Source organism: Maridesulfovibrio sp. (assembly GCF_963666665.1).
Taxonomy (GTDB): domain Bacteria; phylum Desulfobacterota; class Desulfovibrionia; order Desulfovibrionales; family Desulfovibrionaceae; genus Maridesulfovibrio.
The window spans coordinates 1,285,857-1,343,527 of sequence record NZ_OY762999.1 but is presented as its reverse complement, the minus strand read 5'-3'; the positions used below and the strand labels follow the sequence as shown (position 1 = coordinate 1,343,527).

Sequence of the window (57,671 nt, the reverse complement as noted above, 5' to 3'; positions counted from 1 at the left end):
TTAATACTCCCAGAATAACTACATTGTTCTGTACAACTTTCACGATAACTTTAGATGATGGATAGTTTGGGTCAAGGAGGCCTTTCAGTTTTATTTCAAGCTCTGACGAACCGTTCGCATCTGTGCTTTTCTTTTGCGGCAGAAAATAACTAATTCCATAAAGTCCAGAGAGTTCCGTGACGCTATTTATCAACGCATCCCGTTCAGCGTCACTTTCAACTTCTCCAATGAGAAAAGCATGGGCTGAGTAAACATAACTTGAAATATTCGTCAGACTTGCAGGACAATTCAGGAGTATTGTTTTATGTAATTGCAATTGAAGACGAATGTCTTGGGCTTGCGTGATATATGGCCGCTCATCTTTTGCAGCTTTGAAGATTCTACCGTAGGGCACAAAACCAGCTTCAGCTTTAAAACAAATCAAGCTTGTCGTTGCCAGTACTAAAGACACCAAAAGATATTTAACGATATTGCGCATAGCTTGGTTGTAATGTGCCTTGGGCCAAAAAGAAACCCCGCCACTTTGATTAAATGGCGGGGTTTAATCGATTATGAAGAAAAGGTTCTAATCCAGCTTTTTACGCGCAGAACCTTCTTTATAGAAAGGAAGCTCAGCCTTTTTAGCTTCAAGGTCTTTGCGAGCACCCTTAATAGTGAAAGTGTCAGCTTCAGCAGCATCCTTGGCCACATAAGCCAGAGCGATGGAGTAGCCGAGAGTAGGGGAGAAGGAGCCGCTGGTAACCTTACCAACTTCCTTGCCGTCAAGCATGACGACATCGTCATGACGCGCGGAACGGCGGCCTTCGATGGTCAGGGGAATAAGGAGTTCCTTTACATCGGTGTAGGCGTCTGCCGAAAGCAGAAATCCGTAACCGCCCTCGCGGGGATTATGGTTGGTATCGAGGTCCTGACCGTAGAGAGGGTAGCCGCACTCAAGACGCAGGGTGTCGCGTGCGCCCAGTCCGATAGGCTCCACCCTTTCGTCGGCAACCAGTTTTTCCCACAGGGAAAGAGCCTTGTCGGCAGGGAGATAAAATTCGTAGCCCAGCTCACCGGTATATCCTGTGCGGCTGATGATCAGTTTGTAGCCGTCAAATTCTGCTTCTTCGAAGTTGAAGTACTTGAGGTGCTTGAAGTCACGTCCGAAAACAGATTCCAGAACATCAAGAGCAAGGGGCCCTTGCAGGTCGATCTTGGCAGTTTCATAGGAAATATTTTCGAAGTTCAGTCCTTCGGGAAGTCTGGAATCAATCCAGTTAAAATCGCCTTCCTCGCATGCACCATTGACTACCAGCATGTAGGAGTCTTCTGCAAGGCAGTAGATGATCAGGTCGTCAAGAACTCCGCCTTTGTCGTTGGGCAGGAAACCGTAACGGCATTTACCCGGTGCAAGGGTGTCCAGATTCTGGGTGACCAGCTTATTCAGTCCGTCTTTTGCTCCTTTTCCGCTGAGTTTGAATTCACCCATGTGGCTGATATCAAACACGCCGACCTTTTCACGGGTCTGCTTGTGTTCAGCAATAATGCCGGCGTACTGGACTGGCATTTCGAATCCGGCAAAGGGAACAAGTTTTGCGCCGTTTTCACGGTGCCACTCAGTCAATGGTGTAGTGCGCAGTGCTGTCAATTTTTTACTCCGTATAAATTGAAAGCACCCGAATAAATCAAGGTGCTTTCAGAGTTAAATTTAAACCAATCCGCTTACGGATCCATCTTCATAGAGGGAACGGCTCTTGCGGATCGACCTGAATTCATCAAGAACCATAACAATACGACCATAATATTTTCTAATTTTAAGGCCATAAGGTGTAAGTTCATCTTCCGGACAGGAAATATAATTACGTATCAAATATGAATCATTAAGAACCCTGTCGCCGATTTTCAAAGCTGTTTCAACAAGCTTGTCAAAGTAGTTGACGATTTCAAATTTGAGCTCATTCATGATTTCATGCATTGTCTGCAGCATCTCAAGGTAACCGATTCTTTTACCCCGATACTTCCTTTCTTTGAGGTCTTCAAGGACTTTGAGTTTACGGGCTTGCTGGATGAAGCTGTATTTGGACCAGACTTCCTGATAAAGGTCGGTTAATTCGTTGAACGGCTCATAGTTGTCGGGAGCGAGCAGATAGCTGTCCAATACTTTAACTACGCCGGAATAAAATTCATCGGAATACCCGATGATCCTGCGCTGATGTTTCGAAAGCCACGCAAAAAGAAACTTCAACCGCCGTTCATGGGTCTCAGTGTCCTGAATCAGTTCATTGCGTTTATAGACAATGTTTCCCGTATATTCACCACGTACAATGTCGTTGAGCAGGATGGTCATGCTGGACGCATCCTTGATCACGTTGAAGTGGGAGGCACATTCACCGGTTAAGGGATGAATTACCTGCTGCTCGTAAACAGAAAGAGCACGATCTTCACGAACGTTTTCCGGGTTGAATTTGTGCTGACGGTATTTGACTTTGAGAATAACGACACTTTTTTTCTCATCAACAAAGAATCCGCCTTTTTTTAACTCGGCGATGGTCTCTTTGTTGTCCTTACTGACTTGAACCAATGCGATTTTTTCCACTCGCGGGTAATGCTTGGCTTTTGGATGGGAAAAAAGAGAGGTTATGGTGCGGTCGGATTGTCCCAGAACACGGACCATGAACTTTTCACCCATTCGGTGCAGCCGACGGGCAAAAAGAGCAGAGGAGGTGCGCCGTTCCGAAACGATGGGAAAGCCGTGCAGTTCCATAAGAAAAGTGTAAACGAATAAACGGTTGTATTCGTAAAGCAGGTTGTCACCCGGCTTGAATTTACCGATTCTGATGCCGAACCGCTTCAGCTCGTTATCTAGGTCAGAGGGAAATGAACCGAAGACACCGGCAAGATAAAATTTTCCGGTGTTATCCTGAGCCATGACCTGAGCTCTTTCAATTTCAAGCAGATGCGGAAGAATTCGGTCGTAATTTTCAATGGCTGATATGTCAGTATTACCGAATTCGTTGAGAAATTCTTTATGTGAACGCTTGGGCAGCCTGCTTTCAAAGGTTTCAATGTTCGCTTTGAGAATTGACTCAAAAAGGGGACACGCATCTTCAGTGGTGGAATCATCTAAAAGACGCGGGCTGTGCAGGATGTCGAATTGAAAAATTTCCTGAAAAAAATTCAGGGGACGCTCAAGGGCGACCATGCTGAAACCGGGAAGTTTTTTATACTCGTAAAGGTCTACCTCAAAAGAGGGTAGCAACTCGCGGTCATCAACCAGAGGATACTGGTTGCGGTTTTCAAAGTAAGGACGGAGCAGGCAGTTTTTAATGTGGACATGATCCAGATGCAGTCGCAACCCATCCAAAGACCTCATATCGTAAACATCCTGAGGAGTTACGGTGTCCGTGTCACAGGCTTCCCCTGTATATTTGGAAAAGGCTTCCTGCCACATATTAAAACCCTGCATGTTGCTGTAGGATTAAAACGGACATGTTCTTTGATGTCTTCATCAAGACTATGCCAATTTATATTAATGTATGAATAGCCCGAACTGCAAATAATTACAACCGAATTTATCTAGAAAAATTGTAGAATTTAATTTTTCTTAAAAAAGGACGTCAATTTGTGGATAATAGCTCATTTTTTGGAGAAAAAAGGCAGTATCTGTAAAACATGACATTTTTGAGGTATTTAAAAAGGGACGGTATTAAACCGGGTATCTGTTGACCGGGAAGGCTCTTTCAAATAAGAATGATACGGATTTGATTATATCATAAGATATCTGTCTTTTCTAACGATCATAATTTAAGGATGAAAATATATGAGTTTAGACGGTTGCTCCATTGAAAAAAATAAAGTGGACTGTCCCTGTACCTATAGCGGCTGCCCCAGAGCCGGTGCCTGCTGTGAATGTATAAAGTATCACCGCGCCAAAGATCAGCTTCCGGCCTGCTACTTTACACCGGAGCAGGAAAAAACTTATAACCGGAGCATTGATTATTTCATCGAGTGCAGGACTAAATAGAGCATGCCTAGAAACGAAATTTTAATTAATATCCTCAGCATCGTCTGTAATGTTTTTGAGGCGCACAGTGTTGTCCTGTTTTTGCCGGACGGTCAGCATGGTTATTCTCTGTCTACTTATTTCAGTCTTGGCGATGACATCTCTCCCAAGGGAACACCCTTGCAGAAAAAAAGTCTTGCCGGGATTGTTATCGGCAAGAATGAACCTCTTTTCATCAACAATATGGACCGCAAAGGCGCCACTACCCTTGGGTATTATGAGAACCGTGAAGATTCCAAGGTTAAAGCCTTCATGGGCACGCCGTTGGAGCAGTCTCTCGGGGCCATATGCCTTGACAGTAAGCGGACTTATTCCTTCAGCACCAAGGATCTGAAGATTCTTTCCCAGTTTGGCAAGATGATCACATCCATGCTTTCATGCATCCGGTCAGTGGATGCAGACGGGAAGAAAAATGAATATTTCATGACTCTTAAGCTTTTGCATGATTTGCGTAAAAGACAACCCAAATGGAATTCATTTTTAGATAATCTGCTGAATATGACTGCTGGAACAAGTGGCTTTTCTCATTCATTCCTCACTGTTATCGATCAGAGAGGAACTTCTTTTTATATGGAAGGTGAGAATAAGCCTATCCTGCACAAAGGAAACTCAAAATCTATGGCCTTTCCTCTTGGCAGCGGTCTGGTGGGCTGGGTATATAAAAATAATGAACCTATTTTTATCGAAGAAAATAATGCAGGACAGGCAGCCTCAAGTCTTCTGGGTGCAAGTGCAAGTACCCTGGATTTCATGAGTATCATCTGTCTGCCTCTCGTTTTTCAGCGCAAGACACGGGGAGTTCTTGTGCTGGCAAATGAACAACCGAAGCGAATTGACGAGGACTTGAAGGATTTCCTGTTTATGGTATCTGAGTATCTTAATCAGTTTCTTGAAAACCTTTTTCTGAAAAGCAAGCTTGCGGAAGCACGCACTGCCTTGCAGAAAGTAACCCCGTCCAAAACCAATCCGGTTTTGATCAACGACAATTAACCGCTTCATGCATGAGGCCTGATTTATATGTTGTGGGCTAAAATAATGAGTTTTTTCGGCAAGGATCTTGCCATGGACCTTGGTACGGCAAACACGCTGCTTTACACCCCGAAGGATGGGATCATCCTTAATGAGCCGTCTGTCGTTGCCCTTGATGCGCGGGATGAATCTGTCATCGCCGTGGGAAAGGAAGCCAAGGAATATCTTGGGCGTACTCCTGACAAAATCAAGGCTATCCGTCCCATGAAAGACGGTGTTATCGCTGATTTTGAGGTAACCAAGAAAATGATCGCTTTCTTTATCAAAAAAGCGATCAAAGGCCGCAATCTGGTCAAACCCAAGATTATTATTTGTGTGCCTACCGGAATCACGCAGGTTGAGAAAAGAGCGGTTATCGAATCCGGTCAGCAGGCCGGTGCACGTGAAGTGCGACTCATCGAAGAGCCAATGGCCGCAGCCATCGGTGCCGGATTAAACATTCATGAGCCGGAAGGGAACATGGTTGTAGACATCGGTGGCGGTACTACCGAAGTTGCGGTTATCACCCTTTCTTCAGTTGCTCACAGCCAGTCTGTGCGTGTTGCAGGTGACGAGATGAACCTCGCCATTATGCGCTACATGCAGGATGAATTTAAGCTGCTGGTCGGTGAGAATACTGCAGAAAGAGCAAAAATTCAGATCGGTTCTGCAATTGAGCTGCCTGAACCCTTGACGATGACTATTTCCGGACGAAATCTGCTGGACGGTAAACCCAAATCTATTGTAATTAATGATGCTCAAATCAGAGAAGCTATTGCTGACCCTGTTGCTGCTATTGTTCATTCTGTAAGGGTGGCTCTTGAGAGCACTCAGGCAGAGCTAGTTGCCGATATCGCCGATAACGGTTTGCTTCTGGCCGGTGGGGGAGCTCTCCTTAAGGGACTGGATAGATTGATAAGCCGCGAAAGTTCTCTCAAGGTAATCATTGATAACGACCCGCTGACTACCGTTGTCCGTGGGACAGGCTTAAGTCTCCAGAAAGATAAAGGTTTTGAGAAAGTTTATATTAATTAAAAGATGCAATCACTACTTGAAAAAGCTACTGCGGCTGTCCTTGAGGCCGGTGAAATAATCAGGGAAAGTTACAATAAGCCCAAGAAAATTAAACATAAAGGCCGTATTGATCTCGTTACTGAGACTGATTTGGCGGTTGAAAAATTTCTTAAAGCAAAACTTGCAGAAATATTACCGGGATCTTCTTTTCTTGCTGAAGAAACTTCTGGCGATGCCGAGCTGGTTGATCGTACATGGATCATTGATCCTTTGGACGGAACCACCAACTTTGCCCACGGATTGCCCATGGTCGCTACTTCCGTTGCTCTTTGGGATAGCGGTCAGGTGGTGCTCGGTATAGTCAATCTGCCTATATTAAATGAAATATTCACTGCTGCGCGCGGCGGCGGGGCTTTCATGAATGGTGAACCGATTCATGTATCGGATTGTGGCTCCCTTGAAGAATCTCTGATTGCCACCGGTTTTCCTTACGCCATTGAAGAACATGTTGATTTCATCACCGATGCCTTGAGCAGGGTGCTGGTTAAGACTCAGGGCGTTCGCCGTCCCGGTGCGGCTGCTTTTGATCTCGCTTATACCGCATGTGGCAGGTATGAGGGTTATTATGAGAATTCTCTCAAACCCTGGGATATGGCTGCCGGATGGTTGCTGGTGGAGGAAGCTGGCGGGCGTGTGACCGAATATGGACTAGGTGAATTCAACCTGTATTCACCCATGATTCTGGCCACCAACGCTCATATTCATGAACAGCTTGATGGACTGATTCAGCCTAAACTTATTTGAATTTGAAAAGTAGCTCCCGGTCATTTAAAAAGACAAGGGATGGTGCCAGCAATTCGCGATACTCACGAATCAGCCAGTCCAGTTCACTTTCAGAATAAAAGTAGCCGGAATCAGCCTCTTCTGTGACTAAGTCTGGATTTGTGTTCAGTTTATCCAATACGAAAAGGGAAATGAATTCATAGCCTGTTTCGGATGATGCTTCGATATCTTCGATCAGTTTTAGGCCGGCACTGCGAATTCGAAGCTTGCTTTCAAGTTCACGCAAAGCCGCTTTCTCAGTGGATTCGCCGGTATATACGTGTCCGCTTACGGAAACATCCCAACGTCCTGCATATAGTTTATGTTGCGGGCTTCTTTTTTGAAGAAAAAGTTTTCCTTCATTGTCATAGACAAGTATAATCACCGAGCGATGCCGTAATGACTGCCGGTGGACTTCATTGATGTCCATACTTGTTAAGGGACGGTTGTTCTGGTCGACAACCTCGATCTGAACGGTATTTTTTTTCACTTTTAAACAAATTCTTTTCGTTTTTGAACACAGACGTTCTTTCAATTCATGGAAATTGCGTGTATGAGGTTCATACTGACTTTGGTTGTGAACTCACATTTTCCACCCATGCACAGGTAGATACCTTATTTATGAAAAGCGCGGAAGTCATCTCTGGTACTCAAAAAATTTTCGATCTCGGTCCGGAACATCTTAGTCAACTCAGGGCTCTTGAGGCTCTGTGCTTTGAATATTACTGGACCGAAGAGCAGTTCCGTCTGGGACTGGAAAAAAAAGCATTCTTTGTCCTTGGATACGAAGAGCAGGGTCTGCTGGTGGGGTATCTGGCCTATTCGATTGTGCTGGATGAAATGGAAGTTCTTAATTTGGGAGTCCACCCTGAGTTCAGAAGAAAGGGAATTGGCAAGGCACTTATGCTGGATCTTATGCAGAGGTGTCGGGAGATGAATGTGAAAAGAGGGCTTTTGGATGTTAAGGAATCCAATGCTCCCGCCATTAGGCTTTATGAAAGCCTTGGTTTTGTTCAGGTGGGAGTCAGGAAGAATTATTATCCGGATACAAGGGAAGACGCCCTCCTGTATGATTTGGATTTTTAGTCAGTAAACTCAAACCGATTTAACCACGGAGTGATTATGCGCTTCATTGACCAACTTGATATTGCAGGAAAAAAACTGCTGATGAGAGTTGATTTCAACGTCCCCCTGGATGGTGAAACCATCACTGACGACAACCGCATCAAAGCCGCTGTCCCTACCTTTAAATATGCACTTGAAAAGGGCGCTTCGGTTATCGTTATGGCCCACTTGGGTAAACCCAAAGGTAAAAGGGTAGATTCCCTGAGTCTTGCTCCCGCTGCCAAGCGTCTTGGCGAATACCTCGGAATGGAAGTTCCCCTTGCTCCTGATTGCATTGGTTCTGAGGTTGAAAAAATGGCTGCCGATCTGAAGTCCGGTCAGGTCATGATGCTTGAAAACCTGCGTTTTCATGCCGAAGAACAGGCCAAGACTCCCGAAGAGCGCGGCGATTTCGGCAAACAGCTCGCCGCCCTTGCTGATATTTATGTAAACGACGCATTCGGTGTTGCGCACCGTGCTAACGCTTCTGTTGTAGATGTACCTTATGCTGCAAAAGAATGCTGCGCCGGCTTCCTGCTCAAACTGGAATGGGAATACCTCGGTGAAGCACTTAAAAATGCTCGCAAGCCTTACATTGCTGTTTCTGGTGGTGCTAAAGTTTCATCCAAGCTCGGCATTCTCAACAACCTGATTGGTAAAGTTGATGATTTCATCATCGGCGGCGCCATGGCCAACACCTTCCTGCTCGCTCAGGGCAAGACTGTAGGTAAATCCCTTGTTGAAGAATCTCTCGTGGATACCGCCAAGGAAATTATGGATAAGGCTGCTTCCTCCGGTACTACCTTGCATCTGCCTACCGACTTTGTCTGGGGCAAGGACATTGAAACCGCACAGGGTGTTTGTGACGGCGATTCCGTTCCCGAAGACGGCATGCTGCTCGATATCGGACCTGAGTCCGCAAAGAAATTCTGTGAAGTGATTGAAAGGTCCAAAACCATCGTCTGGAACGGTCCCATGGGGCTGTTCGAGAAAGAGCCTTTCGCTCAGGGTTCCCTTAAGGTCTGCGAAGCTATGGCTAACCTTGATGATGCTACCACCATTGTTGGCGGCGGCGATACCGATGCTGTTGTGCATCAGGCCAAGCTTGAAGATAAGTTTACTTTTATTTCTACCGGTGGCGGATCCTTCCTCGAGTTTCTCGAAGGCAAAGAACTTCCCGCATTTAAAGCACTTAAGGAGAACAGCTAATGAAAAAATTAATGGCAGCCAACTGGAAGATGTACAAAACCCGCGCTGAAGCTAAAGCAACAGCCAAGGATCTGCTCAAAAAAATCGAAGGCAAACTTCCTGCCGACCGTGAAGTTGTTATTGCTGCTCCTTATACCGCTCTGGAAACCGTAGGTTCCGTGCTGGCAGGAAATGCTGATTGCCATCTTTCCGCTGAAAACCTTTATCCTAAGGCTGAAGGTGCATTCACCGGTGAGATTTCTCCGGCTATGCTTAAGGATGTAGGCTGTGTATATTCACTGGCTGGGCATTCCGAACGCCGTGCAATCATTGGTGAAACTGATGAGCTGGTCGGTGAGAAGGTTGCTTTCGGCCTTGAAAACGGCCTGTCCATGATTCTGTGCATCGGTGAAACTATCGACGAAAGAAAAACCGGGGAAGTACAGAAGGTTATTGACGAACAGCTCGAAGCTGGTTTAAAGAATGTAGCTTCCGACTTCGCTCCCGAAACCGTTGTTGTTGCCTATGAGCCTGTTTGGGCTATCGGTACCGGTGAAGTGGCCGGCGAAGGCGAAATCGTTGAAGCTCACGGTTTTGTCAGAGAAAAGCTGAAAAAACTTTTTCCTGAAAAAGCCAATGAAATCCGCATCTTGTACGGCGGTAGCGTTAAGCCTGCCAACTGCGCCCAGATCATTGCACTTGACAATGTGGACGGAGTCTTGGTAGGAGGCGCGAGCTTGGACGCGGAAAGTTTCAGCCAGATCGCACTGGCTTAAATATCTGCCTTATTCCAGGTGAAAAAATAAAGGAAAAAAAGCTTTGCAAACGCTCGTAATTACTGTACACATTATCGCCTGCGTCTTCCTGATCATTTTCGTTCTTTTACAGAGCGGTAAAGAAGACATGGGCGTAATCTTCGGCGGAGGAAGTGGATCTGTTTTCGGTAGCACCGGAGCAGGCGGAGTTCTCGTAAAGATCACTGCATTTCTGGCAGCAATCTTCCTGGTAACTTCTCTTTCTTACAACTACCTCTCCGGCAACAGGATTGCTGATGAGTCAGTCATGCTTAAAGGTGACACCATCATCACTCCTGAAGTAGAAAAGCCTGCTGTCACTTTTGAAGAGCCCGCAAAGGCTCCTGCAGAAGCGACCAAATAGTAAGTTTTTAAAAACTTCACTGAAGTTCTTTAAAATATATAGCTCGTAGTTTCAGAGCCGAGGTGGTGGAATTGGTAGACACGCTGTCTTGAGGGGGCAGTGGAAGAGATTCCGTGGGGGTTCGAATCCCCCCCTCGGCACCATCTGAAAAGCAGGTGCTTCGAAAGAAAAATCCTAAATATTACGGGCAATTATTTGCAAAAACATCTTGCAAATAGATTCATAGAGCGGTATCAATCTCCTCAACGAGACGCTCTATGAGCATACACCTCGGGCCGAGGTGGTGGAATTGGTAGACACGCTGTCTTGAGGGGGCAGTGGAAGAGATTCCGTGGGGGTTCGAATCCCCCCCTCGGCACCATGCAACTAAGAAAGGGTTGAAGCGAAAGCTTCAGCCCTTTTTTGCGTTTACATAACAAAAGATGTAACTTGCCCATTTCACAATAGCTTGGAGTCGCATCATGTCAGATCAGGACAAACCATTTCAGCGTAAGGGGTCTCTTTCCAATGCTCACGTTGGGAGGGCGTTTGAATTTGCTGCTAAAGATTGTTTGGGAATCACAAGGAGTAAAACTTGTCCGTTCAATCAAATTTCCTATCGGCATCGATATAGCCAAAATAAAAGATCATGCATTTGATTTAGGATGCACTGAGCAAAAAGTTATAGTTGAATGCAAATCGCATAAATGGACTTCCGGAGGAAATGTCCCAAGTGCGAAATTGACTACATGGAATGAAGCTATGTATTATTTTGTAACAGCGCCATCTGGGCTAAGAAAAATAATGTTTGTGCTACGAGATTTTTGCCCGAAGCATAATTGCACTCTAGCTGAATATTATATCAAGACGAATTATCATCTAATCCCAAGCGATGTTGAATTCTGGGAGTTTAATGACGAAACCAGAGTAGCACGCAAGCTTAAAACTTAATTCTTGTGGTCTGATTTCATTGATAAAAACCAAATCAAATTAATTTCAAATTATTATAAAAAACATCTTGCCAAGGGTGTGAGATTTACGTAAACACTTCTTCACACGACACGGAAACGCGTTGTACACCTCTTGCCGAGGTGGTGGAACTGGTAGACACGCTGTCTTGAGGGGGCAGTGGAAGAGATTCCGTGGGGGTTCGAATCCCCCCCTCGGCACCATGCAACAGAGAAAGGGTTGGAGCGAAAGCTTCAACCCTTTTTTCATATGTGGAGTAAAAATGATTATTAGAGATGTAACTAAAACCGACTATAGTGACCTGATTGAGCTTTGGGAAAGATCTGTCCGTGCGACCCATGATTTCCTTACTGACGGCGATATTGAATATTTAAGGCCTCTCATTTTAGAGCAGTATTTTGATGCAGTTGAATTGAAGTGTGTTAATGACTCACATGGAAAGATTCTAGGCTTTTGTGGTGTAGCTGAAGGAAATCTTGAAATGCTTTTTGTTGATCCGCAAAGCAGGGGGAAGGGCGTTGGTTCGGCTTTATGTGCATATGTCATCGACAATTTAGCTGTCACCAAAGTTGACGTTAATGAGCAGAATCCTCAGGCTTTGGGATTTTACGAGCATATTGGCTTTCGTGTTGTAGGAAGGTCCGCTCTGGATGGTCAGGGCAAGCCGTTTCCACTCTTGCACATGGAGTTTGATTTCCACAGAACACGCGGAAAGGTATAATTAATTGCAAAAAATATCACTCTCAGATTTGGCTCAGAATTGATTTTTTAGCATTTTTCTTGTGCGGTGTTGCACCAAAGGGGATAGCTCGTCAGAATTGAATTTTAGGCCAAATCGGTGTTGCTCGAAAAAATTGAATATTTGTTGGGTTAATTTAAATTGTTTTTTCAATTTCTGATTGGGTATTCAAATGGGTAGTTGCTGAAATTATTGATAAAAATACAGTCTAAACTTTTTTTGGAATTATTAACAAAAACATCTTGCCAATGGTGGCAGATTTACGTAAACACTTCTTCACACGACGCGGTAACGCGTTGTTCACCTCGGGCCGAGGTGGTGGAATTGGTAGACACGCTGTCTTGAGGGGGCAGTGGAAGAGATTCCGTGGGGGTTCGAATCCCCCCCTCGGCACCATGCAACAGAGAAAGGGTTGAAGCAAAAGCTTCAACCCTTTTTTGCGTTTGTACGGCAATAGATATTTTTTTGGCCAAACGAGAGGATAAAGCGGCTACAAAAGCTTATGCATATTCTTTAAAGCCTCGCGCTTGCTTAAACCTGAAAGTCGCCCCGTATTTGCTTCAACGTAGCCTTTCACAATTTGCGGATGAGTCCATGCATAATCCCGCAATGCCCAGCCGATGGCTTTGCGTAGGAAAAATTCTTTTGAATCGATATTAGGCTCAATGCATTGCTGCAACAAAGTGAAATTTAGTTCATCTTTGAAGCGGAGCTGACAAAGAATGGACGAACGACGTTTCCACATGTGGTCATCAGTTGACCACTCAAGCATCAATAACCGCATTCGTTTTGGTTCAGCCCGCAAGATATTTGCAAGTGGTCCGGTCAAGGCATCACAGTAATCCCACCATGATCCGTTGACTATCATTTCTTCCACCATGGGCAGAGCTTCCCACGTATGAAATTTTAGGCAGGGCTTCCAGTCTATCAAATCTAAAGCACTGTATCGCTCTTCGCGAAATTCAGCTTCGCGCCAAAGCTCCAGCACTGCTGCTTGCCACTTATCAAAATTCCAAGGTTCAAATTCTTTAAAAATGCGAGTACAAGATTTGCGGCGAAGGGGAGTGCTGATGCCATAGAAATCCATTTCGGATTTCATATATTTTTTCATAGCCGGTGCGCGTTCAGGGTCAGCGAGGGCTTGAAGTGTTTTGCGGATAATAGGGAGAATAGATGACATCTTGCAGCTTATTTTCCAATGTGTTTATATGCGAAGTGATTGTTATAAATTAATATATGGGAACTTTTCTCTCTTTTCAACCATTTGGCAACGACTGATGCGATAATTTTCATGGACATAGCAGATTACAGACAATACAATTCAACCTGCCTGTAAATATAGACAATTTCATTTAAAGGAGTTTCAAAATGAGTGATGTTAAAAAAAGCGTAGATTACATCTTCCATGGTCTGGATGCTCTTGATGTTCTGCTCTGTTCAAAAGAAGCTGAAAATCTCAATGTCCGCAACATTGTTGGACTTCTTCATCCTATTCTCGACGATGCCAAGCGTAGGGCACATACTGAAATTTCCGCCCGCAACACTAAAGACAAAGACTAGTAGATCAAAAGGGAACTTCAATGGATTTGACCAAACTGGTTCAAACTGAACTGGATGATTTAGTCAGAATTTACAAGCACCTGCATGCTAATCCTGAACTTTCGCGTGAAGAAGAAAAATCTTCCAAACTGGTTGCAGATCAGCTGGAGGCATGCGGTATTGCTGTGACCAGAAATTTTGGTGGCTACGGTGTTGTCGGTGTTCTGGAAAATGGGGATGGCCCGACCGTTATGGTTCGTGGCGATATGGATGCACTGCCGATCACCGAAGAAACCGGACTTGAGTACGTCAGCTTCGTAAGAGGTAAAGATCCTTCCGGCAATGATACAGGTGTGATGCATGCTTGCGGGCATGATGTTCATATGACCTCCCTTGTGGGAACAGCTCGAGTGCTTTCTAAATCCCGAGAAAGCTGGAGCGGAAAAATTATTTTTGTTGGACAGCCTGCAGAAGAATCTATGTCCGGTGCGCGGGCAATGATTGAACAGGGGCTGTTTGAAAAATTCGGTGCTCCTGACTACTGTCTCGCCACTCATGTTATCACTAAACTTGAAGCCGGAAATATTGTGGTCAAATCCGGCCCGATCATGGCCGGAACCTACCAACTGAAAATTACCGTTCGCGGAGTAGGGGGGCATGGCGCTATTCCGCAGGAATGTATTGATCCTGTTGTGCTCGCCGCTCGAATCATAACTTCGCTGCAAACCATTGTCAGCCGAGAGTTCAGTCCTCTTGATCCAGCTGTTGTCACCGTTGGTTCCATCCATGGCGGAACAAGGGCCAACATTATTCCCGGCGAAGTAGTCATGGAAGTTACCGCAAGATTTTGCAATTCAGAAGGGCATGACCGTATTTTTGAATCAGTGAAGCGAATCTGTAAATACGAAGGCTTGTCTATGGGGCTGCCTGAAGATTTGTTGCCCATAGTTGAATTTGATGATGAAAGCGATCTGCCCGCAACAACTAATGATAGTGGATTAGCAGATATTGTCCGCAAAGCTGCCGCGGAATACCTTGGCGCAGACAAAGTGCATGAAGCAGAAATGGTCATGGGCAGTGAAGACTTTTCACTGTTCAGAACAGCCGGCGTGAAAGAAACTCCTTCTTGTCTTTTTTTTACCGGGGCTACATCTGCTGAAGAAATGTCAATGTTCCATGAGAAAGGAATTAACCCGCCGTCCATTCATAACAGCAAGTTTTACCCTCCGCCGGAGCCGACCATCAAGACTGCCGTCACCACCATGGTTGGAACAGTACTAAGAATTTTAAGTTAAAATTAAAGGCCCTGCTAAATATCTTAGCAGGGCCTTTGTTGTTTTGGTTTAGAACCGCCGGAGGCATCTTTTAAAATGGAAAGCTAACTTCTTTTCCTGCTCCGACTTTGGCCAGTTTAGTATCGATGGCATCAAGTCTGGCCTGAGCGGCTTCTTTTTGAGCCTTCCGGTCAGCACGTTTAATGACTGTTTTCAGGAACCGTTTTGCTGTTTCAAATTGTCCTTTGTGCTCATAAATCATGGAAGCGCGATACATGGCGGTCACTGCCCAGATATTCTGTTCGGGAAATTCCCAAGCAAGCTCCAGGTAGTGTTTGAGAGCTTCTTCTTTTTTCCCGATAGCATGCTCACTTTCAGCAATCCAAAAGAGCACTTCTGCACGTAGTTCGTCATTTTCCAATTGATCGCGGCCGGACCAGATTCTTTCAAGTATCGCTTGAGCTTTTTTTAGATCCCCTTTCTGCTGGATCATCAACGCAAGCTTCAATTCCTTTTCAGCAGGAAGAGTTCCACCGGACTGAAGAATTTCATTGTAGGCATTCATGGCTTTATCGTCTTTTCCGGTTGCGAGATCATAGGCAACTGCAGCGGAAAGCCACTTAAGACGAAGTTCTGGCCCAAACTTATCCTGATCAACGCGTTTCAAATAATATGCAGACAGGTTGAAATCACGTTTCTGTGCTGCCTGATCCGCTAAGTAAATAAAGCTTTCAGCTCCAAGTTTGGACTTAGGAAAGAGAAATGCACAGCGCCGGGCAATTTGTGTACTTTGTTTTTGGTCAGCCTGTTTTGATAGGTCTGCAAAAACAAGCAATCTGTCCAGTGGATTGGTGTTGATAATTTTGTTGATATTTTTGGATGAAATAGTCTTCCAAAAAGGAGCGTTAATGTCGCTGAAATACTCAATACCTGCGGCCTCACTTAATCCGGAAATTATAAAAAGATGCTCATTTTTCCCGTAATCGGCAGAACTGAGAACTTTGGACAAAGGCAGCTTGAAAGCAATTCCACTGGCAATCCTGAGGCTCATGGGCAGGGTTTCCTTGTCTAGACGCTTCAGAACATTTTCAGCCAGCTCCATGTCCCCGGTCAAAAAGGCAAATGCCAGGCGATAATTCTGCAAAGCGTTAACCAGATCACTGGAAAGCAGGAGTGACCCTGTTTCACGGTCAATGGTTTCAAGAGCCTCTTGTGGGTCCATCTCCATTAGTTTCTTTCGGAAAACATTCCATGCAGGCGATGTCGGAGCGCCGAGCTGCCAAAGGGTAGGGGAGATGATTGCCGGTTCTAAAACCCCTGCTTTAATGAATGAAGCGGGACGGATGAGATTCTCTTCATTAAAGATAGAAACTGTCTCGGGAGCTTTTCCGGATTCCAAGTGCTGGTTTACAGATTTCCAAAAAGTTTGAACCGTAGAATTGGAGATTCCATCTAAAGCGGTATTTGATTTTGACCATTCGCCGATACTGGCTGCTGCCAAAGACTGGGCAATCAACACACGGTCTGAGTCCGCAACAGCGGTAGAATTGCTCACAGACGGAAGACTCTCGGTTGTACCGTTCAAACTTTCAAGCTTGGATTTACTGTTAATGATAAAGTAGGTTGTGGGCCATACTTTTTCAGCCTGACTAAATGCTTGCTCTAGAAGCATCTTCCGTGATTCCAGTGCGGATTCAGGAGTGGCTCGATACCCCCAGTAAAGGGAACGCCAGACATCAAACCAAATACTTTTAAGGTAGGAATCCTCTTTGAATTTAGTGGACATGATATCTTGATCCATCAAGCGTGCAGCCTGGCTGAACCAGATTACTCCTTTTATCGGATCTCCGAGAGCTCTCTGGCATTTACCACCAAGCCAAAGTCTGGTGATTTCCTGAGTTTTGTCAGCAAAAGCCGGCGTTGATTGCAGAGTTTCAAGGCATGCTGAATAGCGACCAAGATTGAAAGCTGTTTCAGCCCGTTTCAAAATCAATTCAGGAGTATCTCCGGTCTGGGAATAGTTCTGTTCCAGAATATCCCACGCTCCATACTTTTCCAGCCATGTTTCAAATGAAGCTGTCTTGCTGGATGAAGCAGCGAATACATTTCCGCTTCCCCCGAACAAAACAGCCGCAGCCAGAAGAGAAGGCAATATCTTTTTCTTAAGTCTCAAACTCATGAAAACCTCATGGATTTAGAATTCAATTCAACGTGAATTATTAGTTACCACTGAGATAAAGAAAAGCGTCTCAAGAGGCAAATTTAATCGCTAAAAGGAACAAAGTTTTATCAACAACCTAGTTAGTGGCTCAATAATTAATGATAAAACATGAATTTTGATTCGATAAATATTAACTAACTAAATTTTAATATTAAATTAAATGTAAACTTATCGATGAGAATAAAGGTGGAGTCCTAAATTGTATCAACTTTATCGCTTATATTTTGCAAAGTTTACATAATTTACATTATGAGACAATTGTATAAGGATAGTAATATCAATATGATATGATTAAAATTCTTTATCTTTCAAAAAATACGGGCAATCTTGGCCAAGTTCACTCTTTTCTTCTGAACCTACTCAATGGTCATTAATTTTTTTCGTCTTTAAACTCGCTCATAACTGTTTAGACTGTGAGTCTTGGAAAACATTTTTAAAACGCTTAGAAGCCAAATTTGGCGGTCGTAATATTTGAATATAAAAGAGCCTTGTCTGCTATCAATCAGACAAGGCTCAAAATGATAAAATTTATACAATGATTAACTTGACGCTAACTGTCGTTCTCCAAAAACTTCATCAAACCCGTAAACGAAATCTCCAGTCCATCAACTCCAGTCGCGATCACTGAATCCAAGTCGATTGATTCGCCGGACACATTTGCCAGCACATCTGTATGCAGTCCATATTCGCGAATCAACTTTACTGTCTGAGTCAGGACTTCGAAATCAGCGCCATGTTTCTGCTTGAATCCTTTCACATCGAAACTGACAAAATCTGCACCTGATTTTGCTGCCATTAGGGCTTTGGTGATGCTATTCAGTCCGTTGAACATTACAGGCACATCTTTAGTCGTCAGTAATTTGCAAGCCTTAAAACCTTCAAGTGTAGCTTTAATGCTGATCACGATATTTGGACTTAACTGTAATAATTTTAAGGAATCATCGAGAATCTCTTCAGAGCTCCTGCCATCTGCCATCGCAAAGACAGGGCCGTTTGTATTGCTTACGATCGCTTTTGAATCATTATCCGTTGCGACACATTTTTCATTGCCGTTCTCAGTAAGTAAGTTGATTCCGTCAATGAGACCGTATTCTCCAGCGTTTCGTACTTCATAAAGAGAACAGGTTCTTAGGTAGATTTTCATGAAACTCCCCTCCCCGCTTTTCATGCCCAAAAAAAGAACCCTTTTAACTAAGTCAAAAGGGTTCATGAAAATATTGCGAAGATTTACTCGCCGCTGTCAGCCTCAAGGCTTTTGATATACTTGTCGCGACATTCAAAGGAGCAAAAGCACTCGACCTTTTCACCGTTACGGACTCGAATATCGCCGTCCTTGGGCACATAGGCCCCGCAGACAGGGTCTTTGACCATTTCACCTGTCTTGACCTTTTTATTAAAATCCTTGCCGGCCTGATCCTGTTTCTTTTTTTGATCGCCGCTGAAGAGCTTCCACATAACAAAAGCAGCAATTGCGATAACAATAAATTTTACCATAAATTCAACACCTCAATATAAAAAAAGGCCGCACCTATAGGAGGTGCGGCCCAAGAATTAATCCTGATAAATCTTATTACCTTCAGTGCGGTAATCAATTTTTTTCAGAGCGTCAGCAACGGAAGTACCGTCTGGGAAGACGAGTTCCGGATCAATGTCAGTCAATGGCAGGAGCACAAAGGCTCTATCCAAAGCCCGGGGATGGGGAACTGTGAGATAATTCCCGCTTTCAATGACTCGGTCTCCAAAGAGAATAATATCCAGGTCAATGGTCCGGGGTCCGTTTTTAACGTCCCTTACCCGATCCATCTGCCCTTCTACTGCTTGCAGTGTTGAAAGGAAACCTTCTGCGGACCAGAGTTCGGGGTCAACGTCGAAACGGACCACCTGATTCATAAACCACGGCTGATCTTTCAATCCCTGAGGTTCGGTCTCATAAGTTTCAGACCAGACTTCAGGATCAATACCTTCATATTTTTCCAGTCTAGCAACAGCCTGATTCAAATTATCTTCAGTGTCTCCAATGTTTGAACCAAGACTAACGTAGACCTTTACAGTTTGGATATCCGTGATACTGCCTCCTTGAGCCTGTCGGTATCAACTGTCAGCGAAATTCTGAAATACCCTTCACCGGATTCGCCGAAGCCGTTACCGGGAGTAACAACAACACCGGTTTCCTTCAGGAGCTTGGATACGAACTCGGAAGAAGTGTAACCTTCGGGAGTTTTAGCCCATACGAAGATGGAAGCATCTGGCACCTTGCAGGAAATGTTGATCTTTTCCAGAGCTTCAACAACGCAGTCGCGACGCTCTTTGTAGATCTTGCGGAATTCCTTAACGTAAGGTTCGCCTTCTTTAAGTGCAACAATTCCGGCTTCCTGTACAGCCTGAAAGATACCGGAGTCGACATTTTCTTTAATTTTTCCCAGTCCGGCGACAAGTGAGGGATTACCTACTGCCATACCGCAACGCCAACCAGTCATATTGTAGGTTTTGGACAGGGAGTGGAATTCAATGGCCACATCTTTTGCGCCGGGAGTTTCCAGAATGGAAATGGGCTTCTTGTCTTCATCATAGTAAACTTCGGTGTAAGCTGCGTCTGCTGCGATGATAACATTGTGCTTCTTGGCTTTGGCAACCAGCTTTTCGTAGAATTCGGGTGTTGCGGTCGCGGATGTGGGGTTGTTGGGGTAGTTTACAAAGATAATCTTGCACTTATCCCATTTTTCATCACTGATAGCGTCGAGATCGGGCAGAAAATCATTCTCTTCAAGCAGAGGAATAATTTCCACTTCACCGCCGGCAAAGCCGGATGCTACCGGGTAAACCGGATAGTTGGGAGAAGCTACCAGCACGAGGTCGCCGGGGTTAACAAAAGCCAGCGGGAAGTGAGCGATACCTTCTTTGGAACCGATCAGAGATACAACTTCTTTAGTTGCGTCCAGGTCCACGTTGAATCTTTCCTTGTACCAGTCAGCAACTGCCTGACGGAAAGTCAGCAGACCAACATAAGAAGGATACTGGTGGTTAACCGGATTCTGAGCTGCTTTGTGCAGTGCTTCAATAATAAAATCGGGAGTCGGAAGGTCAGGATCGCCAATGCCGAGACTGATGATATCCACTCCCTGAGCTGCTACTTCAGCTTTGAGTCTGTCAATTTCAGCAAAGAGATAAGGGGGGAGTGTGGCGAGCCTGTCGGCAAGTTTAAATTCTGGCATTTCGGTATGCTCCTGTCATTTTTGGTTAAAATATTATCAAAACTCTTTAAATGTGCTTGTTTGCGCTGTCAATCACCTTGAGCAGTCGCGGTCATACGTGTAATGAGTAATGGATATGACCGAGAATGAAAACAATACATCCTGTAAACACCAATGGATCGACCGTTATCTGGAGTACCTGCTCATTGAGCGTGGTCTCTCGGAAAACAGCCTTAGTGGATATCTGAGTGATCTGGAGTCTTTTCAGTCTTTTCTGGAAGATAGGTCCGCGAAAATAGAAGACGCCACAAGTCAGACATTGCTGCTCTACCTTACATATCTAAGGTCAAAAGCATTGAAATCAACCTCGCTGGCGAGGCATCTTTCGTCTTTGCGGGGATTTTTTGCGTTTTGCACGTCGCGGGGATTCATTAAAGAAGACCCTGCAACTCTGTTGGAAAACCCAAAGCTCCCCAGAAAGATTCCTGAGTTCCTATCACCGGAGGAAATCGGCCGCATGCTCGCTTTGCCCAAGCTGACCGAGAAACTCGGGTTTCGCGATCGAACTATGCTTGAGCTGCTTTATGCAGCCGGAATGAGAGTCTCCGAATTGATCAATCTTAACATTGAAGACTTTGATCCTCAAACCGGAGTTCTCATCATTTTCGGCAAAGGTTCCAAGGAACGGCTGGTGCCGATTCATTATGTGGCGCAAAATTTCTTAAACCAATACATTAAGGATTGGCGTCCTGCTTTTAATCCCAAGGTCAAGAACATCTTCTTAAACAGATCAGGAAAAGGACTTTCCAGACAGGGTGTCTGGAAACTGATCAAGAAGTTCGCACTGGAAGCAGGTATAAAACGTCCAATATCTCCGCACACTTTTAGGCATTCGTTTGCCACCCACTTGCTGGATGGCGGTGCGGATCTGCGTACAGTCCAGTTGCTTCTCGGTCATTCAGACATCAATGCTACAGAAATATACACACATATTCAAGCCGGAAGATTGGTCCAGCTTCATAAACGCTTTCACCCACGTTCTGTAATGTGAGATTTTAAGAATGTCAAAAAATGAAAACCTTATAAAAGCGGAAACAATAATTACCGGCCATGTAAATGCGGATTTCGATTGTTTGGCCGCTATTGTTGCTGCCGGAAAGCTTTATCCTGAAGCAACCCTTGTTTTCCCCGGAAGTCAGGAAAAAAATTTGCGCAATTTTTATATGGAAAGCGCAACATATTTTTTCAATTTCAAGCACTTGAAGGAAATAGACAAGAGTGCCGTCAAGCTTCTGGTTGTGGTCGATACCTCACGGCGTAAAAGAATTGTTCATGTTGATCCTATTCTCAATAATCCGGGACTGAAAATACATATTTACGACCACCACATGAAGTCTGAATGCGACCTTGATCCTGAATTTATGATCAAAAAACCATGGGGATCAAGCGTTGCAATCCTTTCTCATGAAATTCGTGAGAAAGGAATTGAAATCAATCAGGAAGAAGCCACTATCATGGGTCTGGGGCTTTACGAAGACACAGGTTCATTTATGTTCAATTCCACCACTGAGCATGATTTTGAGGCTGGAAAATGGCTGCTCAAAAACGGAATGGAACTGGATGTAATTACCGATCTGCTCAATCGTGATCTTTCTGCACAACAGATTACCCTTCTTGGTCGGCTGCTTGAGGGCGCGACAACCCATACCATTAATGATCTGGATGTGGTCATTTCTGAAATCAGCACAGCTGAATATGTAGTAGATTTTTCCGTGCTGGTTCACAAATTCATGGACATTGAAAATATCAAGGTTCTTTTTGCTCTGGGCCGCATGAACGATCGCATCCATCTGGTGGCCCGTTCCCGGACCCCTGATATTGACGTTGGTGCCATCTGTGCAAATTTTGGAGGCGGCGGGCATATCTATGCTGCATCTGCAACCATCAAGGACCGCACATTGGCGGAAGTTCGCGATGAGCTTTTCGCGCTGCTCTACTCCAAGGTTACTCCCCGTTTGAGCGTGGAATCAATTATGTCTAAGCCTCCGGTGGCAATTCCCCGGGATATGACCATATCCAAAGCTGTAGAACGGATGACTCAATACAGCCTTAAGGGTGTACCTGTGGTGGACAGCATGGAAAATATGCGCGTTGTCGGTCTATTGGAGCAAAAGACTGCGGACAAGGCGTTATCCCATAACCTAGGTGATGTGGATGTTGAGATTTATATGCAGCAACCTTTTTCATCCATCAAAACCGACTCCGGGATGCACAGGGTTATGGAAATTATCCTTGGTCAGAAGCAACGGCTGGTTCCGGTGGTGGAAAATGACCGAGTTGAAGCGGTTGTAACCAGAACAGACCTGATCAATATGCTGGTACAGGACCCTGCGCGTATTCCTGAATCCCTGTTTCCGGACAAGAAACAGGAACGCAATATCCGTAATATCATGCGCAACCGTCTGCCTAATAAGATTCTCGACATCCTAGAGACTGCGGGGAAAATGGCTGCTGAAATCGGCACCGAAGCATACGTGGTCGGCGGATTTGTTCGTGATGTGCTCCTGACAAAAAGCAACCTTGACCTTGATCTTGTGGTTGAAGGTGACGGGATTGCCTTTGCCAAGAAACTGGCCAAGAAAATGGATGGTCGGGCTAAATATCACCGTAAGTTCAAGACAGCAGTGGTTATCCTTCCCGACGGTCAGCGGGTGGATGTGGCGACCGCCAGACTCGAATATTATGAGTATCCGGCTGCCCTGCCTACTGTCGAACTTTCGTCAATAAAGATGGACCTGTACCGCCGCGATTTCACAATCAACGCCCTTGCTGTGCACATCAATCCATCCAATTTTGGTAAACTGGTCGACTTTTTCGGTTCCCAGCGGGACCTGAAAGACAAAACAATTCGCGTGCTGCATGCCCTGAGTTTTGTAGAAGATCCCACTCGTATCATGCGCGCTATCAGATTCGAGCAGCGTTTTGATTTTAAAATAGGCGGACAGACTCTCAACCTGATTAAGAATGCTCTCAAGCTGAATCTAATTAATAAACTTTCCGGCTATCGCCTGACCCATGAAATGCGCATTATATTAAATGAAGCAAATGTCCTGCGCAGCATTGAACGCATGAATGAACTGGGCGTGCTCCAAGCCATACATCCTTTAATGGAGCTTAATTCCGCACGTTCGCAAGTAATTGCCGAACTTGAAAGGCTTATGAGCTGGTACAGCCTGCTTTATCTTGAACCGCCCCTTTCTGTTTGGAAAACATATTTTCTAGCCATGTGCATGGGAGTTTCCAAGGCAAAGATGGAACAGATTTATGACCGTTTCAGCTTTTCTCCCAGTGAACGCCGTGAATTCATCCATCTTCGTGATACTATTTTCTGGGCTGCCGGAAACATTATGAACATTAAGCAGGAGATGAAGCCCAGTGAAATATATGAAACGCTCAGCCCTGTTCCCCTTGAGGGAGTTCTTTTCATTATGGCCCGTACCAAACGGGAAATGATTAAAAAATACGTATCGCAGTATTTAACCAGCTTAAGGCTTAAAACAATTGATGTGACAGGCGAGGATTTAAAGGAGTTAGGACTCGAACCCGGCCCTTTATATTCCGATTTTCTTAATCAGGTTAAGCTGGCCTGCCTTGATGGAGAATTGAAAGGAAGAGATGAACAACTCATTTTTTTAAAGGATAAGATTAGCAAATTAGGAAACACAAAAAGCATGTAATATAAATAGCTGTTTATACGATATCTCAAGGTATAAACATTTTGTTTCCCTTGCCCTTGACCTGCAACACGTGTAGAACATGCGGACTTTTTCGATTGACATGGATAAAAAGCCGTTTGTGGATGTTTTTTTCGCGTTTAGGCTCTTTTTTTCATATTTATTGTTGATAATTAGCTGGTATTTAATTACTGGAAATTAATATTGTTTGAGAAAAGACAATGCTAACAATGCCTGCTCCAAAGTTTAGCAGGACAGTCAGACAGTATCTTCTCTGCTATGCGAAGATACTGTAAAGGTTGTTTTACAGATGGACGTATTATGGGCTCCGTGGCGAATGGACTATATTCTTGGTCCAAAGCCGGATGAATGTGTTTTCTGCATTCCGAAACACACTGACGAAGATGAGGAAAGATTAATTCTGCACAGAGCTGAATACTGCTTTGTGATCATGAATAAATTTCCTTACAACAACTGTCACCTGATGGTTACGCCTTACCGGCATGTCAGTAAACTCACTGATCTTGATGAAGCGGAAGCTTCCGAGATCATGAAATATATAACCATAAGCTGCGATATTCTCGAAAAGGCATGCAACCCTCAGGGGATTAATGTCGGCCTGAATATAGGGGAAGCAGCAGGAGCTGGGATCGCCGCCCATCTCCATTTCCAATTGGTGCCCCGTTGGAACGGGGACGCATCGTTTATGGCAGTTTTCGGAGAAACCAACGTTATTCCCGATCACTTGTCTTCAACTTATAAAAGGCTCAAGCCGTTATTTGACAGCTGCTGTCGTTAAGTAACACTAAGGAGGGTTTCATGCGTTACTTGAAGGTTTTGGCTCTGGTAGTTCTCTTTTTCCTTTCCATGGTATTTTTCATTCAGAATACCCCCGAACTTTCTAAGGAAGTAACTCTGTCCATCGAACTGTTCAGCTACAAGTTCATGAGCCAGCCTCTTCCGTACTACCTGTTAATCCTGATTGCTTTTGCTGTAGGCTCCGTTCTTTGCCTGCTCTACTTCATGGCTGATAAGATTCGTCTTTCCGGACAGCTTCGTACCTGTCGCACCAGAATGGCTAACCTTGAGCAGGAAGTTAACTCTCTCCGCAACCTCCCCCTCGATGAGGGGAACTATCCCTCCGCTGAAGCTAGCGAAGAGAAGCCTGCTGAATAAGTAAGCGCATAATTACGGAGTATACGTGTCCTTTTTAAGCGTATTTAAAAAGAAAAAAATGACGGCGTCCGATAATCGGGCGCCGTCATATTTGTCTGGAGCCGGAAAAGGTAAGTCCGGGCTTGCCGACACCCGTGCAGCCATTGATGAACTCAGTAAGGTTGTTAAGGATACTCCGGAAGCTGTTGAAATCTACCTCGCCCTCGGTAACCTCTACCGTTCTCAGGGTGAGATTGAGCGTGCCGCCCAAATCAGGAACAGCCTGATTGTTCGCCCCGGTCTGGACCCGGCGATAAAGTCCCGCGCCCTCTACGAGCTGGGGCGTGATTTCAGCCGCGGCGGTTTTTTGGACCGTGCGATTAATGCTTTTGAAAAAGCCCGCGAAATTGCAGGTGATTCCCCCGAAATTCTGACCGAGCTGGCTGAGCTGGCCGCAGGAGGCAGGGAATTTGAAAAAGCTGCTGCATTTTATTCCATGCTGAAACAGCCTGTACAGGAAGCGCACTACCTTGCCCGATTGGCGGAAGATTATACTTCTGAAGGCGAAGATGCCCTTGCCCGGCGCACCCTGAAAAAAGCTCTTAAAATTTCCTCAAGTTCTGTTGAGTCTTGGCTGCTGGTACTTACCAGATTAAAGCAGGAAGGCTCATTGGACAAATTTAAAAAGAAATTCAATTCCGCACTTGCTCAGGTACCCAAGCATTTGCAATTTGTCCTTATCGAAGGTCTGCTCGCAGACTCTCTTGTTTTCGGGGATATTCCCATTAACTGCAAGGATCAGGATAGTGACCGCAACTATCTATTTTATGAAGTGATGGTTGAAGAAATTTCCAAGTCAGACCCGGATGTAATCATGCATTACTACGGGGCCAGACTCCTGCAGCTTTGCGGAAAACAGGACGAAGCCGGGGTGTGGCTTGAAAAGACCCTGATGCTTAACCAGAATTTCTGGCTGGCACGGCTGGAACTGTTTAAAATTGCTCAGGGGCAGCAGGAACTGACCTCATCCTTCAAAAGCCAACTGGATTTTTTTGTTAATATTGCGCGAAAGGTGCAAAGATTTACCTGTTCCAGTTGTGGCCTAAAGCGGGATAGAATATTTTTCAATTGCCCTAGATGCCGCAGTTGGCATTCAATTTCGTTCCGTAAAGAACTGAACCAGTAAGCCCCAGATATATTATTGTGAGCAAAAAGAAACTCACTCCCATGTTCGAGCAGTACATGCAGATAAAGGCTGAACACCCTGATTCTCTGCTGTTTTTCCGTATGGGAGATTTTTACGAACTTTTCTTTGAGGACGCTGAAATAGCAGCGCGAGAATTGCAGATCGCCCTGACCTGCCGTAATCCCAATTCTGAGGAAAAAATTCCCATGTGCGGAGTTCCGCACCATGCTTCCCGGGCCTATCTTTCACAGCTGATTGAAAAGGGCTATACCGTTGCGCTTTGTGATCAGCTTGAAGATCCCAGGCAGACCAAAGGATTGGTAAAACGTGGTGTTACAAGAGTTTACACTCCTGGTACCGTGGTTGAAGACGATACCCTTTCTGCCAAGGACAGCAATTACCTTGCCGCTCTACTCTGGGATGAAGCCAAATCCGCAGGCGGTCTGGCATGGATGGATTTTTCCACCGGTCAATGGAGCGGCATCCAGAGCAAAAGCGAGAACGACCTCTGGCAATGGGCAATGAAGATCAATCCCCGGGAATTGATTCTTCCGCAGGGAAAGACTATCCCCGGGCAATACGGTGATATAGATGCCCGCATTGCTCCTGCACCATCTGCCGGATACTTCAGTTATAAATCTGCCAAGGATAACATACTTGAAGCCCAGAATGTTGCCGACCTTGATTCACTGGACCTTGAAGACAAACCCCAGCTGACTCGAGCATGCGGGGCACTTATTTCTTATCTTCGCCAGACACAGCTGCAGGATTTTAACCATCTTGGCGAATTCAAGCCTTTGAACTTGACCAAATTTATGATTCTGGACGAGGTCACCGAAAGGAACCTTGAGCTTTTCAAAAGACTGGATGGTAAAAAGGGCAAAGGCACGCTGCTTAATGTTCTGGATAAAACCATTACCCCTATGGGAGGTCGTCTTCTCTCGGTGCGTTTGAAACAGCCTTGGCGGGAAATTTCGCCAATTGAACATAATCAGCGTGCAGTTACATTTTTCCACGATGAGGATTCTTTACGCGCCAAGGTTCGCGAGCATCTTGATACAGTTTACGATCTTGAACGGCTTTCAACCCGTGTGGTGCTTGGACGCGCTACGCCTAAAGATTTTATCAGCCTGCGTCAGAGTTTAAAAACTCTGCCTCCGATTCATTTTATTTTGCATGAAGCAGTCTCCGGCATAGATGATGAGAATCAAGTTACTCCGGCTCTGAAGACTATCGTCAATAAATGGGATTCCATGACCGATGTTGCCGAGCTTCTGGAGCATGCCCTCGTGGACTCCCCTCCTCCGGTCATCACAGAAGGGGGGCTTTTTAAAACCGGCTTCAATGAGGAACTGGACGAACTTATCCAGTTGACCGAGCACGGCGAATCAACCCTTGCTGAATTGCTGGAAAAGGAAAAGAAGGCCAACTACCTGCCCAAGCTCAAGCTGGGATTCAACAAGGTTTTCGGCTACTATTTTGAAATTTCAAAAGCCTTTAAGGGACAGATTCCTGATTATTTTGAACGGCGTCAGACCCTTGTAAACAGCGAGCGTTACATTACCCCGGACTTGAAGGAGCTGGAAGAAAAGATTATTTCAGCTTCAGATAAACGCAAGACACTGGAATATAATTTATTTCAGCAAATACGCGAAAATGTTGCCGGAAACCGCAGTCGTTTCGTATTCATGGCTGATGCTATAGCCGCTATTGACTTCTGGCAGGGACTTGCTGAAGCAGCACGGGCCAACCGATGGTCCTGCCCGGAAATCCATCCCGGTATGGAAGTGGTCATCGAAGAAGGCCGTCATCCTGTTGTCGAAGCCGTTCAAGGTTCGGCAAACTACATTCCCAACAGCCTGACCATTGATGAGAAACGGCGTATCCTGCTTATTACCGGACCGAACATGGCCGGTAAATCTACCGTGCTTCGCCAGGTGGCGCTTATGGGAATCATGGCCCAGATCGGTTCTTACATTCCGGCAAGCAGCGGACGCATCGGACTGATGGACCGTGTTTTTTCGCGTGTTGGCGCTTCGGATAACCTAGCTCAGGGGCAGTCGACCTTCATGGTTGAAATGATGGAGACAGCCCGCATTTTGCGTCAGGCATCCAAACGCAGTCTGGTCATTCTCGATGAAATCGGACGCGGCACATCAACCTTTGACGGCCTTGCGCTGGCTTGGGCGGTTGTTGAAGAGCTTTCCAAACGGGCAAGGGGTGGTATCCGCACCCTTTTCGCCACCCACTACCACGAGCTGACATCCCTCGAGGGAGTGATTGACGGCTTGCGCAACTTCAATATTGCGGTACGCGAATGGAAAGGTGATATTCTTTTCCTGCGCAGGCTGGTTCCCGGTCCGGCAGATAAAAGTTACGGTATCGAGGTGGCCAAGCTTGCCGGGGTACCCAAACCTGTAGTAGTCAGGGCGAGGGAAATTCTTGCGAATCTTGAAGAAAAATCGCAGGATGTGAATGGTCATCCTGTACGTCAGGCGCTGTCCGTGCAATCAATCCTACCGGGAATGATCTGCACAGGTAATGAAAAGAATGAAGCTCCGCCTGAAGATCATGCACTTATCAAAGAGCTGCGCAATCTTGATGTAAACGGACTTTCACCTATAGAAGCCCTTACCCTTCTGAATCAGTGGAAAAAATCACTGGGAGAAAATTAATGAAATTTCATATCCTCAAAAAACAACTGCTGCTGGCCGTCCTCGCCCTCATGCTTCTGGCAACTGCTGGATGCGGAGTTAAGATGTGGCCTGCCCCGCAGCAAAGTGAAGATCTGTACACTTTTGCTTCCGTTGAAGGACGTCGCGTTGGTGAATGTCTTAAAGTAGTAGTAAAGGTTGACGGCGCATATAAAAATGTGGACAATTTGAGCCTTCAATTTCAAGCCGATGGTTCCGGACCGGGCGAAGGCTGTCCTACATGTCCTTTCTTCCCGGCTATCAGGAAAGATTTTACCCCCGGTTCCGAAGGCATTCAATCTGACGGCTCCACCTTCGTATTCAGCGAATGTGGACTTGATCCCGCTAAAAGCTATCGTTGGAGAGTTGTAGGACGCAATGTCTACGACGCACTTGGAGTAGTAATTTCCGACGTATACACAGCTGCACCCTAATCTTTATAATGGAGTCCTTCCACAATGCATCATTTTGAAATTAAAAATAATGAATTGCATGCTGAGAATATCAGCATCACCGAACTTGCCAAAGAGTACGGTACCCCGCTCTATATTTACTCCGCAGCTACCCTGCGCAGACATTTTGAAGCTTTCGATTCCGCATTTACCGGACTCGATCACATGACCTGCTATTCAGTGAAGGCAAACTCCAACCTGAGCGTGCTTAAGCTTCTGGCTGAAATGGGCGCAGGTATGGATATTGTCTCCGGCGGTGAACTTTACCGCGCTCTTAAAGCGGGCGTCCCTGCAAGCAAGATCGTATTTTCCGGTGTAGGTAAAAAAGCATACGAAATTGCTGAAGCCCTTAAGGCCGACATCCTCATGTTCAACGTTGAATCCGTTGGCGAGATGCACCGCATCAATGAAGTTGCCGAATCCATGAACAAGACCGCGCGCATCAGCTTCCGCATCAACCCGGACGTTGATCCCAAAACCCATCCCTACATTTCTACCGGGATGAAAAAGAACAAATTCGGTCTGGATATGGAAACAGCCAAAGAAGCCTACAAGACCGCAAAGGAGCTTTCCAACGTATCTCCTATCGGCATGGACTGCCACATCGGTTCCCAGCTGACCACCATCGAACCGTTCCTTGAAGCACTCGACAAGCTGCTCGCATTCCGTGCTGAGCTTGGCGAAATGGGTATTGAGATCGAACATCTCGACCTCGGCGGCGGACTGGGTATCACTTATGATGAAGAAGAACCGCCTCATCCCAAAGAATTCGGTGAAGCACTGAGCAAAGCTTTGGCCGACAAAGGACTTAAAGTGATACTTGAACCCGGTCGTGTCATTGCCGGTAACGCAGGTATTCTCGTAGGTGAAGTTGTCTACACCAAGAAGACTCCGACCAAGGATTTTCTCATTGTTGATGCGGCTATGAACGACTTGGTACGTCCTTCCCTGTACCAGTCTTACCACCGCATTGCAGAGGTTACCCAGAACAATCGTCCTGAAATTGATTACGATGTTGTCGGTCCCATTTGCGAGTCTGGCGACTTTCTCGCCAAAGACCGTATGCTGCCTGAAATGAAACAGGGTGAACTTATTGCTGTTTTCTCTGCCGGTGCCTACGGCTTTACCATGTCTTCCAACTACAACTCTCGCCTGCGTGCAGCTGAAATCATCGTTGACGGCGACGATGTCATCATGGCCCGCAGAAGAGAATCTTACGAAGACCTGCTTAGACTGGAATCCTAGTATATAATAGGCCTCCGGCGGTCTTGCCGGAGGCCTTGTTTTGATGCGCTGCGCGCTTTTGGTTAATCTGATTTCGCCTCCGGCGGCCAAAGGAGCTAGGCCAGCTCGGCTATCTTTATCCGTATGACTCGAAGCACAGCTTCTCTTCTAACGGCTAAAGTCCTTTGGAATCCCTATTAAGGGATTTTTCTTTTTATGGGTATAGGGTCATAAAAATATGGCAAGACTTAATTCATTCTATCTTCCTCCCGAAAACTGGGGGGAGCCTTTTACTCTCGAAGGTGGCGAAGCAAAGCATCTTGGTAAGGTTTTGCGTACCCGCGTAGGCGATACCGTGCGCCTTTTCGACGGCTGCGGCCGTGAAGGATTGTTCACAGTTAGTGAAATTACCAAAAGCAAAGTTCAGCTTGAGCTGAATGAAGAAAATTCTATTGCAGATCCACGCAACATTACTCTTGCCATCGGCTGGAATAAATCGAGTCGACGCAATTTGATTTTGGAAAAATCTGTCGAATTGCAAACGCGCGGGCTGATCTTTTTTCAAAGTGAATTCAGTCAGGGCAAAGTTCCTGCCGAGACAAAAGAAAGCTGGGACGAAAAGCTGCTCGCAGCCGCTAAACAGTGCGGCAATGCATGGTTGCCAGAACTTCAGACTGTTCAGGGATCAATTGAGAAATTGATTGAGGCTTCCGCGTCTTACGATAATAAACTTTTTTTGTATGAAAAAGCGGATAACGATACGGTGCCGGACAATTCTGTTTTTGCCGCTGAATCCACTCTGGCCGTAATTGGTCCCGAAGGTGGTTTCAGTCCGCGTGAAGCCGAATTATTGATTGAAAACGGCTTCAAACCGGTCAGTCTCGGCAGTTCAACCCTGCGTTGGGAAACAGCCGCCCTGCTCTGCATGGGGACTGCATATCTTGAAAGACAGAAATAATTTACGCCAACGCGGCGAAGCTAAATAAAAGTCTCTTTGGACCTCGGAAAGCCGCCGGAGGCAACATATGAAATTAGAACTTACAGATAATCAGCCTTTGGCTGACCGTATCCGGCCTCAAAAGATTGATGAATTTTTCGGGCAGAATCATATCCGTGAACGGGTTGAAGCTTTCGAGCGTTCCAAACGACTTCCCAGCCTTTTGCTTTTCGGACCTCCCGGTTGTGGTAAATCTACCCTTGCCATGCTGCTGGCAAAATCTACAGGCCGACATTTTATGCGCATCAGCGCGCCGGAATCGGGCATTGCTGCTTTGCGCAAGCAATTGGCCGGCATGGATATCCTTATTCTTGATGAGCTGCATCGCTTCTCCAAGGCACAGCAGGATTTCTTTCTGCCCATCCTGGAATCGGGAGAGATCACCCTTCTGGCAACAACTACCGAGAACCCTTCTTTCAGCGTCACCCGGCAGTTGCTCTCTCGACTGCACGTTCTGCGTCTAAGGGCGTTGGGCAAAACTGATTTACTGGCAATCTGCAACCGGGCCTGCGAAGAGCTTGATATTGAACTTAGTGAAGACAGTTTAAATATGATCACCTCCATGGCTGGCGGTGATGGCCGTAGTATGCTCAATTTACTCGAGTATACTTCGCAACTTCCTCCAGAAAAGCGTGAGGCAGAAAATCTGCGGAAAATCCTGCCTGAAACAGTCATTCGCGGTGATCGGGACGGAGATTCACATTACGAGCTGGCCTCGGCATTGATTAAATCTATTCGCGGAAGTGATCCTGATGCGGCTCTTTATTATTTGGGATGTCTGATCGAAAGCGGTGAAGATCCGAAATTTATCACCCGCAGGCTCATCATCTCTGCTGGTGAAGATATCGGTTTGGCTGACCCACATGCCATAACCATGGCTGTCTCCTGCCAGCAGGCTGTTGAATTTATCGGCATGCCGGAAGGTTTTATTCCACTTTCCGAAGCTGTTGTTTATCTGGCTCTAGCGCCTAAGAGTAACAGCACCTACGCTGCCTACCATACTGTTAAGCAGGAAATCCGTCAGAACGGCATGCTTCCCGTGCCGCTTCATCTGCGCAATGCAACTACCAGTCTTCAAAAAGAATGGGGCTATGGACGTAACTACCTCTATCCGCATTCTTACCCGAATTCTTATGTTGAGCAGGAATATCTGCCGCCTGAAATAGCGGATCGTATGTTCTATGACCCCAAGGATCAGGGGGAAGAACCACGGCTTAATGCGTGGTTAAAAGGCCAGCGCCGTCCGAGTGGCCCTCGAAAACGTCCTGAACCAAAGAAATGGGGCAAGTAAGAAAAAGATCAAAATAGTTTGGATATTCAATTAACAGGCTGAAATAATACGTAAACGAAAAGGCGTATCATTTCAGCCTGTTTCATTTCACGTTACAAATGGTGTTTTGGCAGTAATATAAAGCTATTTTGTTGCCTGCGTTCTTGCGGGGGTGTATGATGAAAGGCAAAACCGTAAGGACACAAATATGCCCTCCTTTAATTCCATAATTGTAGAAAATATTATCGAAAGTCTCGATGTTGGAATAATGGTCATTTCCCCTGAGGGAAAGATTATTTTTTTAAACTCGGCTGCGTGCTCTATTTTGAATTTAGACATGAAAAAACACCTTGGGTTCGGTTGGGGAGAGCTTTTCATTACCGATGCCACCTCTAATGCCGAATTTAATCAGGTCATTCTGGATGTCATCAATGAGCAAAAAACCGGACTTAAGCATATAGTTCCCTACAAAATTAAAGAACGGGAATGTCCTAAAAAACTGTCCATCACTTCCTCATATCTGACTGAAAATGAAGATGTTGTCGGACTTGTTTTTCTCTTTGAAGATATAACTGAAATTTATAATGCAGAAGAACGGGAACGGAGAATCCTTTCCCGCAATGCTGAATTACAGAATGAAAGGATAGAGGGACTGGATTCACTCTCACAGGCGGTCGCCCATCAGGTACTTAATCCTACAACCGTTATCGGCGGAATGACTAATCTTATCTCCCGGAAATTACCGCCGGAAGATCCTTTACAACGTGAACTGAAAATTATTTCAGAAGAGGCCATGAAACTTGAGGGTTTGGTAGCAGCAGTTAAAACTTACTCAAATATTCCAAAACCATACCCTGCAGAAGTAAATACTGTTGAACTGTTTGAAGAGGCGCTGCAACGAGCGAACTTGATACTCGAGCGTATTGGTGAATGCATTGTGATGAAGCTCGATTGTTCTGTGGAAAAAATAACTGTCGGCAAGAAGCTGTTTGAGGCTGCTATTGTTGAACTACTCCTCAATGCCAGCAATTTTACTCCTGAAAAAATTACTGAGGTCAGAATAGAAATTGCAAGAATACAGCAGACCATTCAAATCAGGATAATTGATCAGGGAATGGGTATTGATCAACATGTGCTAACTCATGTGCTGGACCCCTTCTTTTCCACCAAAGCCAAAGGCGTTGGTATGGGGCTTTCGCGAGTCAAAAAAATAATCTTCGAACATCAGGGCAAGCTGAACATCGAAAGCGAAGGCGCTGGTAAAGGAACGACTGTAAGTATAGAGCTCCCGTGCCCGGACGCTGACTGCTGTTCCTCTAAAAAAACATTAACTAAAGAAATTGCTAAATAATTCTTTAATTTGATAATCGTAGTTTTCTACAATTTCTTTCAATATTTCAGTGTCAATTCCCAAAATATCCCATATCTCTTCATCCACTCCGGGAAGTACATACATTCCGCCTTCAGCAATACCGACAGCTAAAGCAAGATTATCCGCTACCTGAAGAATTCCTGCCTCTTTTGACAGTTCACTTTTGCTGGGAGCGTGATGTGAACTGATGATTTCAGTTAAAATCGGAGGGAAATTCCATTTTTCAAGCATACAGCGTGCAACGTCAGCATGATTGAAACCCAGAATCATGTCCTCGGCTTCAACCAGTGGGATAAAATTTTCCCGGGCGAAGAGCATTGCCTGCACAGCACTGTATGGCATCTTTTTGAAGAGAATCAACCTGCCCACGTCATGCAATAGTCCGGCAGTAAACATCATTTCCGGCACAACACCATCAACCTTTTCGGCGATGACTTTACAAAACACCCCGCAAGTTAATGAATGCATCCAGAACGACCGCATGTCGATTAATTCAGGTGGAATATCTTTGAAATATCCTATGGTGGAAAGACCTAAGGCCAAGGTGCACAATTCCTTTCCACCAATCAAGGCCACCGCACGGACAAGGTTGTTTATTTCAGAAGGAAAGCCGTAAAGAGGGCTGTTAACCAGCTTTAATAATTGAGTTGAAAGTCCAACATCAAGACCTACAACGTTCGCAACCTGTTCCGCTGTACTCTTTGAATCTTCAACCACTTCTTTAACTTTGAAAAAGATATCAGGAAAGGATGCGACCTTAATCTCAGCATCAACAATATCTTCTATTGTTCCTTCATCACGGAAGAACAAATCACGCATCTCATCAAGAGCAGTCACGTGCTGTTCATCTTTGGTAGGTAGGCGCCACCCTTCCATAATACGGATTGCAGTTTTATAAACAGCTACATCAAAAAGCTGCATCACGACGGGATCATCGTGATTAATGAACATAAAATAATCACGAGCATAAATAAATGCTTTGTCAATGCTCTCTTCATCAGGCTCTGCAGTCTCCGATCCCAAAATCTTGAGCTCTTCAATTCCCTGATTTTTAAATACGGAAATATTTTTGTTCGTGAGAACAGACCCGGAAGGTAAAAGCATTCTTCCTCCCTGCATCAGGTCTGCTGCTAACACCATACCCGGCTGGACGTCTTCAATGCTCACTGTCTGCATATCTCACCTCGTAAATCTTGATTGGCAGTTCAAATTTTATGATACGTAATTGTTCCGGCGTGCTGCCTGGGTTTGAACATGTCATTAACAATATGTAGTGATTCCGAGTGTCCCACATATAAGTGACCGTTATCAAGTAAATTATTGTGAAAACCGCTGAGAACTTTCCTTTTCATCTCCTTGTCGAAATAAATGATCACATTTCGACAAAACACAATATGTGATTTAGGTATCAGTTTCACTGATTGGGGCTGGTTTAAATTAATCTTCCCAAACTTAATTAAACGCTTAACTTCAGGTTTTATTTGATAAATATCGTTTTCTTTTTCAATAAAATAATTGGAGATTACATGAGGGGGAGTCGTACGCAATGAATATTTTGTGTAAATGCCTTTTTCTGCCATCTTCAGAACATTTGTCGAGATATCATTGGCTGTTATACGAATTCTCCATTTTCGAATATCATCCTTTAAAGCTTCATGCAGAATGATAGCAAGGGTATAGGGTTCCTCTCCAGAAGAACACCCCGCAGACCAGATCCTGATCTCACGGCGTCCTGTTTTGTTTCCGGCATCAATTAATTCTTTAAGAGTAAAGTTGCGGAAAATCTTTAATTGAGGATTATCTCTGAAAAAACTGGTTTCATTGGTAGTTATCAGTTCAGTGAGCATATTCAACTCTTCTGACTTTCCCTTAGGATGCTTTTTCAAATAATCAATATAAGCCGAATAGCTTTTTAATTCTAATTCAGAAAGACGAGGAGCAAATCTATTTTCGACAAGAAAGCGTCTATTATCCTGCAAATAAATACCGGACAGCTCATAAATTATATCTCTGAGCTGTAAAAATTCACTTTGTGTAATTTTTATATTACCGCTAAATCCTTTTCCTGAGAATAAACTACTCATATAACTCTACCATCATAATAAATATAATTACCTTCAATTCGTAATGAACCTAATAATATTTACTTTCTAAGTAGCAGAAATAAACAAGAAGTTCAAAATAATTATCTGTTGTATATTTTCTTCCATTCATCCAAAAAAAGAACAGCTGTATCTAACGGACTTAACTGTCCCTGCTGCGAACGAATAGCCGTTACTAAATCATCGAAATCAACATTAGCCGGCAAACCGAGTTTTTCTATTAGATTAACGATATCTTTTTTAAGCTCTTCAGGAAAATCCTCATTAAACAGTGCTTCATTATTTCTTTCTGCAGGCCACTCGCTGAATCTTTCTGCAGTAAAATCAATTAATGACTGCATTCTAACTTCGTAAGTATGATTTTTAAGAACTCTTGCACGGGCTTTTTCTACATAACTTTCCCTTTCTTCTGGATGAGCAAGAAAATGCCCAATCTTATGATCAAGGTCTTCAAGACTTTCAAAGTGTGCTAATTCCCCTTCGTCAAACACTTCTGACATGAGAGATCGTTTATCCACAAGCTGGAAGGCACCACACGCAGCAAGTTCGAAAGTACGGGGGTTAATGAAATCCCCTCCACTTACCAGCTCATCGGCATTTATGGAAGAATGCAGGTTTAGATTGATCTTGGTGCCGTTAAAAATTTTAACGCATTCATCCGATGAAACACGTCTACCGCCAAGCTGGACATAGGGTTCAAGCACATGGTCTCCGTCCCATTCACTCCCCCAAATTTTCAAGCCATGGTGGATCAACTTGCGGAATGCCATCCGCCTGTTTGGATACCCTGCCCCCATAAAAGATACATCGCCTCCGTATTTGCGGGCATCAACAGAGTTAAGCTTTTCAGGTTTATGAAAATCAGGATGAGCAGCCAAAGGCAGGTATAGAACATTCTCCACACCGATCTGCTTTAACTCATTAAAAAAAGGCTCTTTCTGGATAACAGCAAAAACATCATAGAAAGGAGCAAAAGATTGCCAGTAAGTGAACAAACGGAAATCTTCCACAAACCACATGGCCGTTTTTACATTATCCTTACGCAATCTTTTCAAGGCTTGATGAGTCAGCGGAGCCTGTGCCATGGCCAGAACCATGTCCGGCTCAAAGGTTTCAACTTTTGCCAGAACAGCCTGTGACAACATGTTCAAGTAGCTGTTACGAAGATATTGGTGCCTGTCCGAAGTAACCTTCAATTCATCAATAGCATTATAAGCCCCGTAAAAATCAGGAGCTTCAAAAGTTTCAACCAAATGCCCCATCTTTTCCAATGCTGAAACGCAGAATCTGCCCACGGGCAAAGATCCGCCATAGAGAGGAAGAACAACTAGAATTCTCAGCACCTTGTTATTATCCATGATTTTACCTTTATATTTAATCTGTTATCCAGTCTTTATCTTTGTAAAAATTTTCTGCCAGATGAGGAAATGGACCATGCTCACCGATATCTAGTACTCCCAGATGGTAACCGATGAATTTACGCAGTTGCTGCCTGCGCTCTCCACTGGGGTCATTCCCGGTTTTAAGAATAAATTGTGTACCTAGATAATCACAACCGGATTCAAATACGGAAATGCCCGCAGGTAAATGTTCCGGATTACGAGTGGCAAGATAGCGTGCGGTTAATGGGTTCTTAAATGGGGCCAGACATTTCAGATCATGGTAACAGGGCTGTGCTTCCATGCAGGGCGAACAATCCGTGTTCGCTTGAAGTATTGTATGTCCCTCGCCGTAAGGCCCGGTCTCAGTACACCAGGCCGAGGAAAGGAAAAATCCCAACACCGGAACACCTAAATGTGCCGCGAGATGCATGGTCCCGGTATCCGGCGTAATAACCATATCCAGACCGGTGACAGCATCAACCAGCCCCTGCCAATCCGTTTCACCGGCAAGGTTAACTGTACTCTGTGCAATCGCTGCAGGAAATTTTGAGATCAATTTCCTGCCCGAATCGCGCTCAGCTTTGCTGCCGAGTAGAAAAACATCTTTATTCTTATTCTTTGACCGTACAGCCAGAACCAACGGAGCCAGAACATCATAAGGAAGAGAACGCCTGCTTTCTCGGCCGGCCAACACCACCCCGATCCCTTTACCTCCGGATGTGGCAACAGGATTTACCTCTCCGGCCGGAAGCATATTCGGACTGAGTGCGGCCCAGTAATCAACAAGGTTAATATTGTTGCGTCGCTCCGTAGCCAGACGAAAACCAAGTTCAAACCATGGATCTTTCATGGCCTGTCCCTTCACCCTTTTATGTCCTCTGACCTTTTTGGGATCAAACATAGATGAAAGGACATAATTCATGGCTGAAAAATTCAGGTTATATATCTCGGTAAAATCTATCTCAGATAATTGTTTGAAGACTTCATAGTTGACCGGAAGTACGGTATCAATGCCCTGCCCGTCTATCCCGCTGCCGTGAGCAATCAGCGGATGAATTTCACAGGCTGGATAAATAATCCGGGCCAGTTTTTCTAGAGATCGGTCCAGACAGAGATGAACCGTAAATCCGCGCCGTTGAAGTGTAAGCACAAGACGCTTGGTCTGGACCAGATCGCCAAACCTTGTCAATTGTATAACCAGAGCCCGTTTCATTAAATATCCGTATCCTTACAAGGGTTTGATTTTTTGAATTATATCTTTTTATCAGCACTTTGTCATTTTACAATGCACCTACTCATTTGATATGCAGGACTTCTATGACTTACTACCCTATTTTTCTTAAAGTGAAAAACCGCAAGTGTCTGCTGGTCGGAGCCGGTTCTGTCGGGGTACGCAAGCTCAAGTCTATACTTGAATGCGACCCGGAACAGGTCACAGTTCTCGATACAGCTGAACCGGGGACGGAAATGCTTGAGATCAGCCGTGATCAACGGGTGATCTTTGAACAGCGCCCTTTCAATGACGACGATCTTGATGATGTGTTCATCGCCTTTGCCTGCACTAACAATAGCAAGCTTAACCGGCGAATGGCTGAACTTTGTGCTGAAAAAAATATTCTTTGCAATATCGCCGACTTTCCCGAAGGAAGCAACTTTATTGTTCCCTCGGTGATCAGGCAGGGAGATTTAACACTGGCAGTATCTTCCGGGGGCTGTACTCCGGCATTAACCAAAAGGATACGCCGTGAATTACAGGACATTTTCGGACCGCACTATGCAAATTTTATCACTTTAATGGGAAGAATCAGGCCGCTGGTCCTTGACCTCGGCAAGGAAACAAGCCACAACACCGCTTTGTTCAGGCAACTTGTTTCATCTCCTATTTTAGATGAGCTGGAGGCCGGAGACATGGATCGGGTGAAGGAAATTCTGACCCGAATCCTGCCCCAAGAACTTGTTCCCCGTATACCGGAGTTAATTGATGACCTTATTTGAATTATTCCAGTACGTGATTATCGCCCTTTACCTTGCGGGCACTGTTTGCTTTTTCATCGGAAGTCTCAAGAACAACAAGGTATTGGGTAAACTGGGAAACCTTTCCGCTGTAGGCGGATTCGCATTGCACACCCTTGACCTGCTTCTGGCGGTGAGCCTTTACAGGGGAACTGTTTTAAGCGGAGGTTATTTCTATTTCAGCCTGCTGGGCTGGAGTTTTATCCTCGTTTACTTCGGTTTGTGGTGGAAACTCCGTTCGACCTTTTTCGCTCTTACCGCTTCCCCGTTCGCCCTGCTGCTCTTTCTTGTTTCCCTTGCATCTCAGAGCCTCAAAGTAACACTTCCCGCCCATCTGGCCGGACTTTTCATAGGGCTGCATATCGGGACAATCTTTGTCAGCATCGCGCTCATGGCTATGGCAGCCGGAGCCGGGATAGCTTTCCTGTACCTGAACAACAAAATTAAAACCAAGGCAAACCTGACCGGAATGGAAAAGGAAATGCCTTCACTTAATACATTCGACAATGTGAACCATTGGTCGATTATCATCGGGTTCCCCCTTTACACTTTGGGGCTTGCGTCCGGATTTCTCTGGGCAAGAGCTGCTTTCACCAAAATGTTCTCATGGGATCCCAAAGAGATCGTTACTTTAGTGGTCTGGTTCCTTTTTGCCTTTGTTTTTCATCAGCGCATTATGGTTGGTTGGAGAGGCAAAAAACCGGCAATTCTGGTGATTATCGTTTTCGTAATCACCATGCTTTCCTTGTGGGGTATCAACTTTTTTGTCCCCACTCACCATAGCTTTAAAGTCTGATATGGACCATAATATTTACCTTATCGGCCTCAACCATCGCTCCGCCGGAGTGGATGTGCGTGAGCGCTATGCACTGACCAACGTAGAAGAGTTCGAAGCTGGACTGCTTGAACTTGGCGTACGTGAAGTAATGGCCTTATCTACATGTAACAGGGTTGAAATCCTTGTTGTATGTTCCCCGGAACTACCCCACACCAATATTCTTGAATATTGGGCAAAAAGATGCTGCGGTTCTGTCAGTGAGTTAGAACCGAACTCCTATTGCCACGACGGGTTGAATGCGGTGAAACACCTCTTTCGGGTGGCCTGCAGTCTTGATTCCATGATTGTAGGTGAACCGCAGATTCTGGGTCAGCTCAAAGATTCCTACCGCAAGGCGGTTGATGCCGGAGCTGCAAGGGTTATTATCAACCGCATGTTGCACAAGGCTTTCTTTGTCGCCAAAAGGGTGCGTACAGAGACTTCCATTGCATCCAGTGCGGTTTCCATCAGTTACGCTGCGGTCGAGCTTGCCAAGAAGATTTTCGGTGAGCTGGAAGGTCAACGGGCTATGCTCGTCGGTGCCGGAGAAATGGCAGAACTTGCCGCTACACACCTGTTAAACAGTGGTGTTGAAAAGATCTCTATTGCCAACCGCACCTATTCCCGAGCTGAAGATCTGGCCAAGTGTATGGGGGGAACCGCGGTTTCTTTTGACAATCTTTATGACCATCTTGTGGAGACTGATATCATTATCAGTTCCACCGGCGCACCGCATGCGGTCATCACTGCCAAGGAGATGAAAAAAGTCATTAAGAAACGCAAGTACCGTCCCATGTTCTTCATCGATATTGCAGTCCCCCGTGACATTGATCCTGATGTCAACGGTCTGGACAACGTATATCTTTACGATATTGATGATCTCAAGGACGTAGTAGAGGAAAATAAATCCCAACGCGAAGATGAAGCAGTCAAGGCCAACTCTATCGTAGAGTTCGAGACTCTTTCATTTGGTAACTGGATTAATTCTCTCGACCTGCAGCCAACAATTGTGGACCTTTTCAACCGCAGTGAAAGCGTTGCCCAGCAGGAACTTGCCAAGACTCTTAAACGGCTCGGCGATGTGGATGCCAAAACCCACAAGGCTCTTGAAACCATGGCAATGTCTATCGGGAAGAAAATTCTCCATGAGCCTGTAGCCTTCCTCAAACGCCGTACCGAGGAAGAAGGCAAGGCTGATGAATTCGTTGATCTTGCCCGCCGCATGTTCAATCTGGATAATGAAACAATTCCTATGGACGCTCATTGCGGACGGAAGAAAAAGAATAATTTTGATAACTAAAGGATAGGTTCATGAGAAATTACCTTCTTGAAGATATTTATGAAAAAGATCTGGCTAAAATTGTCGATGCCCTCACGGAAGTAGGATTTTCAGGGCCTATTGATGATATTTTTTACCTGCCTATTCCCGAGGAACTTCTGCAGGATGTCCAGAAAGAACATATCGGTGAATGCGGACCTTACTTCATGGCTCTTGAAGTTATGGAAAACAGCATGAAAATCGAGTTGCTGGTCCGGGCTTCGAATAAAATCCGTTGCGAATGTGTAGCCTACGCAACCCCCGAACAGCGTAACCACATGCTCGATTACATGGATAAATTTATCATGGATCTGGGTGTGCATTTGTAGAAGATGCCTCCGGCGACTTAAAACCTTTTAGCGGGGCTTCGCCGATTTAAATTATGAAATCGTTGCCAAAAAAGATTCAGGAACTAAGTCCTAAGCTTGCAAAGCTCTGCTTAGATATTGAAAAGTTTGGCAAAGTTAAATCCGGTGAAGACTTCGCCGCAAAAGCTCTTCTTGTCGGCGTTTCCGGCGGCATTGATTCTACAGCTCTTTTGATTATCGTTACCCTGCTCGCCCGTAAATCGGGGGGCAGGGTTTTTTGCGCCCATATTGATCATGGACTGCGGTCTGAGTCTGCCGGCGACCGTACATTTGTAGAAGATTTATGCGCTGATCTAGGCGTTCAGGTTAAATCACTTAAGGCTGATGTAGCAGGCTATGCCGAGGAAAAATCAATAGGACTGGAAGAAGCCGGACGGATCATTCGTTATGATTTTTTCAAGCAGTGCTTGAAGAAATTTGATGCAGATTTCCTACTGCTTGCACATCACATTGGCGATTTGTCTGAAGATGTAATCATGCGGCTTATCCGGGGCTCGGGATGGCCTGCTCTCGCAGGAATGGATGCTTACGATCCAAAAAGAAAACTACTGCGTCCCCTTCTCTCTACTAAAAAACAAGAGCTTGAAGATTTTCTGCGTTCCATCGGCTGTCCGTGGCGGGAAGACGAAAGCAACAATTGTGATGATTACACCCGCAATCGGGTTCGTAATTACATCATGCCTCTATTATATGATGAGAACCCCAATCTTGGGCTAGGATTGGTCAGATTGAAAAATCAGGCTGAGTTGGATGAAGCTTATTGGAATGAACAGCTGGCTGAAGCACTTGTGCATGTTCAGAAGGTCGAAGATGGCGGTATTATGCTACCTTGTTCAATTTTGAACAAATCTCATTCTGCTTTAAGATTGCGTATTTATAAAAAAATTTTAGACGACCTAGGACCGGGACACACTCTCTTTGATTCGATTATACTGTTGGATCAGGGCTTTTTGGGCCGAAAATCCGGTTCAACCTTCCAATTTTCCGGAAATAAGGTTGTTAAAATCAATAAAGCTGGACTCTTATTCAAAGTTAATTAGAGGATTGACAGCGACGACAGCAAGGTTTAGAACTTTGTGAAATTTGTTACTAATTCTTTAGGAGGACAACAGATGAATATTCTTATTTTTGGACCCAACGGTAGTGGTAAAGGAACTCAGGGCGCTCTCGCTAAGAAAAAATACGACCTCGATCACATCGAATCCGGCGCAATTTTCCGTAAGCACATCGGTGGCGGTACCGAACTCGGCATGAAAGCTAAAGAGTACATCGACAAAGGTGAACTCGTTCCCGATGATATCACCATTCCTATGGTTCTCGACGTTCTCCAGTCTTCCGGTGAAAACGGCTGGCTGCTCGACGGTTTCCCCCGCTCCATCGTTCAGGCTGAAAAGCTCTGGGAAGCTCTCGAAAAAGACGGTGTAAAGCTCGACTTCGTAATCGAAATCCTGCTGCCCCGCGAAGTTGCTAAAAACCGCATCATGGGCCGTCGCCTCTGCGAAAACGATCCTAACCACCCCAACAACAAATTCATCGACGCTATCAAGCCCGACGGAGATAAATGTCGCGTATGCGGCGGTGCTCTCTCCGAGCGCGCTGATGACCAGGACGAAGATGCAATCAACAAACGCCACGACATCTACTACGATGACAACACCGGTACTGTTGCAGCTGCATACTTCTACAAAGATCTGGCTCCTAAAGCTGGCTTCAAATACATCGAACTCAATGGTGAAGGCACCATCGACGAAATTAAAGAAACCCTCATGGGTCAGCTCGTTTAGTTCGAAGTTTGCCGAATATAAAAAGCCCGCAGTCATTTTGGCTGCGGGCTTTTTCTGTTTTTATGGATGAATAGTTTTTTAAACTTAGTAATGAATCAAAAATTAATCATCATTAACAATAATAGTCGGGAACATCCCCTGCTTCTCGCCACTCAAATAGGGCTGGAACAGGTTGTAAGAAACGTATTGTGTTTTCTGTGCATGCCCCCTGCTCTCATGGTTACCGGCATAGCGAGCTCCATTATCGACTAAAATATGTTCAACGCGATTCTGAAAATCACGAACAAATTCTGCACCGCTTCCACTGAACCGCATTCTACCGATACTGATTTCCGTGAGCTTTGAAAAGTCAGCAAGCGACATGGATTGGGTGGCAAGATCACTCTGAGTTGTTATGTATCCCCAAACGATTGTTTCATCTGGAATATCAATTGATTCCGAAGCATGAATAATTGTGTGCGGCATAACAATTGATCCTGTGCCAACAGAAACCTTTTTATCGCTAGTTCCTCGCAGGAACGAGTTAAAACCGATAAAAACTTTCTCGCCAATATTCGAATGGACCAATTTACCACCGTGGGCAACAATTACCAATCCGGCAAAGTGTGTATCCACAATAAAACTGTTCTCCTGTGCATTGGATCCAGTTCCAAGTACGGAATTTTCAATGTATGCCCGTTGGGCCACAAGACAGTTTTCCCCAATTACACAATCGCCTTTTATTACTGCATAGCGACTTACAAAAGCATTCTCCGGAACCCAGACCGGTAATTTATCTGCCAGAGAATCATATACGGGCAGAAAATCACTTCTGCGGTTTTTAAGGAAATCAGCAAACAAGCCTGCAAGTTCACCGTTCTGGTCCCAGGAAATGTATTTTTCCAGAATGGCTTGTGGATAGTGGTAAGCAAATTCATACTTACCGTCGGCCTTAATCCAGATACGTCCCGGATCAAAACACATTTTGGAAAGGTCACCAGCCTGAACGTAGCAATAATTTCCAAGAATACAGTTATGCAGAACCGAAAGATCAGCTGTAGCAAATGCTCCAAGATAAGCACCCTCGGTTGTTGTCCCGTGAATATTGGCGTAATGCATGGAGACTGTATTCTGGATACGGAAAAGTTCCGGGATTTCAGGATTTCGAGAATGGTTGTGAATCAGAGTTTTATAAAGGAAACTATTGACCACAAGAATAATTTCATCACGATAAAGCTCTGTTTTTACGCCTCCGAACTCAACTTCAGTTCCGGCAGCCTTAAGCTCGTCACCGCGAATATCGCATCTGAGAACAATCGAACGGTCCACGTCACATTTTCCTAGAAAATATGAGCCTCCGAGATTGCATTCTCTAAACCGGAAATAGATTGGGTGGTCAATAGAAAGCGCATAATATGCGTAATCCATGAGCATTTCATTACCGTCAAGAGTGGAACTCAGAGCCTGTTCAACATCGAGACCCATAGGACGAAGGTTTACATTCACCCTCGATATAATATGCTTGATAAGTTTTTGAACTCGTTTCATGTCGACCTCTTATATACCGGACAAGCCCGGACTAGCCGGGGGAGTCCCGGATTGTCTGCATCACTTTATTAAATAGCTTGCAGTGATTGATTTTTAAGAAGGTACCTTTTCCACCGACAGCATTCAATAGAAAAAATATCGTAATTTTATTGAGTTAAATTATAAAAAACCCCCTTTGAGTATGTATTTACTCAAAGGGGGTAACTAATCAAAATATCTACAATAGCATCTAAAGCAGGAACAACCCGGCAAGGCCAAGTAGTGATAAAAATCCGAAACTATCCGTAATGGTAGTAAGAAAAATCGAAGAAGCCTGCGCTGGATCACGTCCAAACTCTTTAAGGATAATCGGGATTGCACCGCCAACCACAGCGCCTAGAACCATATCAATGAAAAGCGCTCCGGCCATAACCATTGCCAGTGTGTAATTGCTTGTCAGCATAAACACTGCACCAAGCACTAAAAAGGCAATACAGATTCCGTTGGCAAGACCGATCTTAAATTCACGTAAAACCGCTTCCCAAGATTTTTTACGGTCAAATTTTTCTGTAGCAAATTGCCGGATCATAACGGCCAGTGCCTGCTGTCCGGTATTACCTGCCTGGTTGGCAACAATAGGCATAAGTACGGCCAGCATTGCCATTTTAGCAATATTACCTTCGAATAAATGAACCACCCATGCAGAAACTGCGGAGTTAGCAACGTTGATAACAAGCCAAGGCAAACGCTTCTTAACTGAATATCCCCAAGGTGAATCAACAGTTTCATCAGTACCCGCACCAACCATTGCCTGCATATCTTCACTGGCTTCTTCGTTAATAATGTCAATAACATCATCAACGGTTACTACACCGATAAAACGGTGATCAAAATCGGTTACGGGCATGGCGAGAAAATTATAGTGGGCGATCAGGCGGGCAACTTCTTCTTTATCTACATTGTATGTAACGGAAATCAGGTGCTGGTTATGAGTCAGCTCGGTAAGCATCTTTCCCGCGCGGGAAACAAGCAGGTCCCGCATGGAAACGACACCAACCAGTTGATTGCGGCGTCCTACGACATAAGCGTAGTAAGGAATACTCTTGTCTTCCACTTCCTTGCGAATTTCAGCAATAGCCTGATCAACAGTCATGTTGTCGCGGACAATGGCAACCTCGGTGGTCATAACACCACCAGCAGTATCAGGATCAAAGGTCAGCAGGGTTGAAATTTCTTCCCTGTCTTCAGCCTTGATCTGACGCAAAAGGGTTTCCCGAAGATTATCATCAAGTTCTTCAAGAATGTCCGTGGCATCATCCGGGGACATTATTTCAAGGATACGGGCGGCCATCCCGACATTCAGTCGTTCAATAAGTTCCCGCTGATCATATTTTTCCATTTCAGCAATGGAATCCGCGGCATCACGGATAGGCAACTGCTTAATAAACTTGACCTGTTCTTCCAGACCAAGTTCTTCAATATGGTCAGCAGCATCCGCAGGGTGCATAGCATCAATAACGCGCTGGTCGACTTCGCCTGCGCGTCCTTTGCCGTGTTCCTGCCACCGCCGTAATGGTTCGGGTATACCTTTTGGATTAGCCATGGCGCATCAACTATACCAAATAGAACCAAAGGTCAAAATTTATCACCTTGAAACTGCTGAAAAATAAGTTTGTGAAATCCTTCTCAGCCCTTGTGCTGCCTCATAAAACGGGATACCAAATTTCGTTACATGACCTCAAACACAATGTTACAAAATATTAACAGGAATAATATGACAGAAAACGCATTTAACGACTTCTTTCAGGCCGAAGCAAAAATGTTCCTTCTGGCCACTATACGCATAGCTTTAAGCGAAGACGGCCCTGACTTGACCTCACTGGGGCTGTTTGAGCAGGATGACATTGCAACCGCTCAAATCATCGCTAAAGAAGATACTGTAATCTCCGGATTGCCCCTTATCAACTTGATTCTTGAATTTGCAGATCAGGAAAACAAGTGCCAGGTGCATCTTAATGTGGATGAAGGAGATAAAATCTCCAAGGGAACACTCATTGCGGCCATTCAAGGCCCCGCCGGCCTGCTCCTCAAGGCTGAACGAGTTATCCTTAACTTCATTTCCCACATGTCCGGAATCGCTACTGAAACCCGTAAATACGTAGATGCGCTGGATCATTGTGAAACTATCCTCCTCGATACCCGCAAGACCCTGCCCGGACTGCGTTACCCTGAAAAATACGCTGTCCTCTGCGGCGGAGCTAAGAACCATCGCCTGAACCTGGTGGAAATGCTCATGCTCAAGGATAACCACATTGACCGCGCCGGATCTATCACAGCCGCCGTGGAAAAACTGCGCGCCAAATATGGCGAAGAATGTCCGCCGATTGAGGTGGAATGCCGCAATCAGGAAGAAGTGGATGAAGCCGTGGCTACCAAAGTTGAACGGATTATGCTCGACAACATGACCTTTGATGAAGCCAAAGCTGCCATTGCTACTATTCCTGATGAAATTGAAACCGAGATCAGCGGAAACGTGACCCTTGAAACCATTGCCAAGCTTGCAGAAGCAGGACCGGATTACATATCCGTGGGCAGGATCACTCACTCTGCAAAATGTTCAGACATGAGCATGCAGATCATACCGATGTAGGTTCTAATTTGATGTATTCGGATATAATTGCTGAACAGAAAGAAAAATACGGTAAAAGACTGGCTATTCTGGGACACCATTACCAGTCTGATGAAATTATAAAACATACCGATCTCAAGGGCGATTCTCTGGAATTAGCCCGTCAGATCGAGAAGCTGGAAGCAGAATACATTGTATTCTGCGGTGTCCACTTCATGGCTGAATCCGCTGCAATCGTGCGTAAGGAAAATCAAACGATATTCATTCCCGATGCCAGCGCAGGCTGTGTCATGGCTAATATGGCCCCGGCATGGCTGGTTGATAATGTGCTGACCAGAATTATTAATGAGACGGGAAGAAAAATCATTCCGCTCGCCTACGTGAATACTCCTGCAGCGGTAAAAACCGTCTGCGGTAAACACGGAGGAACAGTCTGCACTTCCGCCAATGCTGAAAAGATGCTCCGTTGGGCGCAGGAACAAGGAGACGCAGTTCTCTTCCTGCCGGACAAGAACCTTGCAATGAATACTGCAAACACTCTGGGTATAGCTCCTGAAAAACGCATGATCCTTAACATCCGTTCCTTAGGAACACAGATTGATGTTAAAGAAACCATGGACAAGGAATTGCTGATTTGGCCCGGCCTCTGTGCCATTCATCAGCGCTTCAAGATGACCCAGATTGAGGATTTCCGCGCGAAATACCCCGACTGTAAAGTTATTGTTCACCCTGAATGTCCGCCCGAATTGGTACAGGCTTCCGATGGTGCCGGCTCCACTTCATATCTCATTAAATATGTGAATGAAGCACCTGAAGGTTCCACCATAGTAATCGGAACGGAGACCAACCTCGTTAACAGGTTGAAAGAAATGTTCCCTGAAAAGAACATCCTTCCATTGGGCATCAGCTTCTGCAGCAACATGGCCAAAATAACAGAAAAGAATCTTGCTGGACTTCTCCAGAATCTGGAAACAGCAGCTTACGAAGATGTTTCCGATGATATCCGTGAACCGGCAAGACTCGCTCTCGAACGAATGCTCGAAGTCTGCAAATAAAATACTGACCAAACCTTTAGCCGGAACCTGAAAAGGCTGCCGTAAAATGAGATATAGGCATGCAGGAAAACCGAATGAAAACCGAGGTTTTGATTATCGGATCAGGTATCGCCGGATGTATATCAGCTCTGACGATAGCAGAAAAAGGTATTGAAGTTACTTTACTAACCCCGGGAGAGGATCTCTTTACCGGTAATACAAGACTGGCCCAAGGCGGTATCGTATACACTGGTCCGGATGATTCTTCCAAAAAACTGGAAAAGGATATAAATACAGCAGGTTGGAATTACAACAATAAAAAAGCAGTACGGGCTATTGCCAAGCAGGGTCCTGAAGCTTTGAAAAAACTTCTGCTGGAAAAATATCCGGTTCCTTTCCATAAAGATGAGAATGGCGAGTTCAGCCTGACCCGCGAAGGCGGACACTGCGTAAACCGCATCCTCTATTGTGCCGACCATACCGGACAGTCGATTATGGATGTGCTTATTAAGCATGTGGCTGACCATCCTTACATCAGGGTTTGCACCAACAGAACCGCCATAGACCTTTTGACCAACCATCACCATGCCCGACAGAATGAGTTCAAGTACTCCTTGAGTAATAAATGTCTCGGCGCGTACGTGTATAATGAGTCACGGAACATGGTGGAAACCTTTTTAGCGGATTTCACAGTTCTTGCCACAGGTGGATTGGGGCAGATTTATCTGCACACCACCAATACTCCCGGTTCCTTCGGGTCCGGCATAGCCATGGCAAACCGTGCCAAAGCAAGGGTTATCAATGCTGAAATGGTTCAGTTCCACCCCACTTCTTTCTTTCAACAGGTGCGCACAAGAGCCAGCCGCCGTTTTCTGATTTCAGAAGCTGTGCGCGGCGAAGGGGCAAAGTTGATCAACTGCTACGGTGAACCGTTCATGCACCGCTATGATCCCCGTGGCGATCTTGCTCCACGTGATATTGTCACCCGTTCCATCCTTGAAGAAATGCTCAGGACCAAGGAAGAGTGCGTTTATCTTGATGCGGCAAACCATGTTAAGCAGGATCTGCCCACAAGATTCCCGACCATTTACGGCAAATGCCTTGATAACGGTATCAATATCAACAACCAACCAATTCCGGTCGTACCTGCCGCACACTATTTCTGCGGTGGTGTGCTGGTGGATGAAAAAGGTAAATCCACTTTGGACCGCCTTTACGCTATCGGCGAATGTTCCTGCACCGGAGTACACGGCGGTAACCGACTCGCCAGCACCTCCCTGCTGGAAGGAATGCTTTGGGGTTACACTTCAGGTGAGGATATAGCTTCACGTCTGGAACGAAAATCCAGAATTCCCAGAAAGCTGCTCAATGCTGTACCGGATTGGGAATCTCCGGGTTCCAACGAAAACGAAGATCCGGCACTCATTGCTCAGGACTGGGCCTTTATCCGTAACGTCATGTGGAATTACGTGGGTATTACCCGCTCCACAGCCCGTTTGAACCGGGCTATCGACGATTTACAAAATTTGAATCGCAACCTGCGTTCATTTTACAAGCGTACGCCAATCAGCAGGCCGATCATCGACCTGTTCCACGGCTGTCAATCTGCTTTGACCGTCACGGTTTCGGCACTGCGCAATAAACAAAGCGTAGGCTGTCATTATCGCATAGATTAAAAAAAAGAAGGGGAAGCACAAGCTTCCCCTTCTTTTTATCCATCAAATTTTTCTTTCGGTATGGCGTAAAAAACTGTTTCGTCCAGCCCTTCAGAATAGTGTCCTATCTTGAACACATAATCTTTCAGTTTCTTCATCAGCATTAGCGGAACTCCGAGAAACTGTTCTTTTGAATGATAAAAACAAATTGCCAACTGCGGACGATCTAGCTCAATAAGTCTCAGAGCCCCTTCCAACATAGGGAGTTCCGAATTTTCAATATCGGCAATTAGCAGGTCCAATCGTGGCATGGCTAATCTTTCAGCTTCGTTATCCAATGCACTGAGCAGAACTGTGTTTTCATCCGCGCCAGTCGAAATATTCCGCACACAGCTGGCACTGCCGTCCAAAGCAAAATAAGCTTTCGCTTCAGAGTTCCAAAGCCCTTTTTCAATCAAATGGAATTTGCCTGATTCATCCAGAGTCCGCAGAGTCTCATCGCTAAAAGCTGCGCTACCTTGAGGATCAAATCCGTAAAGCATTTTCAGTTGTGCCTGTTCAGTTAGAAATAAGGCTTCGCTGCCGTCATAGACTCCGGCCTGTACAGCATATTCAACAGCGGAAAGATTCACAAAATCGAAATAACTGGATGCGATATGACTGGAAAATTTATGAACTAAGAGATCATAGTCTTTTAAAAAATAGTTCCAAACACCATCTACCTGACGCAATTCGACTTTGCTTGAACCTGCAATCCTTGCTTCAAACAGAAGCTTAAACAAAGACCGATCAAAGTCTGAATGCAGATTATCAAGAACAAAATGTATGTCCGTCTCCAACAGGGCAATATCATCGGGAAGGAATTGATAACCGTAGAATTTAGGCCATGAAAATCCTACTGCATCCGTGATTCCCAGAGAATTAAGATTTGCGACTATTTCAGGATAATAGCAGGAACAAACTAGAATCAGGTCGTATTCATTTTTGCGTTCAATAAGGCCTTGCGGATTTAAAACTTTGTATCCTTCAAAGCTCCCGGATTGAAAAGTATCAGCAAAACACACAACTTTCACATCATGACGCACCTGACGCAGCAGCTTAAGCGACTCTGCGCCGCCTCTACCTATACCGTATAAACAGACTCTGCTATTATCCGGTATGGCTGTATGGTCAATATATCTGATGTGTGCTTCGCTCATATATTTATATGGATGAGCTGTTTTACTTTCTCCAGAACTCAGGAACACAAAGTACGATCACGGTATAAATTTCGAGACGGCCCAGCAGCATGCAGAAAATGAGTGCCCATTTACCCATTTCCGGGATATGTGCGTAGTTCTCTGTAGGACCAACACTTCCGATACCGGGACCGATGTTGCCGATACAGGCCAGAGACGCAGCAAAAGAAGAAACGACATCCACACCGGTGGCAGCAACAATCAAACCGCAGATCACGAAAAGCAGCAACCAAAGCACGAAGAATCCGAGGATATCGTTCATTGTTTCAGGCTTAACTACAGTCTTGCCAAGCTTGACCCGGTTTACAGAGCGCGGATGGATGATGCGAAAAACTTCCTGATATGCCTGTTTCAAAAGCAGCATGATACGCAGATGTTTCATTCCACCACTGGTTGACCCTGCACAACCGCCAAGGAACATGCAGAAAAGCAGTAAGCCCTGTGCAACTGCAGGCCATATTTCATAGTCAGCAGTTGCATATCCGGTGGTACTGATGATGGATGCAACCTGAAAGGATGTATAGCGAAAAGAATCTGCTATGGAATCATAATTAGTGGCGGAATAAACGGAGATTGTTATGATCGCCATAATGATAAGGGTGACGACTCCAAAAAATCTAAATTCAGGATCCTTCCAAAGCAGCAGCGGCCGCCCCTTGATCATCTGGTAATGAAGGCTGAAGTTTACAGCCGCAACAAGCATAAAAAACGTAATTACATAATCAATGTAAGCACTCTGGAAATAAGCCACAGATGAGTTTTTAGTGGAAAATCCGCCGGTAGCAAGGGTTCCGAAAGTATGGCAAAGGGAATCAAACAAATCCATGCCACCGAACATAAGCAAAACCGCTTCAATGGCAGAAAAAAGAACGTAAACCTTCCAGAGAACCAGCGCTGTATCTTTGATGCGCGGCTTGAGCTTATCCGGTACCGGTCCGGGAACTTCCGCCTTGTAAAGCTGCATCCCCCCTACTCCAAGGAAAGGCAGGATCGCCAGCGAAAGCACGATAATTCCCATACCGCCCAGCCAGTGAGTCAGGCTGCGCCAGAAAAGGATGCCTTTGGCATTCTTCTCAATATCCATCATTACCGAAGCACCGGTGGTGGTGAAACCGGATAGGGATTCAAAAAAACAATCAACAAAACAGGTGAATACCTCACCGAAATAAAAAGGCAGACTGCCGAAAAATCCCGCAAACACCCATCCCAGAGCAACAATAGCCATACCTTCGCGATGACTGAGGCCCTTGGCTCCTTCTCTATCCCAAAAGATCAGAAATAACGCCAATCCGCTGATACAGGTCAGTCCGAAAGACTTAAGAAGGGGCAGGATACCTGCATCCTGATAGTAAAGAGAAAAGCCCAAAGGGAAAAGCATGGTCAGCCCTACGCAAAGTGTCAAGGCACCAATGATATGCAGAACTATTTTCCAACGCATTAATAAAGCTCCAGCTTTGTGGTGAGAGCCTTCTCAATTTTGGGAATATTTTTATGGGTGGAAATAATCAGCAGACGGTCATTCGGCTCAATCACGGTCAAACCCGTAGGAATGATAACATCATCACCGCGTTGAAAACAAAGAATCAGAGTCCCTTTAGGAAGATTAAGTTCCATAATCGGCTTACCCACGATATCAGACTGCTCCTGCGCAATGGCTTCAAGAGCTTCTGCTTCCTCTCCCTTGATGGAGACTGCGGAAATAACTTTTCCCTGACGGACAAAATGCAGAATTGAGTTAATTGCAGAAAGGCGCGGGCAAACCAGATGGTCGATACCGATTGGTTGAATCAGAGGAATGTATGCAAATTTATTGATGCGGGTGATGGTCTTACGAGCACCGAGGTTTTTGGCCAGCAAGCAGGAAAGAATATTCATTTCTTCATCACCGGTTACGGAAATCACCATATCCAGTTCGCCGACATTTTCCTCGTTAAGCAGATCCTGATCTGTCCCGTCGCCGTTGAGAACAATTACCCGGTCAAGTGTCTCGGATAAATCCGCACAACGATCGGCATCATTATCAATGAGGCGGGTGTGATAGTTTTTGTTATCCAGAGCACTCGCCAGCAAGGAACCGACATTTCCACCACCGACAATGAGTACTTTCTTGATAGGATCGGAAAGGATTCCAGCACGTTGGAGTAATTCATCCTGCTGGTCACGCATACAGGTAAAATAAACGATATCGCCCTTCTCGATGGTATCCAGACCACCGGGAATGATCAGTTCATCATCCCTGACAAGAGCGGCAATAACGACATCAATATCTTCACCCAGCTGTTCACGAACCTTCATAAGCTGGACGCCTTCAAGGGGACTGTCGTCAGGAAGCTTGACCCCGATCAGACGCACCTTTCCGCCGACAAAGTCATTGATTTCCACCGAACCGGGAACACTCATAATCCTCAGGATGGATTCAACAACCTCTTCATCCGGATTAATGATGGTATCAATGCGCAAATCTCCTTCAGAAAACATGTCGGAATATTTGGTGTAGTCCTCGTTCCTGATACGGGCCAGCTTGATGATACCGGGCTTGAGCTTGTTGGCGAGAAAAGTTGCGATGAGATTGATTTCATCCTTGTCTGTCACAGCCAGAAAAATATCTGCTTCACGCACCCCGGCTTGTTCCAGAATTTCAGGACTGGAACCGGAACCTTGAATCGTCTGGACATCCAGAGAATCGGATACCTTGCTAAGAGCTTTCGGATTCATGTCAATTACGACAACATCCTTGTTCTCGCCGGAAAGACGCCTGGCAACATTAAAGCCAACTTCTCCGGCGCCTACTATAATAACTCTCAAAAGTTACTCCTTGCGCATTACATCTGGTATAGACAGAAAAGTACTGTTGAAATCAATAGTTGCTTATAACTTGATCGTTTGAATTCAGCAACAACAACTTTTTTTAAAAGTACAAAAAACGTAAAAAGCCCGTCGCACAAGGCGACGGGCTGTAATGGTCTTTTTAAAGAATAAATCTTTAAGACACTAAGCCATTTTGTTAACGGCTGCGCTGAGGCGGGAAATCCGGCGTGCTGCTGCACGGGAGTGGATAACCTTTTTGGTAGCTGCCTTATCAAGGACAGAAGTTGCCTTGCGCAGTGCAGTTGCTGCGAGTTCGGTATCGTTAGCTTCAACAGCTGCACGAACTTCTTTTACAACGTTTTTGATACGGGTACGTACCATGTTGTTACGCAGGTTGCGTTTAACGCTCTGACGGTGTCTTTTGAGTGCGGATTTATGGTTCGCCAAGGTATTTCTCCTTAAATTAAATTTCTATTTTTTTAACCCGGTTAACCGGGATTACGTTCAAACGAAGAGTGTCTGTAACCAAAAACAGAGCTAACTGTCAAGGTTAGATAACATTTTTTTCTAAAAAAAACATGAAAAAAATATGATCTCTCAAACTCTCTTTAGCTCGGGCCTGCAGATTAAACCTGCAATGCTCCGAAATCAGCCAGCCTGCTAAGCCTGTTTACCAGAGCTTTAAGCAGGTTGAGACGGTTCATCCTAAGGCCCTTGTCTTCGCAGATAACCATAACGTTATCAAAGAAATCGTCAACATAGGGACGCAGTTCGCCGAGGATTGCGAACAGCTTGGAGAACTCATCATTTTCCCAAAGTTCCTCAAAACGTGCTGCGGTTTCATCAAGCTTGGTAGCAAGTTCTTTCTCCTGCGCTTCTTCCAACTTATCAGCTTCAAAGCCACCGGTGAGCGACACACCTTGCTCACTGCCCTGCTTCTTGATGATGTTGGCTGCGCGTTTGAAAGTAAGCACGGCCTGTTCGAAACCTTCAGTCTTGGCGAATTCAGCCAACGCTTCGACTCTGGCCTTAAGAGCAGTAACATCACGGTAGCCGGCACCAAGAGCTGCATCAACAACTCTTGTTTCATAGCCTTTACCTGTGAAGTAGGCACGGAGTCTGTTGGAAATGAACTCTGCAAGCTTTTCGAGGAGTTCAGACTTTTCAAGTTTCCACTTGATATCTTTGGAATAACCTTCGTAGGCCATATCCATGATATTAAGGATATCTACTCTCAAGTCATATTCTATAATCATGCGCACGATACCCAGAGCGGCGCGCCGCAGCGCGTAGGTATCGTTTGCGCCAGTGGGGATCTTATTCAGACCGAAACAACCGACAAGAGTATCGGCCTTATCGGACATGGAAACAATAACACCGCCAAGAGTGGAAGGCACTGGGCTTTCCGGACCGGCAGGCAGGTATTGCTCATAGAGGGCCTTGCAGACAGCATCATCTTCGCCGCATTTGGAAGCGTAGATGCCGCCCATTATACCCTGAAGCTTATCAAACTCGTTAACCATTTCGGAAACGAGGTCAGCCTTGGCAAGACGTCCGGCACGAGCCATCTCGGTCTGCAGGGAGGCATCGGTTTTGCCGGCGATCAGTGCAGCAAGGCGTTCCATCCTGCGGGACTTGTCACCCATGGAACCCAAAGGACCGAGAAATACGACATTGTCCAGCTTATCAAGCCATGTGCCGAAATCGGTCTTAAGGTCGTTCTTCCAGAAGAAACGTCCGTCTTCGAGTCTTGCACGAAGAACCTTTTCCCAGCCCTTGCGGACAAGCTCCACATCGGTGGGAATAAGGTTCAGGGTACACAGGAAGTGCGGGAGAAGTTCACCATCTTCCTTCTGAATACCGAAACATTTCTGATGGCTTTCCATACTGGTCAGCAGAACTTCTTTGGGAAGTTCGAGGAAAGATTCATCAAAGTTACCGATGATGGGGACAGGAAGTTCAACAAGGTTGCTGACTTCTTCCAACAGAGAATCTTTCCAGACAACGGAACCGTTGAGTTCGGAAGCAAGTTTGTCACCTTCCTTACGGACGTGCTCTCCCCTTGCTTCAGGGGAAATAATTACAGAAGACTTATCCTTGATCACATCAAAGTAATCATCTGCTGAGGCAACTTCCCAAGGTCCGGCACCCATTACGCGGTGACCGTATGTCTGGCGACCGGAAGGCATACCGGCCATCTCAAATTCAACGACGTCAGAACCGAACATGCAGAGCAGCCAGCGCAGAGGACGTCCGAAAGCGAAATCAAGGTTGCCCCATTTCATTTTCTTGGGGAAGGAAAGCTTTTTGATTGCAGTAACACAAAGCTCGGGCAGGATGGAGATGGTTTCACCACCGCCAACGGTCTTCTTGGCAGCGAGGTAATCACCTTTATCAGTCTCAAGGGTGTAAACATCTTCAAGGGCGATTCCCTGAGATTTTACAAAACCGGTGAGTGCTTTGGTGGGGTTACCGTCGGCATCATAAGCAATGCGGGCCGGAGGTCCGGAAACTTCTTCTTCAACCTTTCTCTGCATTGCAGCCATATCTTTAACAAAGATAGTCAGGCGGCGCGGAGTAGCAAAAGTTTCAATGCTTGCGCTGTCAATCATGCTCTCTTCAAGAAGAGTGCTGAAAATATCTTTAATATCGATACCCAGCCGGGGAACAAAGCGGGCGGGCATCT

At 45.4% G+C, this 57,671-nt stretch carries 53 protein-coding genes and 4 tRNA genes (2 of these 57 cut by a window edge); 36 read left to right on the top strand and 21 right to left on the bottom strand.

The features are described from left to right. The 3 genes from ACKU40_RS05990 to ACKU40_RS05980 form a co-directional block, all read right to left on the bottom strand. Window positions 1-478, bottom strand: the 5' portion of a protein-coding gene (locus tag ACKU40_RS05990) for a hypothetical protein (protein WP_320175608.1). Its footprint begins 143 nt before the window's first position; the window shows 478 of its 621 coding nt (coding positions 1-478); it begins with the start codon at window positions 476-478; the stop codon falls past the left edge of the window. 87 nt (window positions 479-565) lie between these two features. Further along, window positions 566-1,627: a glycine cleavage system aminomethyltransferase GcvT gene (gene gcvT / locus ACKU40_RS05985; RefSeq protein ID WP_320175607.1), complete on the bottom strand. Its 1,062-nt coding sequence runs from the start codon at window positions 1,625-1,627 to the stop codon at window positions 566-568. A gap of 60 nt (window positions 1,628-1,687) precedes the next feature. Next, window positions 1,688-3,430 carry a hypothetical protein gene (locus ACKU40_RS05980; protein WP_320175606.1) on the bottom strand — a complete coding sequence of 581 codons (1,743 nt, stop codon included), beginning with the start codon at window positions 3,428-3,430 and terminating at the stop codon, window positions 1,688-1,690. A 369-nt stretch (window positions 3,431-3,799) separates the two neighbouring features. Between ACKU40_RS05980 and ACKU40_RS05975 the strand changes: the two genes are divergently transcribed. From ACKU40_RS05975 to ACKU40_RS05960, 4 genes are read left to right on the top strand one after another with little or no spacing between them, the layout of a single operon-like run. Continuing rightward, complete coding sequence (locus ACKU40_RS05975; protein WP_320175605.1) at window positions 3,800-4,003, top strand: DUF6485 family protein; 204 nt, start codon at window positions 3,800-3,802, stop codon at window positions 4,001-4,003. Window positions 4,004-4,006: 3 nt separating this feature from the next. Further along, a complete protein-coding gene (locus ACKU40_RS05970; RefSeq protein ID WP_320175604.1) occupies window positions 4,007-5,032 on the top strand; it encodes a GAF domain-containing protein in 1,026 nt (341 codons plus the stop codon). 27 nt (window positions 5,033-5,059) lie between these two features. Next, window positions 5,060-6,085 carry a rod shape-determining protein gene (locus ACKU40_RS05965; RefSeq protein ID WP_320175603.1) on the top strand — a complete coding sequence of 342 codons (1,026 nt, stop codon included), beginning with the start codon at window positions 5,060-5,062 and terminating at the stop codon, window positions 6,083-6,085. Between the two features lie 3 nt (window positions 6,086-6,088). After that, window positions 6,089-6,868: an inositol monophosphatase family protein gene (locus ACKU40_RS05960; RefSeq protein WP_320175602.1), complete on the top strand. Its 780-nt coding sequence runs from the start codon at window positions 6,089-6,091 to the stop codon at window positions 6,866-6,868. Here the strand turns inward: ACKU40_RS05960 and ACKU40_RS05955 are convergent. Continuing rightward, window positions 6,861-7,376, bottom strand: a complete 516-nt coding sequence (locus tag ACKU40_RS05955; protein WP_320175601.1) for an NUDIX domain-containing protein — start codon at window positions 7,374-7,376, stop codon at window positions 6,861-6,863. The two genes, ACKU40_RS05960 and ACKU40_RS05955, sit on opposite strands and share 8 nt — an antisense overlap. Before the next feature lie 59 nt (window positions 7,377-7,435). Here ACKU40_RS05955 and rimI point away from each other — a divergent pair, with 59 nt between their 5' ends. The 10 genes from rimI (at window position 7,436) to ACKU40_RS05905 (ending at window position 12,419) form a co-directional block, all read left to right on the top strand. Then, the gene (rimI, locus tag ACKU40_RS05950) at window positions 7,436-7,972 is read left to right on the top strand and encodes a ribosomal protein S18-alanine N-acetyltransferase (RefSeq protein ID WP_320175600.1); all 537 of its coding nucleotides are present in this window, start codon (window positions 7,436-7,438) and stop codon (window positions 7,970-7,972) included. Between the two features lie 36 nt (window positions 7,973-8,008). Further along, window positions 8,009-9,199, top strand: a complete 1,191-nt coding sequence (locus ACKU40_RS05945; RefSeq protein WP_320175599.1) for a phosphoglycerate kinase — start codon at window positions 8,009-8,011, stop codon at window positions 9,197-9,199. After that, window positions 9,199-9,954: a triose-phosphate isomerase gene (gene tpiA / locus ACKU40_RS05940; RefSeq protein WP_320175598.1), complete on the top strand. Its 756-nt coding sequence runs from the start codon at window positions 9,199-9,201 to the stop codon at window positions 9,952-9,954. Before ACKU40_RS05945 ends, tpiA begins: the two co-directional genes overlap by 1 nt. A gap of 43 nt (window positions 9,955-9,997) precedes the next feature. Then, a complete protein-coding gene (secG, locus tag ACKU40_RS05935) occupies window positions 9,998-10,336 on the top strand; it encodes a preprotein translocase subunit SecG (protein WP_015851814.1) in 339 nt (112 codons plus the stop codon). Window positions 10,337-10,392: 56 nt separating this feature from the next. Continuing rightward, window positions 10,393-10,479, top strand: a tRNA-Leu gene (locus tag ACKU40_RS05930). Between the two features lie 131 nt (window positions 10,480-10,610). Next, a tRNA-Leu gene (locus ACKU40_RS05925) sits at window positions 10,611-10,697 on the top strand. Between the two features lie 167 nt (window positions 10,698-10,864). Continuing rightward, window positions 10,865-11,266 carry a hypothetical protein gene (locus ACKU40_RS05920; RefSeq protein WP_320175597.1) on the top strand — a complete coding sequence of 134 codons (402 nt, stop codon included), beginning with the start codon at window positions 10,865-10,867 and terminating at the stop codon, window positions 11,264-11,266. Window positions 11,267-11,400: 134 nt separating this feature from the next. After that, window positions 11,401-11,487, top strand: a tRNA-Leu gene (locus tag ACKU40_RS05915). Window positions 11,488-11,546: 59 nt separating this feature from the next. Further along, complete coding sequence (locus tag ACKU40_RS05910) at window positions 11,547-12,005, top strand: GNAT family N-acetyltransferase (RefSeq protein ID WP_320175596.1); 459 nt, start codon at window positions 11,547-11,549, stop codon at window positions 12,003-12,005. 327 nt (window positions 12,006-12,332) lie between these two features. Next, a tRNA-Leu gene (locus tag ACKU40_RS05905) sits at window positions 12,333-12,419 on the top strand. A gap of 94 nt (window positions 12,420-12,513) precedes the next feature. Here ACKU40_RS05905 and ACKU40_RS05900 read toward each other — a convergent pair. Next, window positions 12,514-13,203, bottom strand: a complete 690-nt coding sequence (locus tag ACKU40_RS05900; RefSeq protein WP_320175595.1) for a DNA alkylation repair protein — start codon at window positions 13,201-13,203, stop codon at window positions 12,514-12,516. A 188-nt stretch (window positions 13,204-13,391) separates the two neighbouring features. Between ACKU40_RS05900 and ACKU40_RS05895 the strand changes: the two genes are divergently transcribed. Both ACKU40_RS05895 and ACKU40_RS05890 read left to right on the top strand, forming a co-directional pair. After that, window positions 13,392-13,583, top strand: coding sequence for a hypothetical protein (locus ACKU40_RS05895; protein ID WP_320175594.1), 192 nt, complete (start codon window positions 13,392-13,394; stop codon window positions 13,581-13,583). A gap of 20 nt (window positions 13,584-13,603) precedes the next feature. Next, window positions 13,604-14,857: an amidohydrolase gene (locus ACKU40_RS05890; RefSeq protein WP_320175593.1), complete on the top strand. Its 1,254-nt coding sequence runs from the start codon at window positions 13,604-13,606 to the stop codon at window positions 14,855-14,857. Between the two features lie 70 nt (window positions 14,858-14,927). Here the strand turns inward: ACKU40_RS05890 and ACKU40_RS05885 are convergent, their stop codons facing one another. The 5 genes from ACKU40_RS05885 to ACKU40_RS05865 all read right to left on the bottom strand — a co-directional run bounded on the left by ACKU40_RS05885 (window position 14,928) and on the right by ACKU40_RS05865 (window position 20,269). Beyond that, complete coding sequence (locus tag ACKU40_RS05885; RefSeq protein WP_320175592.1) at window positions 14,928-17,015, bottom strand: tetratricopeptide repeat protein; 2,088 nt, start codon at window positions 17,013-17,015, stop codon at window positions 14,928-14,930. A gap of 592 nt (window positions 17,016-17,607) precedes the next feature. Further along, a complete protein-coding gene (locus ACKU40_RS05880; RefSeq protein WP_320175591.1) occupies window positions 17,608-18,201 on the bottom strand; it encodes a transaldolase family protein in 594 nt (197 codons plus the stop codon). An 83-nt stretch (window positions 18,202-18,284) separates the two neighbouring features. Further along, window positions 18,285-18,551, bottom strand: coding sequence for a transcriptional regulator (locus tag ACKU40_RS05875; protein ID WP_320175590.1), 267 nt, complete (start codon window positions 18,549-18,551; stop codon window positions 18,285-18,287). Window positions 18,552-18,608: 57 nt separating this feature from the next. Next, window positions 18,609-19,055 (bottom strand): 2-amino-4-hydroxy-6-hydroxymethyldihydropteridine diphosphokinase, encoded by a 447-nt coding sequence (gene folK, locus ACKU40_RS05870; protein WP_320175589.1) that lies wholly within the window; start codon window positions 19,053-19,055, stop codon window positions 18,609-18,611. A 47-nt stretch (window positions 19,056-19,102) separates the two neighbouring features. Continuing rightward, window positions 19,103-20,269: an LL-diaminopimelate aminotransferase gene (locus tag ACKU40_RS05865; RefSeq protein ID WP_320175588.1), complete on the bottom strand. Its 1,167-nt coding sequence runs from the start codon at window positions 20,267-20,269 to the stop codon at window positions 19,103-19,105. Between the two features lie 115 nt (window positions 20,270-20,384). Here ACKU40_RS05865 and xerD point away from each other — a divergent pair, with 115 nt between their 5' ends. From xerD to ACKU40_RS05810, 11 genes are all read left to right on the top strand, one after another. Beyond that, complete coding sequence (xerD, locus tag ACKU40_RS05860) at window positions 20,385-21,299, top strand: site-specific tyrosine recombinase XerD (protein WP_320175587.1); 915 nt, start codon at window positions 20,385-20,387, stop codon at window positions 21,297-21,299. A gap of 10 nt (window positions 21,300-21,309) precedes the next feature. Next, window positions 21,310-23,985 carry a CBS domain-containing protein gene (locus tag ACKU40_RS05855; protein ID WP_320175586.1) on the top strand — a complete coding sequence of 892 codons (2,676 nt, stop codon included), beginning with the start codon at window positions 21,310-21,312 and terminating at the stop codon, window positions 23,983-23,985. Between the two features lie 307 nt (window positions 23,986-24,292). Further along, window positions 24,293-24,781 carry an HIT domain-containing protein gene (locus ACKU40_RS05850; RefSeq protein ID WP_320175585.1) on the top strand — a complete coding sequence of 163 codons (489 nt, stop codon included), beginning with the start codon at window positions 24,293-24,295 and terminating at the stop codon, window positions 24,779-24,781. Between the two features lie 20 nt (window positions 24,782-24,801). After that, window positions 24,802-25,158 (top strand): LapA family protein, encoded by a 357-nt coding sequence (locus tag ACKU40_RS05845; protein WP_320175584.1) that lies wholly within the window; start codon window positions 24,802-24,804, stop codon window positions 25,156-25,158. Window positions 25,159-25,249: 91 nt separating this feature from the next. After that, window positions 25,250-26,323, top strand: coding sequence for a tetratricopeptide repeat protein (locus tag ACKU40_RS05840; RefSeq protein WP_320175583.1), 1,074 nt, complete (start codon window positions 25,250-25,252; stop codon window positions 26,321-26,323). 17 nt (window positions 26,324-26,340) lie between these two features. Next, window positions 26,341-28,998: a DNA mismatch repair protein MutS gene (mutS, locus tag ACKU40_RS05835; protein WP_320175582.1), complete on the top strand. Its 2,658-nt coding sequence runs from the start codon at window positions 26,341-26,343 to the stop codon at window positions 28,996-28,998. Next, the gene (locus tag ACKU40_RS05830) at window positions 28,998-29,450 is read left to right on the top strand and encodes a hypothetical protein (protein ID WP_320175581.1); all 453 of its coding nucleotides are present in this window, start codon (window positions 28,998-29,000) and stop codon (window positions 29,448-29,450) included. The genes mutS and ACKU40_RS05830 overlap by 1 nt, the downstream gene beginning before the upstream one ends. Window positions 29,451-29,474: 24 nt before the next feature. Continuing rightward, on the top strand, window positions 29,475-30,713 hold the full coding sequence (lysA, locus tag ACKU40_RS05825; protein WP_320175580.1) for a diaminopimelate decarboxylase: 1,239 nt from the start codon (window positions 29,475-29,477) through the stop codon (window positions 30,711-30,713). 217 nt (window positions 30,714-30,930) lie between these two features. Further along, window positions 30,931-31,650, top strand: a complete 720-nt coding sequence (locus tag ACKU40_RS05820; protein WP_320175579.1) for a 16S rRNA (uracil(1498)-N(3))-methyltransferase — start codon at window positions 30,931-30,933, stop codon at window positions 31,648-31,650. A gap of 67 nt (window positions 31,651-31,717) precedes the next feature. Beyond that, a complete protein-coding gene (locus tag ACKU40_RS05815) occupies window positions 31,718-32,980 on the top strand; it encodes a replication-associated recombination protein A (protein ID WP_320175578.1) in 1,263 nt (420 codons plus the stop codon). A gap of 187 nt (window positions 32,981-33,167) precedes the next feature. After that, window positions 33,168-34,310, top strand: a complete 1,143-nt coding sequence (locus ACKU40_RS05810; protein WP_320175577.1) for an ATP-binding protein — start codon at window positions 33,168-33,170, stop codon at window positions 34,308-34,310. On the opposite strand, the gene ACKU40_RS05805 is transcribed toward ACKU40_RS05810, so the two are convergent. The 4 genes from ACKU40_RS05805 to ACKU40_RS05790 all read right to left on the bottom strand — a co-directional run bounded on the left by ACKU40_RS05805 (window position 34,287) and on the right by ACKU40_RS05790 (window position 39,028). Further along, on the bottom strand, window positions 34,287-35,507 hold the full coding sequence (locus tag ACKU40_RS05805) for an HDOD domain-containing protein (RefSeq protein WP_320175576.1): 1,221 nt from the start codon (window positions 35,505-35,507) through the stop codon (window positions 34,287-34,289). The genes ACKU40_RS05810 and ACKU40_RS05805 overlap by 24 nt on opposite strands. Window positions 35,508-35,536: 29 nt before the next feature. After that, the gene (locus tag ACKU40_RS05800) at window positions 35,537-36,415 is read right to left on the bottom strand and encodes a CheR family methyltransferase (RefSeq protein ID WP_320175575.1); all 879 of its coding nucleotides are present in this window, start codon (window positions 36,413-36,415) and stop codon (window positions 35,537-35,539) included. 101 nt (window positions 36,416-36,516) lie between these two features. Continuing rightward, entirely contained in the window at window positions 36,517-37,791 is a 1,275-nt protein-coding gene (locus tag ACKU40_RS05795; protein ID WP_320175574.1) for a glycosyltransferase, read from the bottom strand. Window positions 37,792-37,807: 16 nt separating this feature from the next. Continuing rightward, a complete protein-coding gene (locus ACKU40_RS05790; protein ID WP_320175573.1) occupies window positions 37,808-39,028 on the bottom strand; it encodes a glycosyltransferase family 9 protein in 1,221 nt (406 codons plus the stop codon). Window positions 39,029-39,132: 104 nt separating this feature from the next. Between ACKU40_RS05790 and ACKU40_RS05785 the strand changes: the two genes are divergently transcribed. The 6 genes from ACKU40_RS05785 (at window position 39,133) to ACKU40_RS05760 (ending at window position 44,115) form a co-directional block, all read left to right on the top strand. Beyond that, on the top strand, window positions 39,133-39,810 hold the full coding sequence (locus ACKU40_RS05785; protein ID WP_320175572.1) for a bifunctional precorrin-2 dehydrogenase/sirohydrochlorin ferrochelatase: 678 nt from the start codon (window positions 39,133-39,135) through the stop codon (window positions 39,808-39,810). Beyond that, window positions 39,797-40,624 (top strand): cytochrome c biogenesis protein CcsA, encoded by an 828-nt coding sequence (locus tag ACKU40_RS05780; RefSeq protein WP_320175571.1) that lies wholly within the window; start codon window positions 39,797-39,799, stop codon window positions 40,622-40,624. Before ACKU40_RS05785 ends, ACKU40_RS05780 begins: the two co-directional genes overlap by 14 nt. 1 nt (window position 40,625) lies before the next feature. Beyond that, on the top strand, window positions 40,626-41,945 hold the full coding sequence (gene hemA / locus ACKU40_RS05775; RefSeq protein WP_320175570.1) for a glutamyl-tRNA reductase: 1,320 nt from the start codon (window positions 40,626-40,628) through the stop codon (window positions 41,943-41,945). Window positions 41,946-41,956: 11 nt separating this feature from the next. Further along, window positions 41,957-42,292: a hypothetical protein gene (locus ACKU40_RS05770; RefSeq protein WP_320175569.1), complete on the top strand. Its 336-nt coding sequence runs from the start codon at window positions 41,957-41,959 to the stop codon at window positions 42,290-42,292. A gap of 53 nt (window positions 42,293-42,345) precedes the next feature. Continuing rightward, window positions 42,346-43,371, top strand: a complete 1,026-nt coding sequence (tilS, locus tag ACKU40_RS05765; protein WP_320175568.1) for a tRNA lysidine(34) synthetase TilS — start codon at window positions 42,346-42,348, stop codon at window positions 43,369-43,371. Window positions 43,372-43,443: 72 nt separating this feature from the next. Further along, a complete protein-coding gene (locus ACKU40_RS05760; RefSeq protein ID WP_320175567.1) occupies window positions 43,444-44,115 on the top strand; it encodes an adenylate kinase in 672 nt (223 codons plus the stop codon). 102 nt (window positions 44,116-44,217) lie between these two features. Here ACKU40_RS05760 and ACKU40_RS05755 read toward each other — a convergent pair whose 3' ends face one another. Together ACKU40_RS05755 and mgtE are read right to left on the bottom strand one after the other, a co-directional pair. Further along, window positions 44,218-45,642, bottom strand: a complete 1,425-nt coding sequence (locus ACKU40_RS05755) for a transferase (protein ID WP_320175566.1) — start codon at window positions 45,640-45,642, stop codon at window positions 44,218-44,220. Window positions 45,643-45,871: 229 nt separating this feature from the next. Then, window positions 45,872-47,224: a magnesium transporter gene (mgtE, locus tag ACKU40_RS05750; protein ID WP_320175565.1), complete on the bottom strand. Its 1,353-nt coding sequence runs from the start codon at window positions 47,222-47,224 to the stop codon at window positions 45,872-45,874. Window positions 47,225-47,395: 171 nt separating this feature from the next. On the opposite strand from mgtE, the gene nadC reads away from it, so the two are divergent. The 3 genes from nadC to nadB are packed head-to-tail and all read left to right on the top strand — an operon-like array spanning window position 47,396 to window position 50,960. Further along, the gene (gene nadC, locus ACKU40_RS05745) at window positions 47,396-48,271 is read left to right on the top strand and encodes a carboxylating nicotinate-nucleotide diphosphorylase (RefSeq protein ID WP_320175564.1); all 876 of its coding nucleotides are present in this window, start codon (window positions 47,396-47,398) and stop codon (window positions 48,269-48,271) included. A gap of 11 nt (window positions 48,272-48,282) precedes the next feature. After that, on the top strand, window positions 48,283-49,305 hold the full coding sequence (nadA, locus tag ACKU40_RS05740) for a quinolinate synthase NadA (protein WP_320175563.1): 1,023 nt from the start codon (window positions 48,283-48,285) through the stop codon (window positions 49,303-49,305). Window positions 49,306-49,364: 59 nt separating this feature from the next. Continuing rightward, window positions 49,365-50,960 carry an L-aspartate oxidase gene (nadB, locus tag ACKU40_RS05735; protein WP_320175562.1) on the top strand — a complete coding sequence of 532 codons (1,596 nt, stop codon included), beginning with the start codon at window positions 49,365-49,367 and terminating at the stop codon, window positions 50,958-50,960. A gap of 35 nt (window positions 50,961-50,995) precedes the next feature. On the opposite strand, the gene ACKU40_RS05730 is transcribed toward nadB, so the two are convergent. The 5 genes from ACKU40_RS05730 to glyS all read right to left on the bottom strand — a co-directional run. Next, the gene (locus tag ACKU40_RS05730) at window positions 50,996-52,138 is read right to left on the bottom strand and encodes an FkbM family methyltransferase (protein WP_320175561.1); all 1,143 of its coding nucleotides are present in this window, start codon (window positions 52,136-52,138) and stop codon (window positions 50,996-50,998) included. 22 nt (window positions 52,139-52,160) lie between these two features. Beyond that, the gene (locus ACKU40_RS05725; protein ID WP_320175560.1) at window positions 52,161-53,615 is read right to left on the bottom strand and encodes a TrkH family potassium uptake protein; all 1,455 of its coding nucleotides are present in this window, start codon (window positions 53,613-53,615) and stop codon (window positions 52,161-52,163) included. Beyond that, window positions 53,615-54,982, bottom strand: coding sequence for a Trk system potassium transporter TrkA (trkA, locus tag ACKU40_RS05720; RefSeq protein WP_320175559.1), 1,368 nt, complete (start codon window positions 54,980-54,982; stop codon window positions 53,615-53,617). The genes ACKU40_RS05725 and trkA overlap by 1 nt, the downstream gene beginning before the upstream one ends. 186 nt (window positions 54,983-55,168) lie before the next feature. Continuing rightward, window positions 55,169-55,432 carry a 30S ribosomal protein S20 gene (rpsT, locus tag ACKU40_RS05715; RefSeq protein WP_320175558.1) on the bottom strand — a complete coding sequence of 88 codons (264 nt, stop codon included), beginning with the start codon at window positions 55,430-55,432 and terminating at the stop codon, window positions 55,169-55,171. A gap of 179 nt (window positions 55,433-55,611) precedes the next feature. Next, a protein-coding gene (gene glyS, locus ACKU40_RS05710) for a glycine--tRNA ligase subunit beta (RefSeq protein WP_320175557.1) crosses the window boundary here: on the bottom strand, window positions 55,612-57,671 show its 3' portion. It continues 34 nt past the right edge of the window; only the last 2,060 of its 2,094 coding nucleotides appear in the window; its start codon lies beyond the right edge, outside the window; its stop codon occupies window positions 55,612-55,614.

Bases quoted from the DNA above. Each gene is read 5' to 3' on its own strand.
- ACKU40_RS05980 (WP_320175606.1), bottom strand. From the start codon at position 3,430: ATGTGGCAGGAAGCCTTTTCCAAATATACAGGGGAAGCCTGTGACACG.
- ACKU40_RS05975 (WP_320175605.1), top strand. From the start codon at position 3,800: ATGAGTTTAGACGGTTGCTCCATTGAAAAAAATAAAGTGGACTGTCCC.
- ACKU40_RS05970 (WP_320175604.1), top strand. From the start codon at position 4,007: ATGCCTAGAAACGAAATTTTAATTAATATCCTCAGCATCGTCTGTAAT.
- ACKU40_RS05965 (WP_320175603.1), top strand. From the start codon at position 5,060: ATGTTGTGGGCTAAAATAATGAGTTTTTTCGGCAAGGATCTTGCCATG.
- ACKU40_RS05960 (WP_320175602.1), top strand. From the start codon at position 6,089: ATGCAATCACTACTTGAAAAAGCTACTGCGGCTGTCCTTGAGGCCGGT.
- ACKU40_RS05945 (WP_320175599.1), top strand. From the start codon at position 8,009: ATGCGCTTCATTGACCAACTTGATATTGCAGGAAAAAAACTGCTGATG.
- tpiA (WP_320175598.1), top strand. From the start codon at position 9,199: ATGAAAAAATTAATGGCAGCCAACTGGAAGATGTACAAAACCCGCGCT.
- ACKU40_RS05910 (WP_320175596.1), top strand. From the start codon at position 11,547: ATGATTATTAGAGATGTAACTAAAACCGACTATAGTGACCTGATTGAG.
- ACKU40_RS05900 (WP_320175595.1), bottom strand. From the start codon at position 13,203: ATGTCATCTATTCTCCCTATTATCCGCAAAACACTTCAAGCCCTCGCT.
- ACKU40_RS05895 (WP_320175594.1), top strand. From the start codon at position 13,392: ATGAGTGATGTTAAAAAAAGCGTAGATTACATCTTCCATGGTCTGGAT.
- ACKU40_RS05890 (WP_320175593.1), top strand. From the start codon at position 13,604: ATGGATTTGACCAAACTGGTTCAAACTGAACTGGATGATTTAGTCAGA.
- ACKU40_RS05885 (WP_320175592.1), bottom strand. From the start codon at position 17,015: ATGAGTTTGAGACTTAAGAAAAAGATATTGCCTTCTCTTCTGGCTGCG.
- ACKU40_RS05880 (WP_320175591.1), bottom strand. From the start codon at position 18,201: ATGAAAATCTACCTAAGAACCTGTTCTCTTTATGAAGTACGAAACGCT.
- ACKU40_RS05875 (WP_320175590.1), bottom strand. From the start codon at position 18,551: ATGGTAAAATTTATTGTTATCGCAATTGCTGCTTTTGTTATGTGGAAG.
- ACKU40_RS05865 (WP_320175588.1), bottom strand. From the start codon at position 20,269: ATGCCAGAATTTAAACTTGCCGACAGGCTCGCCACACTCCCCCCTTAT.
- xerD (WP_320175587.1), top strand. From the start codon at position 20,385: ATGACCGAGAATGAAAACAATACATCCTGTAAACACCAATGGATCGAC.
- ACKU40_RS05855 (WP_320175586.1), top strand. From the start codon at position 21,310: ATGTCAAAAAATGAAAACCTTATAAAAGCGGAAACAATAATTACCGGC.
- ACKU40_RS05850 (WP_320175585.1), top strand. From the start codon at position 24,293: ATGGACGTATTATGGGCTCCGTGGCGAATGGACTATATTCTTGGTCCA.
- ACKU40_RS05845 (WP_320175584.1), top strand. From the start codon at position 24,802: ATGCGTTACTTGAAGGTTTTGGCTCTGGTAGTTCTCTTTTTCCTTTCC.
- ACKU40_RS05830 (WP_320175581.1), top strand. From the start codon at position 28,998: ATGAAATTTCATATCCTCAAAAAACAACTGCTGCTGGCCGTCCTCGCC.
- lysA (WP_320175580.1), top strand. From the start codon at position 29,475: ATGCATCATTTTGAAATTAAAAATAATGAATTGCATGCTGAGAATATC.
- ACKU40_RS05820 (WP_320175579.1), top strand. From the start codon at position 30,931: ATGGCAAGACTTAATTCATTCTATCTTCCTCCCGAAAACTGGGGGGAG.
- ACKU40_RS05815 (WP_320175578.1), top strand. From the start codon at position 31,718: ATGAAATTAGAACTTACAGATAATCAGCCTTTGGCTGACCGTATCCGG.
- ACKU40_RS05810 (WP_320175577.1), top strand. From the start codon at position 33,168: ATGCCCTCCTTTAATTCCATAATTGTAGAAAATATTATCGAAAGTCTC.
- ACKU40_RS05805 (WP_320175576.1), bottom strand. From the start codon at position 35,507: ATGCAGACAGTGAGCATTGAAGACGTCCAGCCGGGTATGGTGTTAGCA.
- ACKU40_RS05800 (WP_320175575.1), bottom strand. From the start codon at position 36,415: ATGAGTAGTTTATTCTCAGGAAAAGGATTTAGCGGTAATATAAAAATT.
- ACKU40_RS05795 (WP_320175574.1), bottom strand. From the start codon at position 37,791: ATGGATAATAACAAGGTGCTGAGAATTCTAGTTGTTCTTCCTCTCTAT.
- ACKU40_RS05790 (WP_320175573.1), bottom strand. From the start codon at position 39,028: ATGAAACGGGCTCTGGTTATACAATTGACAAGGTTTGGCGATCTGGTC.
- ACKU40_RS05785 (WP_320175572.1), top strand. From the start codon at position 39,133: ATGACTTACTACCCTATTTTTCTTAAAGTGAAAAACCGCAAGTGTCTG.
- ACKU40_RS05780 (WP_320175571.1), top strand. From the start codon at position 39,797: ATGACCTTATTTGAATTATTCCAGTACGTGATTATCGCCCTTTACCTT.
- hemA (WP_320175570.1), top strand. From the start codon at position 40,626: ATGGACCATAATATTTACCTTATCGGCCTCAACCATCGCTCCGCCGGA.
- ACKU40_RS05770 (WP_320175569.1), top strand. From the start codon at position 41,957: ATGAGAAATTACCTTCTTGAAGATATTTATGAAAAAGATCTGGCTAAA.
- tilS (WP_320175568.1), top strand. From the start codon at position 42,346: ATGAAATCGTTGCCAAAAAAGATTCAGGAACTAAGTCCTAAGCTTGCA.
- ACKU40_RS05760 (WP_320175567.1), top strand. From the start codon at position 43,444: ATGAATATTCTTATTTTTGGACCCAACGGTAGTGGTAAAGGAACTCAG.
- ACKU40_RS05755 (WP_320175566.1), bottom strand. From the start codon at position 45,642: ATGAAACGAGTTCAAAAACTTATCAAGCATATTATATCGAGGGTGAAT.
- mgtE (WP_320175565.1), bottom strand. From the start codon at position 47,224: ATGGCTAATCCAAAAGGTATACCCGAACCATTACGGCGGTGGCAGGAA.
- nadC (WP_320175564.1), top strand. From the start codon at position 47,396: ATGACAGAAAACGCATTTAACGACTTCTTTCAGGCCGAAGCAAAAATG.
- nadA (WP_320175563.1), top strand. From the start codon at position 48,283: ATGTATTCGGATATAATTGCTGAACAGAAAGAAAAATACGGTAAAAGA.
- nadB (WP_320175562.1), top strand. From the start codon at position 49,365: ATGCAGGAAAACCGAATGAAAACCGAGGTTTTGATTATCGGATCAGGT.
- ACKU40_RS05730 (WP_320175561.1), bottom strand. From the start codon at position 52,138: ATGAGCGAAGCACACATCAGATATATTGACCATACAGCCATACCGGAT.
- ACKU40_RS05725 (WP_320175560.1), bottom strand. From the start codon at position 53,615: ATGCGTTGGAAAATAGTTCTGCATATCATTGGTGCCTTGACACTTTGC.